This is a genomic window from [Bacteroides] pectinophilus (genome assembly GCA_025146925.1).
GTDB classification, from domain to species: Bacteria; Bacillota; Clostridia; order Lachnospirales; family Lachnospiraceae; genus Bacteroides_F; species Bacteroides_F pectinophilus.
The window spans coordinates 2,382,057-2,439,727 of sequence record CP102260.1; the positions used below are offsets into that span (position 1 = coordinate 2,382,057).

Annotated in this window: 53 protein-coding genes and 1 riboswitch (2 of these 54 cut by a window edge); of the genes, 3 read left to right on the plus strand and 50 right to left on the minus strand. The window is 40.1% G+C overall.

Features of this window, described 5'->3' with window-relative positions; all coding sequences use genetic code 11:
* Together NQ488_11135 and NQ488_11140 are read right to left on the minus strand one after the other, a co-directional pair.
* On the minus strand, position 1 holds a 1-nt sliver of the coding sequence (locus NQ488_11135) for a TRAP transporter small permease (protein UWN95121.1). Its footprint begins 464 nt before the window's first position; only 1 of the gene's 465 nt is visible here; the start codon is cut by the window's left edge — 1 of its three bases falls inside, at position 1; the stop codon falls past the left edge of the window.
* 146 nt (positions 2–147) lie between these two features.
* Entirely contained in the window at positions 148–3,057 is a 2,910-nt protein-coding gene (locus NQ488_11140; protein ID UWN95122.1) for a response regulator, read from the minus strand.
* Positions 3,058–3,323: 266 nt separating this feature from the next.
* Here NQ488_11140 and NQ488_11145 point away from each other — a divergent pair, with 266 nt between their 5' ends.
* Complete coding sequence (locus tag NQ488_11145; GenBank protein ID UWN95123.1) at positions 3,324–4,880, plus strand: ATP-binding cassette domain-containing protein; 1,557 nt, start codon at positions 3,324–3,326, stop codon at positions 4,878–4,880.
* A gap of 134 nt (positions 4,881–5,014) precedes the next feature.
* Here NQ488_11145 and purF read toward each other — a convergent pair whose 3' ends face one another.
* The 28 genes from purF to NQ488_11285 all read right to left on the minus strand — a co-directional run bounded on the left by purF (position 5,015) and on the right by NQ488_11285 (position 31,008).
* The gene (gene purF, locus NQ488_11150) at positions 5,015–6,457 is read right to left on the minus strand and encodes an amidophosphoribosyltransferase (GenBank protein ID UWN95124.1); all 1,443 of its coding nucleotides are present in this window, start codon (positions 6,455–6,457) and stop codon (positions 5,015–5,017) included.
* A gap of 50 nt (positions 6,458–6,507) precedes the next feature.
* Positions 6,508–7,386 carry a phosphoribosylaminoimidazolesuccinocarboxamide synthase gene (locus tag NQ488_11155; protein ID UWN95125.1) on the minus strand — a complete coding sequence of 293 codons (879 nt, stop codon included), beginning with the start codon at positions 7,384–7,386 and terminating at the stop codon, positions 6,508–6,510.
* Between the two features lie 149 nt (positions 7,387–7,535).
* Entirely contained in the window at positions 7,536–8,741 is a 1,206-nt protein-coding gene (locus NQ488_11160; protein ID UWN95126.1) for a DUF4143 domain-containing protein, read from the minus strand.
* Positions 8,742–8,785: 44 nt separating this feature from the next.
* Positions 8,786–10,855, minus strand: a complete 2,070-nt coding sequence (locus NQ488_11165) for an ABC transporter permease (protein ID UWN95127.1) — start codon at positions 10,853–10,855, stop codon at positions 8,786–8,788.
* Positions 10,845–11,612 (minus strand): ABC transporter ATP-binding protein, encoded by a 768-nt coding sequence (locus NQ488_11170; GenBank protein UWN95128.1) that lies wholly within the window; start codon positions 11,610–11,612, stop codon positions 10,845–10,847. Before NQ488_11170 ends, NQ488_11165 begins: the two co-directional genes overlap by 11 nt.
* 80 nt (positions 11,613–11,692) lie before the next feature.
* Positions 11,693–12,676 carry a sensor histidine kinase gene (locus NQ488_11175; protein UWN95129.1) on the minus strand — a complete coding sequence of 328 codons (984 nt, stop codon included), beginning with the start codon at positions 12,674–12,676 and terminating at the stop codon, positions 11,693–11,695.
* Between the two features lie 42 nt (positions 12,677–12,718).
* On the minus strand, positions 12,719–13,396 hold the full coding sequence (locus NQ488_11180; GenBank protein UWN95130.1) for a response regulator transcription factor: 678 nt from the start codon (positions 13,394–13,396) through the stop codon (positions 12,719–12,721).
* Positions 13,393–14,775, minus strand: coding sequence for an NAD(P)/FAD-dependent oxidoreductase (locus NQ488_11185; protein UWN95131.1), 1,383 nt, complete (start codon positions 14,773–14,775; stop codon positions 13,393–13,395). The genes NQ488_11180 and NQ488_11185 overlap by 4 nt, the downstream gene beginning before the upstream one ends.
* A gap of 70 nt (positions 14,776–14,845) precedes the next feature.
* Positions 14,846–14,944: riboswitch (purine riboswitch) on the minus strand.
* A 393-nt stretch (positions 14,945–15,337) separates the two neighbouring features.
* The gene (locus NQ488_11190) at positions 15,338–15,655 is read right to left on the minus strand and encodes a hypothetical protein (GenBank protein ID UWN95132.1); all 318 of its coding nucleotides are present in this window, start codon (positions 15,653–15,655) and stop codon (positions 15,338–15,340) included.
* A gap of 189 nt (positions 15,656–15,844) precedes the next feature.
* Positions 15,845–17,980, minus strand: coding sequence for a hypothetical protein (locus NQ488_11195; protein ID UWN95133.1), 2,136 nt, complete (start codon positions 17,978–17,980; stop codon positions 15,845–15,847).
* A gap of 85 nt (positions 17,981–18,065) precedes the next feature.
* Positions 18,066–18,908, minus strand: coding sequence for a nucleotidyl transferase AbiEii/AbiGii toxin family protein (locus NQ488_11200; protein UWN95134.1), 843 nt, complete (start codon positions 18,906–18,908; stop codon positions 18,066–18,068).
* Positions 18,905–19,504: an abortive phage infection protein gene (locus NQ488_11205; protein UWN95135.1), complete on the minus strand. Its 600-nt coding sequence runs from the start codon at positions 19,502–19,504 to the stop codon at positions 18,905–18,907. The genes NQ488_11200 and NQ488_11205 overlap by 4 nt, the downstream gene beginning before the upstream one ends.
* 410 nt (positions 19,505–19,914) lie before the next feature.
* Positions 19,915–20,064 (minus strand): hypothetical protein, encoded by a 150-nt coding sequence (locus NQ488_11210; protein UWN95136.1) that lies wholly within the window; start codon positions 20,062–20,064, stop codon positions 19,915–19,917.
* Positions 20,065–20,143: 79 nt separating this feature from the next.
* Positions 20,144–21,175, minus strand: a complete 1,032-nt coding sequence (locus NQ488_11215) for a WYL domain-containing protein (GenBank protein UWN95137.1) — start codon at positions 21,173–21,175, stop codon at positions 20,144–20,146.
* Between the two features lie 142 nt (positions 21,176–21,317).
* Complete coding sequence (locus NQ488_11220; protein UWN95138.1) at positions 21,318–21,533, minus strand: hypothetical protein; 216 nt, start codon at positions 21,531–21,533, stop codon at positions 21,318–21,320.
* Positions 21,534–21,924: 391 nt separating this feature from the next.
* A complete protein-coding gene (locus NQ488_11225; GenBank protein ID UWN95139.1) occupies positions 21,925–22,188 on the minus strand; it encodes a hypothetical protein in 264 nt (87 codons plus the stop codon).
* Between the two features lie 408 nt (positions 22,189–22,596).
* Positions 22,597–23,973: a HAMP domain-containing histidine kinase gene (locus NQ488_11230; GenBank protein ID UWN95140.1), complete on the minus strand. Its 1,377-nt coding sequence runs from the start codon at positions 23,971–23,973 to the stop codon at positions 22,597–22,599.
* Complete coding sequence (locus tag NQ488_11235) at positions 23,961–24,623, minus strand: response regulator transcription factor (GenBank protein ID UWN95141.1); 663 nt, start codon at positions 24,621–24,623, stop codon at positions 23,961–23,963. The genes NQ488_11230 and NQ488_11235 overlap by 13 nt, the downstream gene beginning before the upstream one ends.
* 14 nt (positions 24,624–24,637) lie before the next feature.
* Positions 24,638–25,378: a lantibiotic immunity ABC transporter MutG family permease subunit gene (locus NQ488_11240; protein ID UWN95142.1), complete on the minus strand. Its 741-nt coding sequence runs from the start codon at positions 25,376–25,378 to the stop codon at positions 24,638–24,640.
* Position 25,379: 1 nt separating this feature from the next.
* Positions 25,380–26,111 carry a lantibiotic immunity ABC transporter MutE/EpiE family permease subunit gene (locus NQ488_11245; GenBank protein ID UWN95143.1) on the minus strand — a complete coding sequence of 244 codons (732 nt, stop codon included), beginning with the start codon at positions 26,109–26,111 and terminating at the stop codon, positions 25,380–25,382.
* The gene (locus NQ488_11250; protein ID UWN95144.1) at positions 26,104–26,817 is read right to left on the minus strand and encodes a lantibiotic protection ABC transporter ATP-binding protein; all 714 of its coding nucleotides are present in this window, start codon (positions 26,815–26,817) and stop codon (positions 26,104–26,106) included. The genes NQ488_11245 and NQ488_11250 overlap by 8 nt, the downstream gene beginning before the upstream one ends.
* A gap of 205 nt (positions 26,818–27,022) precedes the next feature.
* Positions 27,023–27,331: a DUF4238 domain-containing protein gene (locus NQ488_11255; protein UWN95145.1), complete on the minus strand. Its 309-nt coding sequence runs from the start codon at positions 27,329–27,331 to the stop codon at positions 27,023–27,025.
* 152 nt (positions 27,332–27,483) lie between these two features.
* Positions 27,484–27,957 carry a hypothetical protein gene (locus NQ488_11260; GenBank protein UWN95146.1) on the minus strand — a complete coding sequence of 158 codons (474 nt, stop codon included), beginning with the start codon at positions 27,955–27,957 and terminating at the stop codon, positions 27,484–27,486.
* Between the two features lie 181 nt (positions 27,958–28,138).
* Positions 28,139–29,380 carry a site-specific integrase gene (locus NQ488_11265; protein ID UWN95147.1) on the minus strand — a complete coding sequence of 414 codons (1,242 nt, stop codon included), beginning with the start codon at positions 29,378–29,380 and terminating at the stop codon, positions 28,139–28,141.
* Between the two features lie 37 nt (positions 29,381–29,417).
* Complete coding sequence (locus NQ488_11270; GenBank protein UWN95148.1) at positions 29,418–29,597, minus strand: hypothetical protein; 180 nt, start codon at positions 29,595–29,597, stop codon at positions 29,418–29,420.
* 101 nt (positions 29,598–29,698) lie between these two features.
* Complete coding sequence (locus NQ488_11275; protein UWN95149.1) at positions 29,699–29,893, minus strand: DUF6462 family protein; 195 nt, start codon at positions 29,891–29,893, stop codon at positions 29,699–29,701.
* A 442-nt stretch (positions 29,894–30,335) separates the two neighbouring features.
* On the minus strand, positions 30,336–30,584 hold the full coding sequence (locus tag NQ488_11280) for a helix-turn-helix domain-containing protein (GenBank protein UWN95150.1): 249 nt from the start codon (positions 30,582–30,584) through the stop codon (positions 30,336–30,338).
* The gene (locus NQ488_11285; GenBank protein UWN95151.1) at positions 30,568–31,008 is read right to left on the minus strand and encodes a sigma-70 family RNA polymerase sigma factor; all 441 of its coding nucleotides are present in this window, start codon (positions 31,006–31,008) and stop codon (positions 30,568–30,570) included. Before NQ488_11285 ends, NQ488_11280 begins: the two co-directional genes overlap by 17 nt.
* Before the next feature lie 525 nt (positions 31,009–31,533).
* Here NQ488_11285 and NQ488_11290 point away from each other — a divergent pair.
* Positions 31,534–31,884, plus strand: coding sequence for a helix-turn-helix domain-containing protein (locus tag NQ488_11290; protein ID UWN95152.1), 351 nt, complete (start codon positions 31,534–31,536; stop codon positions 31,882–31,884).
* A gap of 203 nt (positions 31,885–32,087) precedes the next feature.
* Here the strand turns inward: NQ488_11290 and NQ488_11295 are convergent, their stop codons facing one another.
* The 18 genes from NQ488_11295 to NQ488_11380 form a co-directional block, all read right to left on the minus strand.
* Positions 32,088–32,837: a hypothetical protein gene (locus NQ488_11295; GenBank protein UWN95153.1), complete on the minus strand. Its 750-nt coding sequence runs from the start codon at positions 32,835–32,837 to the stop codon at positions 32,088–32,090.
* Positions 32,838–32,968: 131 nt separating this feature from the next.
* Positions 32,969–33,712 (minus strand): hypothetical protein, encoded by a 744-nt coding sequence (locus tag NQ488_11300; protein ID UWN95154.1) that lies wholly within the window; start codon positions 33,710–33,712, stop codon positions 32,969–32,971.
* A gap of 9 nt (positions 33,713–33,721) precedes the next feature.
* Complete coding sequence (locus tag NQ488_11305; GenBank protein UWN95155.1) at positions 33,722–35,200, minus strand: hypothetical protein; 1,479 nt, start codon at positions 35,198–35,200, stop codon at positions 33,722–33,724.
* A 45-nt stretch (positions 35,201–35,245) separates the two neighbouring features.
* Positions 35,246–35,674 (minus strand): hypothetical protein, encoded by a 429-nt coding sequence (locus tag NQ488_11310; protein ID UWN95156.1) that lies wholly within the window; start codon positions 35,672–35,674, stop codon positions 35,246–35,248.
* 169 nt (positions 35,675–35,843) lie between these two features.
* The gene (locus NQ488_11315) at positions 35,844–36,743 is read right to left on the minus strand and encodes a hypothetical protein (GenBank protein UWN95157.1); all 900 of its coding nucleotides are present in this window, start codon (positions 36,741–36,743) and stop codon (positions 35,844–35,846) included.
* A 58-nt stretch (positions 36,744–36,801) separates the two neighbouring features.
* A complete protein-coding gene (locus NQ488_11320) occupies positions 36,802–37,686 on the minus strand; it encodes a PDDEXK nuclease domain-containing protein (protein ID UWN95158.1) in 885 nt (294 codons plus the stop codon).
* Between the two features lie 196 nt (positions 37,687–37,882).
* Positions 37,883–38,089: a transposon-transfer assisting family protein gene (locus tag NQ488_11325; protein ID UWN95159.1), complete on the minus strand. Its 207-nt coding sequence runs from the start codon at positions 38,087–38,089 to the stop codon at positions 37,883–37,885.
* A 4-nt stretch (positions 38,090–38,093) separates the two neighbouring features.
* Positions 38,094–42,152 (minus strand): YodL domain-containing protein, encoded by a 4,059-nt coding sequence (locus NQ488_11330; protein UWN95160.1) that lies wholly within the window; start codon positions 42,150–42,152, stop codon positions 38,094–38,096.
* A 217-nt stretch (positions 42,153–42,369) separates the two neighbouring features.
* Positions 42,370–42,699 (minus strand): winged helix-turn-helix domain-containing protein, encoded by a 330-nt coding sequence (locus tag NQ488_11335; protein ID UWN95161.1) that lies wholly within the window; start codon positions 42,697–42,699, stop codon positions 42,370–42,372.
* 69 nt (positions 42,700–42,768) lie between these two features.
* Positions 42,769–43,440, minus strand: a complete 672-nt coding sequence (locus tag NQ488_11340) for a hypothetical protein (GenBank protein UWN95162.1) — start codon at positions 43,438–43,440, stop codon at positions 42,769–42,771.
* 12 nt (positions 43,441–43,452) lie between these two features.
* Positions 43,453–44,109, minus strand: coding sequence for a hypothetical protein (locus NQ488_11345; GenBank protein UWN95163.1), 657 nt, complete (start codon positions 44,107–44,109; stop codon positions 43,453–43,455).
* 16 nt (positions 44,110–44,125) lie between these two features.
* On the minus strand, positions 44,126–44,857 hold the full coding sequence (locus NQ488_11350; GenBank protein UWN95164.1) for a hypothetical protein: 732 nt from the start codon (positions 44,855–44,857) through the stop codon (positions 44,126–44,128).
* A gap of 119 nt (positions 44,858–44,976) precedes the next feature.
* On the minus strand, positions 44,977–45,114 hold the full coding sequence (locus NQ488_11355; protein UWN95165.1) for a hypothetical protein: 138 nt from the start codon (positions 45,112–45,114) through the stop codon (positions 44,977–44,979).
* Between the two features lie 69 nt (positions 45,115–45,183).
* Complete coding sequence (locus NQ488_11360) at positions 45,184–45,549, minus strand: DUF6033 family protein (protein ID UWN95166.1); 366 nt, start codon at positions 45,547–45,549, stop codon at positions 45,184–45,186.
* Between the two features lie 106 nt (positions 45,550–45,655).
* Positions 45,656–46,615: a hypothetical protein gene (locus NQ488_11365; protein ID UWN95167.1), complete on the minus strand. Its 960-nt coding sequence runs from the start codon at positions 46,613–46,615 to the stop codon at positions 45,656–45,658.
* 427 nt (positions 46,616–47,042) lie between these two features.
* Positions 47,043–53,384: a DUF3849 domain-containing protein gene (locus NQ488_11370; GenBank protein UWN97153.1), complete on the minus strand. Its 6,342-nt coding sequence runs from the start codon at positions 53,382–53,384 to the stop codon at positions 47,043–47,045.
* 884 nt (positions 53,385–54,268) lie between these two features.
* Entirely contained in the window at positions 54,269–54,622 is a 354-nt protein-coding gene (locus NQ488_11375) for a TnpV protein (GenBank protein UWN95168.1), read from the minus strand.
* Between the two features lie 989 nt (positions 54,623–55,611).
* Complete coding sequence (locus tag NQ488_11380) at positions 55,612–55,908, minus strand: hypothetical protein (protein ID UWN95169.1); 297 nt, start codon at positions 55,906–55,908, stop codon at positions 55,612–55,614.
* 401 nt (positions 55,909–56,309) lie between these two features.
* On the opposite strand from NQ488_11380, the gene NQ488_11385 reads away from it, so the two are divergent.
* Complete coding sequence (locus NQ488_11385) at positions 56,310–56,549, plus strand: DUF6061 family protein (protein UWN95170.1); 240 nt, start codon at positions 56,310–56,312, stop codon at positions 56,547–56,549.
* Between the two features lie 167 nt (positions 56,550–56,716).
* Here NQ488_11385 and NQ488_11390 read toward each other — a convergent pair whose 3' ends face one another.
* Positions 56,717–57,229 carry an ABC transporter permease subunit gene (locus NQ488_11390; GenBank protein ID UWN95171.1) on the minus strand — a complete coding sequence of 171 codons (513 nt, stop codon included), beginning with the start codon at positions 57,227–57,229 and terminating at the stop codon, positions 56,717–56,719.
* Between the two features lie 81 nt (positions 57,230–57,310).
* Positions 57,311–57,671: the end of an ImmA/IrrE family metallo-endopeptidase gene (locus NQ488_11395; protein UWN95172.1), read on the minus strand. Its footprint extends 365 nt past the window's final position; the window shows 361 of its 726 coding nt (coding positions 366–726); its start codon lies beyond the right edge, outside the window; it ends in the stop codon at positions 57,311–57,313.

The following is a 57,671-nucleotide window of genomic DNA, read 5'->3' on the forward strand; positions in this document are numbered from 1 at the left end:
TTCTCCCCTCTCATTCCGCAGGCATATCCCGCACATCTGATGATATAATTATGTCCGCAAATGCACAAAAAATACACGGCAGAAGCTTAAACTTACATGCCGTGTATCATATCTGTCATAACATATGTATTATTATTATAATTCCGGTCAGTGAACATCGATATACTTTCCAAGCATTCTCTTAAGCTTTGCAACTTCAATAGGCTTGGACAGGTGTGCATTCATACCCGCTTTGAGTGCCTTATGCACATCTTCACTGAAAGCATTGGCTGTCATTGCGATTATCGGCAGCGTCTTAACATCATCACGTTCAAGTGCACGTATATTCTTAACCGCGTCATATCCGTTCATGACAGGCATCTTTATATCCATCAGAATAACGTCATAATAACCCTCTTCAGCACCTTCAACCTTAGCAACTGCTTCACGTCCGTTAGCGGCCGTCTCTACATCAACCCCCATCTCACCTATAAGTATTGCTGCAATATCGCGGTTAAGCTCATTATCCTCAACAAGAAGTACTCTGCCGTGCTTAAACACGGATTCATCCTCCGCTGCCGCATGTTCACCTGATGGTGCCATCGTCGCAGCCGATTCATCCGCCGCCTTGTTATCTGCACTGACATCACACACCTCAAGCGGAATAGTTACCGTAAATACAGAACCTTTACCAAGCCTGCTGTCCACATCAATAGTACCACCCATAAGATTAACCAGATTCCTGGCTATCGCCATTCCAAGTCCTGTTCCCGTGACATTGCCTATTGCGTTGTCCTCAGCACGTTCAAATGAATCGAATATATGCTTCTGGAACTCGCGTGACATTCCTATTCCATTATCACTGCATATAAATATATAGCTGTGCCGGCGCCCATTCTTCACGTCACCGTCTTCCCTGAGTGTAATTGTAATACTGCCGCCTGCCCATGTGTACTTGACAGCATTGCTGAGAATATTAAGATATATCTGCTTTATCCGCAGTTCATCCCCTATAACATTATCATGCTCTATAGATACAATATCTGAGATAAATGTTATGCCGGAGCCAAGTGCCTGCGGACGCACAAGCTCAATCAGCTCTGACATCATCGCCCTGATATTAAACCCGGATTCCTGAAGGCTCATCTTGCCACTCTCAATTCTGGACATATCCAGAATATCATTAATAAGCTCAAGCAGATGTCTTCCTGACATGCTTATCTTATCAAGCCCTTCTTCGACCTGTTTCGTATCATCCGGGTGAGACTTAAGTATATCCGTCATTCCTATTATGGAATTCAATGGTGTCCTGATGTCATGGCTCATATTGGAAAGGAATCTGCTCTTAGCCTCATTGGCGAGCTTCGCCGCACTGAGCGCATCCTGAAGATTCCTCTTCTGATTAGCTTCTTCTATCTTCTGTTCGTCCGATATTCTTGCAAGAAAGACAGCATTAATCTCTTTGCTGTTGTTGCGGTTACGCACATGAATGATCTGTATTGACAGCCAGTGATATATTCCATCATCGAGCCTCAGCCTTATATCAGTCCATATTCTGCTGCGTCCCTTGGCAAAGCTCAGCTCTACCTTATCCGGAGCAAATCTCTGCCTGAACTCATCTTCGTATTTGGGTTCTATGCGCTCCGCAATTCTCTCATAAAGTTCGTTATATGTTCCCGCCCTCGATACCGAATCAGCAAAAAGTTCCCTGAGACTTATAAATTGTAATTCATCCCTTGTAATATTAAGTGAAGCTATTATAGAGTATGATTCTGTTACTGCTGTAATAAGCATCCGTCTCTCCCGCTTATTCTTAACAGCTTCCTCTTCCCTTGCAAGCTTTTCTTCTGTAATATCATGAAATGTTGTCATAAGAATATCATTGCCATTGTTGTCATGATTCCTCTCAACAATTCCCGCTATCCATATCAGCATTCCGTCAGCTCTGCGTATGCGGCATTCATATGTACACGGACCTCTGCCCTGCGCTGCCTCATCGAATACACCGGTAACATGGTCATAATCTTCATTATATATAAAATGATCTATGCACACATTATTCTTGGAGTCATTATCATATCCGAACATCTGATAGCCCGCATAGTTCATCCTTATATTGATATATGGGGCATTAATTGTTATCAGTGCTATTCCTTCAGGAACATTATTGAAAATGTGCTCAGTGTACAGATTCTGGTTCTCTGCATCCCTGGATGCCTTAAGCGTCCTTCGCATCGTTATTATCATGATAACTACGATTGTCATGATTACGACTGCAAGAAGCGCATATGTCTGGCTTACAATCTGATCCGCTTCTCTTGTGATAAGCTCCATATCAACAACTGATACCAGATGCCAGTCACTGCCAACTCCTATAGGCATATAACAGTAGAAAATATCATTAAGTATCGTCCATCCTGTCATTGAGTTCTCGGGAAGTGCTTTAAGATAACCGCAGCAGGCTATACTGTCCGGTATATCACGCTTATCAGCCGGAGGTATAAGTACCGTTCCATTGCTGTCTGCAATATAAGAGAAACCTTCCCCGCCATAATATGACAGGGAAAATGTATCTATTATATCGTCAATTCTGAACTCCTTAGTCAGATATCCTCTGCGCCCATCAGCAAGCTTGCAGCTTACATATACATCCATCACCTTGTCCGCATAGTCTGCTGCGTTAGCGGTACCGTTACTGCCTGACCTTACATGCGGAGCCATGATTCCTTCTGTATCCCCGGCTGCCATCCCGGCAAAACTGCTGTCCGGTTCCATGTCATATGGCATCACCGTATAATCATCCAGATAGAGCATTACTCCGTCTTCCAATTTGTTATAATGAATAAGTATCTCGTTAATATTGGAATAGTCATCAACCTCTTCAAGTACTTCCGCAAAATTGTTCAGTGTATCATGTGCAGAATCCATCTGTGCACGCAGTGTCATCGTTCCCTGCTTCGTTACCTCCATTATATCTTCTACAGCCAGATTCCATAATCTCTCGCGTACAAACTTTTGAAACTGATACATTGCTCCTGCAAGCGCACATGCAACAACTATATATACTACTGCCAGCATCCATATATTTTTCTTCATATTAATATATTATATGTTACAGCAATATTCAGTCAATAAAATATCCAAATTTTAAGTATCCATTAGTTTTTTTTGATAAACAAAAAGCGACATTGCTGTCACTTTTTGTCGAAATAACATTCACGTGCAATATTAATAATCCTTATCCTGCTTGCTTTAGATTTACCGTCATGATAGAATATACATCAGTTTGTATACGTATACAGACTTCAGATGCCCGCAAAGACGGAGCAAGAATGGAGACTACTATGAGTATTTTAAATGTTGAACACCTTAATCATGGTTTTGGTGACCGTGCAATTCTAAAGGATGTGTCTTTCCGCCTCTTAAAGGGCGAGCATGTAGGATTTATCGGTGCCAATGGCGAAGGAAAGTCCACATTCATGAATATAATAACCGGTAAGCTTATGCCTGATGAAGGTAAAATCGAGTGGGCAAAGAATATCCGTGTTGGATATCTTGACCAGCATGCAGTTCTTGAAAAGGGACAGACGATTAATGATGTCCTTAATGATGCATTCAAATTTCTCTTTGAGCTTGAAGCACGTATGAATACAATCTGCGACAAGATGGGCGAAGCTTCACCTGAAGAACTTGAGGTTATGCTTGCCGAGCTTGAGGAGATTCAGAATACACTTGATTCACATGATTTCTATATTATAGATACAAAGGTTAATGAAGTCGCCCGCGCCCTTGGTCTTACCGATATCGGACTTGACCGTGACGTGACAGAACTCAGCGGCGGTCAGCGTACCAAGGTTCTGCTTGCCAAGCTGCTTCTTGAGAAGCCTGACATCCTGCTTCTTGACGAGCCTACCAACTACCTCGATGAATCACATATCGAATGGCTCAAGCGCTATCTCAATGAATATGAGAATGCATTTATACTGATATCACACGATATCCCGTTCCTTAACAGTGTAATTAACCTTATATATCACATTGACAATGGAGAGCTTACACGCTATGTCGGCAACTATGATGACTATATGCGTGTATATGAAATGAAGAAATCCCAGCTTGAAGCCGCCTATAAGAAGCAGCAGCAGGAAATTGATGACCTTAAGGATTTCGTTGCCCGCAATAAGGCGCGTGTTGCCACACGTAACATGGCAATGTCACGCCAGAAGAAGCTTGATAAGATGGATGTTATTGAACTTGCACAGGAAAAGCCAAAGCCTGAATTCAATTTCCGTGAGGCGCGTACACCGGGCCGTTACATTTTCGAGACAAAGGACCTTGTAATAGGCTATGACACTCCACTTTCACGTCCTCTTAACCTTACAATGGAGCGCGGCCAGAAGATTGCCATGACCGGCGCTAACGGTATCGGTAAGACAACTCTTCTCAAGAGCATAATGGGCTACATAAAGCCCATCTCAGGGCAGTCCGTTCTCGGTGACTATCTTTATCCGGGATATTTTGAGCAGGAGAAAAAATACGAGAGTAACATCACATGTATAGATGAACTATGGAGCGAATTCCCGGCAATGACGCAGTATGATGTGCGTACCGCGCTTGCCAAGTGTGGTCTAATGACCAAGCATATCGAGAGCCTCATGAAGGTTTTAAGCGGCGGCGAACAGGCAAAGGTTCGTCTGTGCAAGCTTATCAACCATGAGACTAATCTTCTGCTTCTCGACGAGCCTACCAACCACCTTGACGTTGACGCCAAGGATGAGCTTAAGAGAGCGCTCAAGGCTTACAAAGGCAGCATTCTTCTCATATGCCATGAGCCTGAATTCTACGAGGACATTGTCACAGACGTGTGGAACTGTGAGGAATGGACTACGAAAGCGCTGTAGGGGTATGCCTGCTGCACATATTGATATTCTTCCAAAAAAAGAGACAGCCATTTTCCCACCAACCGGTGGGAAACGCTGTCTCCTTCTCTAAATGTCAGTTGTGAGGAGTTAACATCACTTGACGAATTATTCTTTTACCCCATCTCACCGCGTATATCAATCTCCGGCGGTTCTATCGGATAATTACCTGTAAAGCATGCATCACAGAATCCTGTACCTCCGCAGATCATCTCGCTTAACTTGTCCACTTCAAGGTATCCGAGCGAATCTGCTCCGATAAGCTTACATATCTCATCAACGGAGTGACCTGATGCAATAAGCTGGTCCTCTGAAGGAATATCTGTACCGAAATAGCATGGATGCAGGAATGGCGGTGAACTGATTCTTACGTGAACCTCCTTTGCACCTGCTGCCTTCAGGAGATTAACTATTCTTGCACTGGTTGTTCCACGCACGATAGAGTCATCAATCATGACTACTCTCTTGCCTGCAACAGCTTCCTTAAGGACATTAAGCTTAACCTTTACGCTGGATTCTCTCTGTGCCTGCTTAGGCTTAATGAATGTACGTCCTACATAGTTATTCTTTATAAATGCATTGCCATACGGAATACCTGACTCCATCGCAAATCCGAGTGCTGCCGGATTACCCGACTCAGGAACGCCTACAACAAGGTCTGCCTCTACAGGATGTGTCTTGGCGAGAATCTTTCCTGCGTTAATTCTTGACTCATACACTCCCATTCCGTCAATCTTGCTGTCAGGCCTTGCAAAATAAATATATTCAAATATACATCTTGCCGTGTTCTTCTGACAAAGCGTCTTATCAGACTTAATTCCATCCTTCGTTATCGTAACAACTTCGCCAGGCTCAACATCTCTTACAAATTCCGCACCTACAGTATCAAGTGCGCATGTCTCTGATGAAAGGAAATACGCATTATCTCTCTTACCAATACAAAGCGGTTTGAATCCAAATGGATCTCTTGCTCCGATAAGCTTTCTCGGGCTCATTACAATAAGTGAATATGCACCCTTAATCTTCTTCATCGCATTGAGAACAGCATCCTCAACAGTCGGAACATTAAGTCTTTCTCTCGCTATGAGGTATGCAATAACTTCCGAGTCGATTGTCGTCTGGAAAATAGCTCCCGTATAAGAAAGCTCTTCCCTCAACTCAACGGCATTAAGAAGATTGCCGTTATGTGCCATGCCGAGAGTTCCCTTAACGTAATTAAGGACAAGCGGCTGCGCATTCTCACGGATACTGCTTCCTGCTGTAGAATATCTGACATGGCCGACACCGATGTTACCGTTAAGCTTCTCCAGCTTCTCCGGATTAAAGACTTCATTAACAAGTCCCATATCCTTATAAGAAAGAACCTTTCCCTTAGGACCTTCCGTATCACTAACTGCTATACCGCAGCTTTCCTGTCCTCTGTGCTGAAGGGCAAAAAGGCCATAATAAATTGTAGATGCAACATCATTGCCGTCAAAGTCATATACACCAAAGACTCCGCACTCCTCATGAAGCTCATCCTCAGCATAGTAGCTGTCGTTAATATCAATCTGATTCATAATTCTCCATTCCCTTAAAGACTGTTAAAAAGCGGTAATTATCAATGCAATTATCTGCGTGAAAAATCCTTGCCTGTAAGGAGCTTATATGCTTCCTTATACTTCTCAACTGTCTTATCAATAACATCATCAGGAAGAAGGTAATCACTGTCCGGATTAGCCTTAAGCCAGTCTCTTACAAACTGCTTGTCATATGAAGGCTGTCCCTTGCCCGGCTCATAGCCTTCAAGCGGCCAGAATCTTGAGCTGTCAGGTGTGAGCATCTCATCACCGATTACAACCTCACCATTCTCATCAAGACCAAACTCGAACTTAGTATCTGCAATGATGATACCCTTGCTTAATGCATACTCTGCACACTTCTTGTAAAGTGTAATTGTTGCATCCTTAATCTTGGTTGCGTACTCAAGACCCTTACCAGGGAACTTCTTCTCAAGTACCTCTATACTCTTCTCAAATGAGATATTCTCATCATGGTCACCAATCTCAGCCTTCGTACTTGGTGTATAGATTGGCTCAGGGAGCTTCTCTGACTCCTTAAGTCCTTCCGGAAGCTTGATTCCGCATACTGTTCCGTTCTCCTTATAGCTTGCCCAGCCACTTCCCGTTATGTAACCTCTTACGATACACTCTATTGGAAGCATTGTAAGCTTCTTGCAAAGCATACTTCTTCCGATATATTCATCCTTGTGGAAAAACTCTGGCATGTCATTAACATCCACAGATACCATATGGTTTGCAACAACATCCTTTGTATAATCAAACCAGAATCTGGACATCTGTGTAAGGATTGCACCCTTATCTGTAACCTTATTCTTAAGAATGTGGTCAAATGCTGATATACGGTCTGTAGCAACCATAACGAGCTTATCCTCACAATCATATACTTCCCTTACTTTACCTTCATAGAGTAATTCACACTTTCCCATGAGTATTCCATCCTTTTCTTATATTGATTTGTTTATAAAATCATTCCGCTGTAAATGCAGTCTGAAAACGAACATAAACATTATATAACAGCCACATTGCAAAATCAACACAATTTGTCGGATGGCAGAGCAAACGATGGGCAGGTACTTTATTCCCACCCCATCTCATGTGCAACATATTCCTTAAGTCGGAATATTGTATATAACGGAATGCTCCACACATGTGTATCTCCGTCAATATTATCTCCGACATTCTTTAAAGATGTTCTGACTGCCATCCTTGGATTATACCTTTTGCAGAATATATGCAGGCTTTTTGCCTTTGTATTATCTGCTGATTTCACTTCAATCGGGAGAAGGATTCCTTCATAATCAGTAATAAAATCCACCTCCGCATCAGCTTTTGTTCTCCAAAAATAACTCTCTATCCCCATATATTTGAGCTGTGTCATTATATAATTTTCCGTCAATGCCCCCTTAAAGTGAATATATGACACATCTCCATCAATAATCGTTCTATAATTAACATTGGACTTTCTTCTAAGAAGCCCTACATCCGACATGTATACTTTAAAATATGTGCTGTCTGCCATTCCTGCCAATGGCAGTTCCGGATCAGGCACCATATTCAGTTTATACGCGATGCCTGCGCTGACAAGCCACTCCAACGCATCCTCAAGATCTTTAGCCCTCGCCCCCTGCTTTACATGTGAAAATATAAACTTATTGTTATCACGCGCTATCTGTGACGGAATAGCATTCCATATAAGCCTTACTTTATTAGCCGTGTCTGCATTCGTGTGCTTGCCAAAATCATCTGCATAATCTCTTAATATCCTATCCTGAACCTCTTCCACCGCACTGTAATCATGAGTATCAACCCAAACCTGCACAGCCTCAGGCATTCCACCAACAATGTAATAATTCTTCAGATATTTTTCCAATGGTACAGTATATAATTCCGGTATTTCACGCTCACACCGGAGTTTACATACCCCATCGATATATTTACCGCCGCCATCTGCATTTACAAATTCCTCAAAGCTCATCGGATACATATCTATACGATCAACCTTGCCTACGGGAAACGATACTCCCTCTTGTCTAAGCGCAACACCCAACAGAGAACCTGCCGCTATAATATGCAGCTTTGGCATATTCTCGCAGAAATACTTAAGTGACTGTATTGCACGCGGGCAGTCCTGTATCCCATCAAATACAACCAGTGTCCTGCCCGGTTCAATTGTATCTCCATATATAATACTTCCAAGCTCATCAACTATTCTCTTCACATCAAAATCATATTCAAAAACCGACTGTAAGCCGGCATTTCCATCAAAGTTGAAATATGCCATGTTCTCAAAAAAAAGCGGCCGCTTTCGCGACCACTTCTTACATGTTATCCGTTTTTTATAATTCCCCTGCTGCATATATAAGTCAGCACAAAATATCCTCCATATATCAGTACAAGAAATACTGCCGTCGTGCCAACCGATGCCATCATAGAGCTCATTCCCATTGTTGATAGTATCAGGTTGACAAATTTCAAACCGAATATTGAGTGGATGACTGCCAGCAGAAGCGGAAACGCAAAGAATATTCCTATCTGCCTGAAAAGTGCCATATCTATCATTCTCTCATCAACACCGATTTTCCTGAGCATTCCGTATCTTTCCTTATTGTCCGCACTGTCAGACAATTCCTTAAGTGCAAGAATCGCAGCACTGCTTATCAGAAAGATAATTCCAAGATAAAGTGCTATGAATGTTACAAGTGCTCCAAGCCCTACACCATTCTGTGCTATTCCGCCCTTTGTCTCACAGTTAACAAGGCTGCCAACGCTTCCTGAAGTTTCGGAATCATCAGAATCCATAGATTGTGAATTCTTCTTATTAATCAGCTTAACCGTATCAACCAGCTTATTGTCGGCGCTGTTCTTCCATGCTTTATCACCGCTCTTATAATTGGCACTGATTCCTGTGATATACAGCCTGCTGTCATCAAATGCATCGTCAGGCAGGACAAATATTCCGTCATTGATACGCTGTGCCGAAATCGTGACAAAGCCATCCATACATTCCGAATAACGCGGTCTGTAGGTCTTTTCACCGACGGCTATCGTCTGACCGTTCTTAAGTGCAGCATTTCTTATATCTACCATATATTTATAATTGGCAATCACAATATACTCGTCCTCATTAAGACTGTGCTGCTGTAATCCGTATAAGCCCGCAACTCTGTTATAATCGCTGAGCTTCATGAATAACTCCTGCCCTGATAAATCCACAAGCGGATTTGTACTTATAAGAATATCCGCATATTCCCCAAGTGTATCTGCTGCCGTCAGGCCTGTCCTGTACATATTATATGCCGTGATATCCTTAAGATATGTGTCTGTATCAAAGCCGTTATCTGTAAGAAGTCTGCATATTCTGTCAGCGTCTGACGCATCAGCTTCATCTGAATACTTCAGCCTTACCTGCATATCAACCGGTGCGCATTCACTAAGGCTTTTCTTAAGTGAATCCTTCATTGACAATGCGCCGGCAAGTACGCTTATCGTTATAAAAAGCATCAGGCATATTACTGTTGTCGAGAATACCATTGTATTAATTTTGCTTCCAAACTGCCTGAGCACAAAACTGTTCACGCCTCTGTAATAAACGCTCTTAATGCTTGTAAATATTCTTATTAAAAGTCCTGAAACAGACCAGAATATAAGAAATGTTGCCACGCAGCCAAGCCCGACCGGAAGCCACAGCTTATCCATCACATTAAGCTTAAATGCTCCTGCCGTAACCAGCCAGTATGCGTAAGACAGCAGACCCACCGCAATCACAAAAACAAATGTGCAGATAAGAGGATTTTTCATTGTAATCTTTTCATTCTTCTTTCCTGCATTCAGAAGATCTATAAGCCTGCATTTACTTATGCTAAATGTATTAAACAGCATTACAAGCACATACATGATTGCAAAATATACAATCGTTTTCACACATGCTTCTGATGAAAATATAAACCTGAAGCCCGTCATATCAGCGTCAAACATGTTCGCAACTATAACGCTCATAAACTGCGATGCCACTGTTCCTAGAACTATTCCGACCGCAAGCGAGACAACTCCAATAAGCATTGTCTCAATGAAAAGAATAAGTGATATCTTTCTTTTTCCCATGCCTAGTATCATATATATTCCAAATTCCTTATTACGCCTCTTTATAAGAAATCTGCTTGCATATATAATAAGGAATCCCAATATAAATGATACAAATACGCTTACGCCTGAAAGAATATCTGTCATCAGTTTTATAATCTCATACACGGATGAATTGACCTTAAGCATTACCGTCTGGCTGTCAATCGCATTAAATACATAGAACACCGCAACGCCGAGAATAAGCGTAAAGAAATATATCGCATAATCCTTAAAGCTCTTACGGATATTTTTTATTGAAATTTTAAACAGCATTGTTAAGATCGCCTCCTAACAGTGTTACAACATCAATAATCTTATCAAAGAACTCCTTGCGCGTACTGCCGCATTTGAGAATCTCGTTGAATATCTTTCCGTCTTTTATAAATATTACCCTGTCCGCATAGCTTGCCGTGAATGCATCATGTGTTACCATGAGTATCGTTGCCTCAAGCTCCTGATTGAGATAATTGAAGCTCTCAAGCAGCATTCTTGATGCCTTCGAATCAAGAGCACCTGTCGGCTCATCTGCCAGAATCAGCTTTGGATTGGTTATTATTGCCCTCGCACTTGCAACTCTCTGCTTCTGTCCCCCTGACATCTGATATGGGTATTTGTCAAGCACATCACTAATACCAAGCTCACACGCAAGCTGTGATACCCTCTTTTGTATCTCCTTAGCATGGACTCCCTGTATTGAAAGCGCCAGCGCAATATTTTCAAATGCAGTAAGTGTATCCAGCAGATTGAAGTCCTGAAAGATAAAGCCAAGCTGCTCTCTTCTGAACCGGTTGAGCTTATTCCCCTTAAGCTCCGTAATATCCTGTCCGCCTACATATATCCTTCCTGATGTAACCCTGTCAATCGTTGATATGCAGTTGAGAAGCGTTGTCTTACCTGAGCCGCTGGCTCCCATAATCGCAACAAACTCGCCCTTATCAACCTCAAAGGATATATTATCAATCGCTTTGGTGAGGCTTGATCTGTTTCCGTAATACTTTTCAACGTTATCAATTCTAAGTATCGTTTCCATAATTATGATTCCTTTCGTTAAGATTAATTATGTTTTATCACATCACTAATCTTATGTCGTTCGTTCAACATTACGGAATATTACATTTTTGTAACATTGTAAAAGTCATTTTTATAAAACGTCATCTTCACTTCCGTATATTCGCCAATTGCCGATTCTATGTATATATCATGTCCCATCTTATCACACATTTTTTTGACGATATAAAGTCCCATTCCTGTTGCCTTGGAATATCTTCTTCCATTCTCCCCGGTAAATGATTTGTCGAATACTCTCGGAATGTCAGATCCGCTTATGCCTATGCCGTTATCATATATCCTAAGTTCAATGCTCTTCTTATCCTGTACTGCCGATATCCGTATTACTGACGTATCCTTATTATCATCCTTATATTTGATGCTGTTGCTCAATATCTGGTTCAGCATAAATTCAAGCCATTTGGCGTCAGTGTATACCGTGACATCCACATCCGACACCTGAAAATCTATATTATGCTCAAGTATGTCATCCTTATTGCGGACAGCCACCGCACCTACTGTTCTTGCGAGGCTGCATTCATCAATGATGTAATCCTTCTCCGCATTCTCACTTCTTACATAGTAAAGAATCTGCTCTATGAGATTATTTATTCTGCGCACCTGTGTCAGCATGCGGTCATTTTTATCATGGCTGTTGTGAAGTATAAGTGTCATTGACGATATCGGAAGCTTAATCTCATGAATCCACATCTCGACATACTCTTTAAAATTCTCCGCCCCCTGCCGGTAGCCATTTACATTGTCAGCCATCGATTTGCCTGTATCCCGGAGTACGCTCTCTATTATTCTTCCTTCGTAGAAGCCCGGTGAGGGTATCGTCTCAGGCACAAGATATTTTTTGTCGAGATTATCGGTATTATCCAACAGCGTATCATAGAACTTCTTCTTTCTGAAAAAATCAATAAGAATCTCTGATATGAAAAATATCACAAATATAGCTGATACCGCCACTATTGCCGGCGTCTCAAGCCTGTACGCCCTCATAAGCAGAACTGCCGGCACAAGCAGCACAATCAATATAACCAATGAATATATCCTGTCTTTAAAATAATCCCTGAATCTCATAATCTACCCTATAAGTATATACCCCTGACCTTTTCTGGTCTCTATAACGTCTTCAAGTCCCGCTTCTTTGAAATGCGCCCTGAGCCTGCTTATATTCACGGTCAGTGCATTATCGTTGAGATACTCCTGATTGTTCCACAGCTCAGTCATCAGCTCGTCCCTTGATACTATCCTGTCCTTATTGGACAACAGATACATAAATATCGTCATCTCATTTTTCGTAAGGAGTATCTCACTGCCTGAATTGTATCTGATTACGCCCTTCTGCGGAAGTATCTGCATATCTCGGAATACAATTGTACCGTCGCTGCCATGCCTGCTGCTAAGTCTCTTGAATATGGCATTAATCCTTAAGAGAAGAATTGTAGGGTTATAAGGCTTCGTAACATAATCGTCCGCCCCGTAGCTCATTGAAAGTACCTCGTCAGCTTCCGAATCCCTGCTCGTAACCATAATAACAGGAACCTCTGACCTTGTGCGGAGCTGCTTAAGCAGCAGCTCCCCGTTAATATGCGGAATATTTATATCGAGGAGTACAAGGTCTGCTTCAGCTGCAAGTATCCCCTCACAGGCATTATCAAAATTCTCAAGGGCAACTGCCTCATACCCTGAATTATCAAGCAGTTCCTTAAGTTCCCCGCTTATTGACTTGTCATCCTCAACTATGCAGATTCTTTTCATAATTCTCCCAGTATCTTGCGCGCAACATACACACCGCTCGCGCTTGCATGTGACAGTGAATGTGTAACACCGCTGCCGTCACCTATAATGTACAGTCCCTTATGAAGTGTCTCAAGGTGCTCATCAAGTTTCACTTCCATGTTATAGAACTTGACTTCAACTCCATACAGGAGTGTATCATCATTAGCCGTTCCCGGTGCAATCTTATCAAGAGCATATATCATCTCGATGATGCCGTCAAGGATACGCTTCGGAAGGACAAGGCTTAAGTCACCCGGTGTTGCTGCAAGAGTAGGTACAACCATGCCTTCCTCAATACGCTTTGGATTGCTTCGCCTTCCGCGGATAAGATCACCGAATCTCTGGACAATTACGCCACCGCCAAGCATATTGCTAAGACGCGCTATACTCTCTCCATATCCGTTGCTGTCCTTGAACGGTTCAGAAAAATGCTTGCTTACTAACAGTGCAAAGTTCGTATTCTCTGTCTGCTTTTCCTTATCCTCATAGCTGTGGCCGTTGACTGTAATGATTCCGTTAGTATTTTCATTAACAACGCTTCCCTTAGGATTCATGCAGAAAGTACGCACGTTATCCTCAAACTGCTGTGTTCTGTATACAATCTTGCTTTCATACAGCTCGTCTGTAAGATGTGAGAATATAACCGCCGGCAGCTCAACACGCACACCTATATCAACACGGTTGGATTTTGTAGGAATATTAAGCTCATCACAGACCTTCTCCATCCACTTGCTTCCGCTTCGCCCTACCGAAACGATGCATTTGTCACATTCATAGCCTGCAGCTTCTGTATTGACGCGGTATCCTTCACCTGCGTCACCCAGCACCTCTATATTGTGGACAGGCGTATCAAAGAAGAAATCAACCTTATCCTTGAGGAATGCATACAGGTTCTCAAGCACAATATAATTAATATCCGTTCCAAGGTGGCGCACTGATGCATCAAGAAGATTCAGCTTATTCTGCATGCATATTTTCTTGAATTCCGTCCCCGCAGTTGAATAAAGCTTCGTTCCCTCTCCGCCATACTCCATGTTAATTCCGTCCACATAGCGCATCAGGTCAAGCGCCTTCTGCCTGCCTATGTACTCATACAGCGTTCCGCCAAATGCATTGGTGATGTTATACTTTCCGTCTGAGAATGCACCGGCACCGCCAAATCCGCTCATAATTGAACAGCTCTTACAGCCGATACATTTCTTAATCTTATCACCGTCAATCGGACATCTGCGCTTCTCAAGCGAATGTCCTGCCTCAAATACGGCAACCCTGCAGTCAGGTGCATTCGTAACCAGCTCATACGCTGAAAAAATTCCTCCCGGGCCTGCTCCAACAATAATTACGTCATACTTATTCATAACTTTTCCTCCAATCCGCAGCAATATAACATTAATTGTAACGTAAAAGGCTGCCGTTAAACAGATGCACTGATTCCTTGTTGGGAATCATAGTCTTACTGTTTAAGGCAGCCGGTAGAAACTCTCGTCCGTATTACGAGTTTATATGATTTTTAACCTTAGTGATTATAGCGTATCGGAGTGGTGGATGTCAATTACAAACGCTGTTTACTTCTGTACAAAATGCCGTTTACCTCTGCCGCGGCTGCCGTCACCGCCATGCTACACCTGAAAATTCTGCATAGTCACCTGCAGCGAATTAACACTGTCCGGCACATCTGATAGAATTAATCATATCATTAATCAGGTCATCGAAGTATGTACGTTATCTGCGGCATTTCCGATACTTTTACTTGTCTCATTATATCTTTCCTTTAATTGTTCCAATCATACAATTTCTCCTTTGCCTCAAAATTTATATTATGCACGTTCCTATTATAACTATACAAAAATATTATCACGTGCTTACTCTGTCGGCAATAAGAAACGTCATGCAATTATCCTGCAAATCCCCTGATACTAATTACTTTCTAAACTTGTATTTTCCTTTTCCGTGACCTGATACAGGTTCAATAATCTCTGCCTGCACCAGATTGGATAGAAGTTTGGAAGCACCTGAGCCTTTTAGATCGAGAAGTTCCATAACTGCACTTCTACCAAATATTTCATCAAAACCAAACTTCTCAAAAAGACTGCGGATATGAGTTGTCGTCTTTACCGAAAAATTGCTGACTTTCTCGGTAAGCACACTTTCAATATCCACTTTTTTATCTTGAATGTCCACTTTTCCGCTCTCAATATCCACTTTTTTATCTTCAATGTCCACTTTTTCTTCATTCAAAAGACCACTTATATGAAGATTTCGATTGTGAAGTTCATTATAGGATATTATCATAGGAATAGACTTTTTGAAATAGAAAAAGCCGGTAAGCTTATCAAAAAGCCAACCGACTTATATTTACCACTGTTCACTTATGAAACTGCAATTTGTAAACATATCCTATTTACATAAAAGATGAAATATTCTACTCTAATTAATAAATTCAAGTTGACCGTTAGGATAAAATGCATTTCTATTTGTCCATATCAATCCTAACAAATCAGCCTTTACAACTTCATCAGAAACATCCTCATCAATAAATTTCACGCAAGTACATTGCATATAATCTCTTCCGCATTTGTTACATTTATCTTCAATAATTCTATAAAATGGTGCACCGATTACCTTATGTTGTATTAATTCGTCGCCCTCCTCTTTACTCATATTAAATTGTGCATGTACACACCCATCTTCCATCCACATTTTTCTGATTTTATCCGGATGAACAATAAGCCTCTTGAAGCACACCACATCTCCATGAATCAAACGGAATTTATCAGGATAATCTTCTCCCAATTTAAACTTATTATTCTCTTGATATATAGCCTCAACCCACTCCTCAAACGTAACATCAGACAGGTGGGGAACAGCATCAAACAACTTAACAAAATCATTTACATGACCTGCAAAAGATATATGCCCCGCTTCATCTGTCAAATTAACCATAAGTCCAAACGATATTAACCTATTATCTTGGTTTCTTACCCAAGCCTGACATAATTCTTTTATTGCCGTAATTGCAATATCCGCAACATGTAAACTCTTGCAACACAATGTGGGGAAATTGAATATCATATCATTAAATGCAATCATTGTAGTAATTGGCATTCTCAATCTAAGCCCTTTACGTTTTAAATACTTCAAAAGAGTTACTGTATCTGCATCAATTATCTTAATCTTTTTCCTATCTTGAAGAATGAAAGCATCTTTATTATATATCCCGATATCTCTGTCCTCAGCTATGTCAAACTTATTAGTGTATCTAAAAAAAATCCGAACACCATCTCCTTCATTTAATTCAATATCAGCAAAATTATTCGGTCTTTTAACCACAGAGTTATGTTCATTACTTTCTTTTCTTATTTGATCGAATTTTTCATCAACACCACCAAAATATTCGCCTATTAGGGCATTTTCTCTATAAAATGAACTGATAAGTTCCTTCCACATATCTACAGAAAAATCGTTATCTATTCTCCAAAGTTTTATATATTCCGAATTTTTTCCACATTTACTTATATCCGTTTTTGAATCAATTCTTTCAAGGATTTGCTCATCATTATAAAGTCTAATTGCACCATCAAGATGAGTTGGCAATCCTGTACTCGGATTTATCATGCTATGGACATATCTGCATCCCCATAACATAGTTTGTCCATCATCAAAAGAAACGTTTTCCTTATCACATAGTTCCTCGCATTCAAACGTTCTTTTTCCATCTTGAATATGCCAATAGAACTGTGTGCTTAATAAATTTGAAAATACATTATCATAATGCTCATTTTCATGGCACGTAACACCTTCTGGAATACAATCCAAATCATCATTAAAATGTGGTCCTCGAATATACTGATACTCTAATTCTGGATGTTCTGTACCAACAAGTCCAATCATATCCATGTCTATCGCAAGTTTTATTTCAACAGCTGGAACATCACGCATTTTTTCAAACGAATTGAAAAATTCCTCATTTGTAGTATTCAATATAGATAAGCTTCTGCGAAAAAACTGGTGTGCAAAGAGCAAATATCCATCTTTATGATAAACGCCTGGCACAAGAAATCCCTTTTCACCATTTTCACTTTTCGTGTAAACAGGTTCTAAATCCCGCACATCTGCAAGTCCATCTTTCATTGTTCCTGACCATTCAGGAAAAAGACGAGATACAATATTTTTGTCTTTGATAGCTACCGCTTTACCAACTGGTGCAACACGAAATTTATCAGAAAGAATGCAACCCAACTTATTAATTAAAGTATCAAGTTCTTTCCTATGTTCCTCACAAAATATCTTGTAGTCATAAGCCATTATCATTTCGCGCATTTTTTCATATTCTTCATCGGTTTCCATAATTGCCGACTCATTCGTTACATACGCTTTTCCTGGCTCCATATATACACCAGTTAACATGGTATAGCCTATCGGCTTTGTTCTGTCATGGCCTAAATTCATTGGAATAACCGTATTCCATATGTCACGGTATGCCTTAATTATCGAATTCAATGGCAATATATGATTTTTTCTGTTTACCCCATCTGTTATTGCAACACCCTGATATTTTTCCATTTATCTACCTTCTTACCTTACATAAATACACTCTATATCGTATGCTATACATTTCATTATTTTCTTTTTTACATTCTTATTCACATCACAGCAAATACTTCTTCATCGTATTCTCTACATAGTCAATCACATTTTTCCACTCTAGGTCCCCTACATAAAAATTGCTTTTCTGAAACTGCCCCCAAAGCTCTGCCATGTGCAAATCGTCAGATATCAAATGCAATGTAGCTTCAATATCATCCTTGCTAAAAATAGTTTTCCGCTTTTCACAGGTGGCAGAAAATGCATCGTATAAAACCTGCTTCTCTATCTGCTCCCCATAGAAATTCATAATACTATAGACATCATAGAAATCTCTCAATCTTGTATTAGCAATACCTCTATTTATGATTGTCTGCATCTTCTCTGCTAGCAAAGTTTCCTTGTTATATGTAAGAACAGAAATTGTTCTATCCTCAAATATTAATTTATAGTCGTACTCTACAGCCTTCGGTGTGATCACATCATCTGTAGAAATGTCGATTTTAATTGGTTGACGCATCCTGTCCAACGTAGCCTCCAGCATTACACGAATACCTGGGTAATCAAACTCTTCCATAATAGTTCTTGTACTTTTAATTTGAAAGCTAACATTATCTTCCAGCGGGATGTTACAAATTTCTTCAATTATCCTCTGTACATAAGCCTCATTTAATGGTAATGCTTTTACTGTTGTATCAATATCCATCGTAGCTCGCATATCCACACCAACAATTGACGCTACCAGCATTCCACCCTTAAGAATAAAATTATCTCGATATGACGATATAGATACTCTTTCCAGAAATCTTTCCATCATAAAATTTCGAATTAGCGTAGTCGCTTTATTACTGTTCCCATACGAAATATTTCTCACCTTATCTTTTAATTGTCTTGATGAACTAATCACACCAACACCTCCACGTACTTCATCACTTCATCTCGAATTCCCATCATATCCGCATATACAATCAACTGCGATAGCTTTTTGTCCTTCGATGACATATATTCCTTGATAGCCGTTTGAAATACTTGTACTTCATACTTATTACGATTCATTATCAAATCGCAAATGCAACGCTCCTTATCGTAAACCTTAACTAAATTTCCACTGCTGGATGCAATCTCACAAATTCCTATTTTGTATAAATCCGGTGCCGCATATTTCACCGAAACATCAAAATCATTATCCTTAAGATGGCTCGCATTATATCCCTGTGGCACAGTAACACACACAGATGAGTACTCCCTATCTGTCAAACCGTGCAAATATAGTGCTGTTTCTCCGGAATAAATAATCGCACCATTTCTTTGTTGCAAAATGAACAACTCATCCGGCCACACATCATCCATTATATATAAACCTCTTGAGACCTTCTCCATGCCGTGTTCCTTAATATATTGTGCAACATAGGTCTTAGAAATATCTTCATTACACACCAAAGAGGTAATAAGATAACCGTTATATTTTTCAATAAATTTTTCAATTTTTTCCTTTTTAGTCATTCTATTCACCCCTTCACTTTACCTCTTTACTTTACCTCTACGCTTTAATTATATGATTTAAAAGCGAGAAAGTAAACTCTTTTTTTATTTTTTGGCCTATGCCTCTTTATTTAACCTCGCCAGCACCTTCACCTGCTCAATCGCCACTTTTCTCACATCCTCATTCTTCATCCATCAAATATCCTGCTGTAGTATTTAGTACCTTTGCAATATCTCTGAGAATGCTTACCTTGATATCAATTTTTCCTGTCTCATAAGCAGAAATCCACTCCCCGGCGGTTTTTTAGCACCATCACTCTCTCTTCGTCAATCAAAGCTACTAGTTTGCACGAACAAGTGCATTTCTAAAATACCATGCATTTTCCACAAAAATATCATTGGCAGCAGAGAATCCAAGTGTTCTCAAATATTTAATGAAGAACACTGCTGTTGTTCTGGTATTGCCTTCCCCGAAAATATGAATTTGCCATAACCTTGAAATAAATACTGCAAACATAGCCTTTATGAGCTTTATCCGGTTCAGATTCCCTCAAATATTCTTTAAATATGTCTTTTTCCATTTCAACCACCTCTTAAAATCAACTATTCTGCTATTACCAAAACCACTTCAATTGCCTGCACCAGATTAAACTATTCATGTCAACTCCCGTACTGCTCTGCCAGCCTTTTGATTTCAGTTCTTATTTCTTCCACAAGGCTTTCCGGACCGATAATCTGTGCTCCCGCTCCCAGTGCCATAATCCAATGGATAAAATGACTGCTGGCTGCGACCTTAGCTTTAACCTTAAAATGTTCTTCATCCGCTTTATACATTCTTACATCTTTTCCAAAACGGTCTATCATAACTCCTGCCAGATTATTTGCACATAAGATTTCAACATCCATTTCTTCTCCGTCAAACATGTTGAACATCTTCTTGGCATAGGCAGCCATATCAACCGCCTTGAATTTATATCTTCCTTCACGCTTTGTCTTTTCCACTTTGATATTAAGCATTTTGTCCACACGATAATGCTTTATCATATCAGCATCTGAATCGTAGCCCACCAGATAATAGTTTTCATCATCCCATGAAAGTCCCCAGGGGCTGATCAGATATCTTGCTCCACCTTTTCGCAGTTCCGGCTGTTTCTTTACATTCCATTGGAAATATTGGAATGATATCTTTAAATTCAGTGAAATTGCATTGTGAATCGCATCCACATTTTCCATGATATCATTATTCATGGCTTTGACACGGCCCGCCACATACACCTGACGTTGGAGCTTTGACGCATCGTGCCTGCTTGCCAGCCGCTCTATCTTCTTAATCAGCTCATTGGATTTTTTCTCTGTAATAAATTTTGCCGATGCCACAGAATCCGCCAACAGCTTTAACTCTGCTATTTCAAAATCCCGGTTCACTACCTGATAATGAAATGTTTTTCCATACTGGGTCTTCCTGATTCTTATTCCAAAATCATCCAGCTGGGCAATATCATCATAAAGGCTCTTTCTCTCTGCAGTTACATTATTTGCAGACAATTTGTCTATTATTTCCTGTAATGTGATGTCATGCTCTGCATCTGTATTTTCCAACAATATCTTTGCCAGATATAAAATCTTAAGCTTCTGATTGCTTCTTGCGCCACGCCTCTGTACCTTTTCCTGAATCTGCTTATCATCCGTCATAAAACACCTCCGGCATGCTTTGATATCTGTATTATATCAAAACTTCCAGGAATTTGGCAGTACATAATTCCGGTCTTACTATTTTAGCTGCCAATCTTACAGCTCCAATCCTACAGCTCATATAAAATACAACATCTTCTTTCTACTTTGATGAACCGGCACAGCACATTGCAATAATAACAATCAGTGCAATAACAATAATCAGCAACACCGGTTGTGTAAATAACCACATTATTGCTAAAACGAGAACTGCTCCGCCGACAAATTTTCCGATTACTTCCAATCCGGAAAAATCGCCACCACATGCGGCTATAATTGAACCAATTACAAACATTAAGATACCTGTTAATATATACATACCTACCGCCTCCCTTAATCTGTAAATATAAATTTGTCATCCTTGAATACTTATCTTTCTGCTTCCTTAGGATGACTCCATTATGGCAAATTGTAAGTCCATAAATCCTCTCTTGTGTCTCGAAACTTTGTTCTTTTTATTAATTGATATGAACCAAAAAGGTCAAAAAAGACGCAGGATTTCTCCTGCGTCCTCACACCTATCCGGCAGCTTTAACATACTGCCAAAGCTGCCTGCCGAACTCCGCTGCTATGAATTCGGCAATAATCAAATCACAAGCTGTTAAATTGCTCTGGAGAGAACACATTTGGCTGATACCAAACACAAATATATAGAGCATGGTGCTACTACTTTTGGACAAGTTGTCCAAAGGTTCATTTTTAATTATTTTTTAACTCTCCATACCTTCAATTGTACCATCTGAAAATCTAACCATCTTTTTTTCATCAATGTCGAATAATACTGTGAATTCTTTTTGGAATCCATAACTAGACCAAAGATGTAACATTTCATAATGCTCTTTTGTAAAAATCATGTATCTTTCAACATATAATTTCCCTGTTTTAAAGTCTTTATATCTATAACCGGGAAATTCGTCTTTACAATGTTCATTATCTCCATATCTAATATGTGTTCTATCACTTTCACCACGCAAAGCTTTTAATTTATTGGTGGAAGATGTCTTCCATGTAGAAGATTGAGCTGGGTAGATGCCACCCAGCTCTTTTTATGTTTGAATCGTCAACCTTCAATTCGATTATGTTTTCATCTCCAAACACATTTTTTCATCCAATGCAATGTTATATTAAATGAAAAAATCATTTGATATCATAACAAAAGTTATATTATTCTCTTCTTATATGTGCATATAATCCCAACTATAATGATAGTTATGTAATAAAGAATAGTACGAGCATTTTTAATTTTATCAGCTATCATAATTCTGTATGCCTCCTTCTTCCATGAGATTACAGCAAACGTAGTAGTAATGTCTATCAAAAGGCTTTTACATATTAGATAAAAGCATGTAAAATTTCTTTTACATAGCTTAATTGCGGTCTATTTAGCTTGTTTCCTGACTACTCAGGAAAAATATTTCTACCCTCGCCCCACCTGTATTTTCAGAATTTGAAAGTTTAATACCTCCACCATATTTTTCAGCCACAGTTTTTGCAAAAAATAGTCCCATCCCATAATGGGCTTCGCCATTTCTACTTGTGTCATCCATAAAAAACTGCTCTGTGCCATGCAATAATGCTTCTTTTGTAAATCCTGATCCGCTATCCTCCACAATGAATGTCAGCCGGTCATCCTGCTCCTTTGCGTCAATATAAATGATTCCATTTTCTTTTGTATGCTCCACTGCATTCTGAATCACATTCATTACGGCCCGGAACATTGGATCATAAGCAATCGTTACCTTTTTATCACTTTGTCCCGCCTTCCAATCTATTTTCTGGTGATAGATTTCTACCAGTCCGAGTGCCTGTTCCTTTATATCTGCGAAAAAATCTTCTAACCTCACCGTTGTATAGGTAACATCACTGCAATTCCATGATTTTGTGACATCTATCAACTGTTTTACATAACTTTGTATCTGTGTTGTGCCGTTCAAAACATAAGTGATATTTTTCTTCTGTTCTGTGGTCAGTTCAGTCTCTGAAAGTAGTTCTGCATTTCCCCGTACAATCGTAAGAGGTGTTTTAATATCATGCGCCAAAGCAGACATCTGCTGTTTCTTTTCCTGCTCTGTTTTCCACTGCTTTTCTAAAGATTCTCGCAATGCATCTCGCATATCATCGATTGCCGATAAACAGTCATCAAACTCTTTGATACCGGAACAGGATGTCTCATATTCCAGATTTTGATCCTTTATTTGTCCGATTGCGTCTAATACAGGCTGCATCTGCTTTTTGATTCTTTTTCCAAAACGTATGGACGGAATGATGATAATCGCTACCGCTCCAATCACAGACATAATACTCATCACATTCTGTGGTCCTATAAAATGCTCCCTCAAAAAAGCTGAATGATATTGAGGTGTCAGGCGATATTGCAATACAACATATTCATTTTCCCTTACAATTACTTTATAAAAATATTTCCCGGATGCGTTTCCGTACTTTGCAACATTCCATGCTATCTGTTCGTATTGTTCTGACAGATCTCCACCTATTTTCTCTCCATTCTCTGAAAAGATTACATAATCACAAAGTGCGGGAATCATCTCAGCAGTCACTTTATCTGCACGTAGAATCGTATCATATGCTTCATTAATCTTTTGCTCTGCATAATTTGCCGGATAGATACAGCCCACACTAATCAAAAGGCACAGCAGCAGCCAAGCAACAATCACCAAACCAACTAATGATCCAAGCATGACCAGTACATATCTCATAAAAATCCTGCTGAGTGCATTGCTTCTCTTTACTCTTCCCATTTATATCCAATCCCCCAGACTGTTTTTATCGGCATATAATCATAATCCGCAAATTTTGCTCTTATATTTTTGATATGCGTGATTATAGTACTGTCATTACTCTCATTGTCAAAGCCAAAGACCGCTTCCAATATCTGTTCCTTCGAGAAAACCTGTCCTCTGTTTTTAGCCAGAAATTCACAGATTTCGTACTCTGCTTTCGTAAACGGAAGTTCTTTATCATCCATCAACAGTTTCTTTTGAGACATCTGAATGCAGACTCTCCCTAAAACCATCCGGACAGAATGTTCCCTGTGCTCTCTTCTAAGATGTGCATTGATCCTTGCCCGAAGTTCCATCACTCCAAATGGCTTTGAAATATAATCATCTGCTCCTAAAGAAAGTCCGTTTACCAGACTGTTTTCCTCCGTTTTGGCCGTAAGAAACAAAATCGGACAATCCACAAGTGCCCTGATTCTTTTGCATAATTCGAAGCCATCAATTCCAGGCATCATAATGTCCAGTAAAATCAGGTCATAACGATGTAATTCTTCCATATTAATTTTTAGTGGATTACTTACTTTGGTAACCAGATGTCCATCCTTATTCAAAATGCTTTCTATCATTTCCAGAATTGCCGGTTCATCATCAACTGCCAGTATTTTTGCCATAGTTTCCCTCGATTCTATTCCGATATTCTGTTTCCTTCCCAGTGGTTTACCCACCAAAAATAGTATACCATACTAATCCCTGTAAATATTAAGCAACCTGGTATGAATGACAACCATTCACCTACACTAGTTTCTCCCAATACAGATTGCAGATAAGTATATGGTACTCTACCCGTCCAGCAGACAAATACATATTTCCACACATAATCTCCAAGTCCGGTAAGCATCAATGCACTAATTAGTCCTGATATAATCCCTGCTCCAATGGATACCCCTTTTCCAAACTGAAAAGCCAGAATCAGCTGCCACAGATAAAGTGGAACACTGCTTCCCCACAGCAGCAATGCTGCAAATATACATCCTTTCATGATTTCGATATCGCTTGATGCGATTCTTCCAAATCCAATTCCGAATATGATTGCTGTCAATAGGATAGAGCACAGACACAAAACCAGTAGCATCAACAGTTTCGATAAAAATGCTGCAGGTTTATCTGGTAAAGACAACAGATTTTGAAAATCACCTGCATTTTGTTCCTGTTCCATCACACTTGCTGTAAAAATTCCAATAAGTACCGGAAGTCCTGCTCCTATTGCCTGATAAAATGCAATCACTTTCATATTTTCATTCCATGGTGAAAAAAAGTAATATATTAAAAATATAACGCTGGTTATAATCGGAATCAGTAAGTGTGCCAGAATCACAGATGTTCCTTTCATCTTTCGCAAGTCTGCATTAAGAGATCTTCCAATCATCTTATTTCACCTCTCTTCTCTCAAACCATTTCAAAAACAGAACCGTTACAAAAACAAACCAGATGATTGAGAGACACATTCCCGGAACAATGACTCCCGTATCCAAAAGAGGATTTCCTGCTTCTGCGGCAAGTCCATTTGGTAAAACATGAAGCAACGGGCACATCATTCGCATAGGGATTGCAGAAACAAGTACATACCAGATTCTGGTTTGTGATATTACCACACCGCTGACGGTAATAAACAGGCAGACGAACAGGTTTACAATCATTCCAAATCGTTCACTTAAAAATAAAGCTACCGGAATCTCCCATAACTCAGAAACCGTCAGAAACAATACTGCAATCAACGCTCCTCCAACTGGAACATGTGTCGTTAGAAGAAAGCCTCCAAGCGTTGCTCCTGCAAACACAATCACATTAGAAAACAAAATCATGTACCCAATATAAATAATTTTCCCCAGCAACAATTTTCTTCTGTCTGTGGGAATAGTCATTAAATGATAGTATTTTATCTTTTTCTCCTGCGCCACAGAAAGATAACAAAATAGAGCAATCATCCCCGGCAGCAAAAGTGTATACCACCAGTTCCAAACACTTTCTGCATAAGCATTTGTCATCCCAAGAGTAAATATAAATGCCATGACAAATGTAAGAAGAGGAAATCCCCAGATAAACTTTTTTCGCATGGTTCTTTTGGCTTTTTGATGTTCTGCTTTTATAATATTAACCATGGATTTCACCTGCTTTCCGGTTTTTTCTTACCACATTCATAAACAAATCTTCAAGATTATCTCCCTGCTTTAATGCTCCTTCGTATCCTAAGATTCCACCTGAAATAATCCCGACTTTATCTGCAAGTAACTGTACCTCTGAGAGAATATGACTGGAGAGAATTACAGTGATTCCCTGTTCCGGAAAAGACCGGATCAGCTCTCGTAATTCCTCGATGCCTATTGGATCTAATCCATTCGTAGGTTCATCCAATATCAAAAGTTCCGGTTCTCCAAGCAATGCCATTGCAATGCCTAGTCTTTGCTTCATCCCCAAAGAAAACTGTCCTGCTTTCTTCTTTCCGGTGTTTGTAAGTGATACAATCTGCAAGACCTCATCAATTCTGTTTTCATCTGTACCAAGCAATAATTGTCTTACCTTCAAATTCTCTCTGGCGGAAAGATTTTCATAAATAGGCGGATTTTCAATTAACGCTCCTATTTTTGATAAATCTTTCCTATCCCAAAGTTTTCCATCAAAGTAAATCTTTCCTGCAGTGGGTTTCATCATACCGGTCAACATTTTCAATGTGGTAGATTTACCAGCGCCATTCGGTCCAAGCAGTCCATAAATCTGTCCCTTTTCGATATTAAGTGAAACATTATTTACCGCTTTCTGTTTTCTAAAATATTTACATAGATTTTGTGTCTGTAACATCATTTCCATCTTTACTATCCTTCCTTCTATATTTCATTTCTTACTGAAATATAATCTATCAGGGAAAAATAAAGATTTGATGAAGATTTATTCCCGTATGGAATAAACCATCAATTGAATATCATTATCAGAACTCGGCTTTCCACTGAAATCAGCAAAGCTGTTACAAATACGAAGTCCTAATTTACAGAATATCTCCGTGATTTCATCCAAACTATATAACCTTATAGGATTTCCTTCCTTCGTATATAACCTTACATTGTCTGCTTACAAAACCGAATAATTCTTCCAATGCTTCATCTGGAACAAATATATCTCCAGCTTTTATATCATGAAATCCAACAATATAATTAATACTATTTACATTTGCTGGTTGCACAGCTTTTTCTTTTTGTCTTTTATTAAATATATAAATAGAATCTGTATTATTATAACTCCATTGCCGCATATATGTTCTCGGAACTAAATGCTGCTCTTTAGCTACATCGCTATGTGTATTAGCTTTAGCTATCACTATATTCATTCATTTTACCTCCATCTTATATTTCTATTATGTGTAACGCAAATACAAATAAGCCCCATCAGACAGATTTCTCTATCCAATGGGGCTTCATATATCATATCATCTGATTCCACATCATTATATTATCTTCTTACATCAGACTCCGCACATTTTTAGTACAGCTTTGCACCTGCCGGGATATGGTTATCAACCATAAGAAGATGAAGTTCTTCATCCTCTGAATCCTTAAGATTGTTAACTGCTGAAAGAAGCATACCGCATGACTCAATTCCCATCATCTTACGTGGCGGAAGATTGGTGATAGCGATAAGTGTCTTGCCTACAAGCTCTTCCGGCTCATAGAATGCATGAATTCCGCTTAAGATCGTGCGGTCTGTGCCTGTTCCGTCATCAAGCGTGAACTGTAACAGCTTCTTTGACTTAGGTACGGCTACACACTCCTTAACCTTAACAGCTCTGAAATCTGACTTGCTGAATGTCTCAAAGTCTACCTGCTCCTCAAACAGCGGCTCAACCTTAACCTTAGAAAAATCAATCTTATCATTAGGTGTGAAGAATCCGTTGTTGTCACCTGATGCAGCGCCTTCTGCTTCTGATGCTGCCTTTGCTCCACTGATGCTCTTCATCGTCGGGATTTCACATCAATTTAATTTACATTGACGCTTTTTCCTTTAATAAAGCCTTTTTCGGTGTTCCAACATTATTATAATAACATATTTATGCTGATTACACCACTTGAATTTGTCGTACTCTTGTCGTATGGCACACATTTTGTCGTACTCTCGTCAGTCCATGCCGGACTCTTTCCTAAAATACATCTAAATTGTGTGCTAAATTTTGAATTGCTTCCTGCTTTTTAGTATCGGTAACTTCCGCATAAATATCCATGGTTGTTTCGATATTTGCGTGTCCCATAATAGACTGAATTACCTTTAAGTTTGTTTCATTTTCGCAAAACCTTGAACAAAAGGTATGTCGCAAATGATGACATGAAAAATGTGGTATTATCACAGGCTCTCTGTGCTGTTTTGCAGCTTTTACCACTTCTTCTGCATTGTGTGCTTCATATATACGCTTGATTGCTCTGTTTACAGCTTGCGGATTATGGATATTGCCAAAACGATTCATAAAGATAAATCCTTTCATCCCATCAATCACTGTTTCATTAAATCCATGTTCCTTCTGGTCATCCAATTCCATCTGGAGTGCATCATAAACCGTATCCATCATCGGAATCGTGCGTATACCAGCTTCTGTCTTTGGAAGAGATACAGCAAATGAACATATCGGATGTTCTTTGAACTCTCTACTGTAATAAACCACGCTATGATTGATACTGATCGTCCTTTTTTCTAAATCAATGTCTTCCCATCGGATACCGATTGCTTCTCCTATTCGGCAACCTGTTCCAAGCAGAAACTTAAAAAAAGATGCCCAGTGGTAAAATGTAGGACTTTCATCAATATAGCGTATAAAGGCTCTCTGTTGTTCCACTGTCAAAGCGTGTCTCACACCATGATTTTTCCCCGGTTGCTTTTTAATCTGTGCCATTACTCCATCGCTTGGATTAACACGAATGATGTTATCACGCACAGCAAGCTGAAATGTCGGGTGTAAAACAGTATGAATTGTTTCTAGCGTATTTATCTGCATTTCCTTCTCTTTCAACAAATGCTGATAGAACTGCAATACATCAGAATACTTCACAGCGGCAATTTTCTTCTTGCCAAATCCACCTCGTATAAAGCGATCATACATATATTTATAGTTCCGCATTGTTGTTTCCCTCAACTCTGCCTTTGTCGATATATATCTGTCAAAAACAAAATTGATTGTAGATGTTCCGGCTGCATACGCATCCAACCCATCAAGCTGATCTTTCATCAGTTTAACTTCTCTCTCCCGCAATTCCATGATGTCCTTAGAATAGATGCTCCGGCGCTTTCCTTCCGGATCAACATAAGTATATACATACTTACCATCGCAACTGCGTTGAGTTTCGCCTTTTCTTAATACTCTCCCTTTGTTATCCTTTCTTGATTTCGCCATCTCGTCTCCTCTCTCAAGGAAAGAGATTTTGTACTAGCTACTCAGCCGGTTTATCCATTGCATACTGCATATCAATCCCTCTTTGTAGCACCTGTGTTATGGTCATGTCATGTTTGGACGCATATCCTTTCAGTCTTGCAGCTTCTTCCTCCGTCAGTTTTAATCCGATAAGAGTTTTTTTAGGATTATCCGACTTCGGTCTACCTGTTCTAGCCACAATATACACCTCCATCCATTTCATAATCATTATACTTTCTGTTTAACCAAAAGTCAAGTGAATTTTGGTTAAACCAAAATCTTTTTCCTTGTCGGCAAAATTTATTTCACCCGAAATGACTCAAGATATTGGTCAAACACATCAAGGTCTACTAACACCATTCTGTCTATCTTCAGAATTGCTCCCGCATCTTTGGCAAGAGTCTGAAATTTATTCATACCCATGCTGTACATTTCTGCCCCTTCCTTATATCTGACCAGTCTTTTTTTATTTATTGCCTTTGGCATCCTCTGCATTACTCAAATCCTCCTTAAATTTAACACGCATTTTATCTGCCAATGACAACCTACAATTCACTTGCCGGCTCTCATCGGCAGATAAAAATGCAATACAGGTGGCAGGTCATTACTCTGCCCACATCGGTCTTGCACCGTCATTCAAATTGACCGGACTGCAAATTTCTTTACAATCCGGAAGTATCATTATCACGGATATGCTTCATCGCCCTGTGTTACTGCCACACATTTTGTCAGATCTTCTCGCTCCATACCTTTGCTTCAATGTAATGTTTAAACATTTCCTCACATTCACTCCTATCAAAGAGCAGGTACATCTTGGCGAATCTACCTAGTGGCTCCACATATCCTCACGTCCTGTATGCAAAAAATATTCAGTTGTCAAGGTACAGGGTGCATACGCAGCAATCAGCGAATGGAAAGGGACAATGCTAACCGCCTGTTATGCAACTTCAAAAGCCAATATCTTTGTGATCAGCTTTGTTTCTAATCTGCGACGCAGAGTTTCATCAATGCAGTAATGCACCTGTCCGCTTTCGTCATATAACTTTCTGGTAGACAATTTGATTATGTATCCCTCATAGTGTTTTAACACTGTATTGATGGCACTTACATCGCCCTCTGATGCTGCCTTTATAATATGGAAAGGCAACAAATTTTCCTCATTTCTGCTTTTATACATCTTTTTCATCTGCTATTCCTTCCATGATCTTCTTCAAAATTTCAAGTGAGCGTGTCCTGTGTTCATGAATGGTACTGCGAACCAGATTCATTTCTCTTGCAATATCCGCATCGCTCATTTCCATGAAATATGAAAGTAAAATAACATTCCTTTTTCTTTCTGTAAGTTCCTTCAAAGCTTCAGCAATCAGGGTATTTTTTACTTCAATGTCATAGCCATGCACTTCAAAATGATGATATTCTGTTCCATACTCATCCATAGTAAATAATTTGCTCAACTCCTTTTCCGACAGTTCAGAGAATGTAACTTCGTGTTTCCTGCGATAGTCCATGTGTTTGTAATAATTTACAGCTTCGCCTTTTAATGCCATCTGGCATAACCGGTCAAACTGGTGCCGGATAGTCATTTCATCCTTAGAAGAAGGTTGCCCCATACGAGTTCACCTCCTCCCGTTCCGAATGCCAAGGCTTTTGCCCTTTTTCCCTTCCGGTGTATCTCCCAAATGAAACTGGGAAGATGTTCGGGTGGATTGAAAAATTTTTAGGAAAATTTTTCTGTATATAAAAAACGCCCTTATGGGCATATACCCACAGGACACCGTTTATAGCTGATATTAAATTTTCTCCACATTCTACGAGTGTATATAATACACTTTCAATTGTAGAATTTGCCGCATTACTTAAAATGCGACCTATTTAGCTGTCCTTCCACGCAATGGGCAGGATAATATTTCCCAAATACAAAAATATCCTTTCAACGGTTCAGAATCCATAACTCTCCCAAACACATTCAAAGGATAAAAACATGAGAAAAAACCTTTGAATACTGCGTTTTTTTATATGCAATATCCAAAGTTACTTATTTTATTCAAGTGCATTATATCCCTCTGATATAGTGCGTTATTAGTTCATTTTCTTTTTAAATGGTGAACTATACACTATATACGGAGGTGCATGACATGGCTAAATCTAAGAAAATTGATAAAGACATGGGTTTTCGCCTGAAGAAAGCCAGATTAGACCAAAAGCTGACTTATGATGAATTATCCGAAAAATCCGGTGTTTCATCAAGATATATCAAAGAGATCGAAAATCATGGTAATGTTCCAAGCCTTGAAAAACTCGGTCAGCTCATTCGAGCTTTACACATCTCTGCTGATCCGTTCTTTTATCCGGCAGCTCCAACTGATAATCTGGATTACCAAAGACTGCTGGTCTATCTTTCAGAATGTACAAGCGATCAGATAACCACCATTCTTGCACTTGTAGAAGCCTATCTTCGTACATATAAAACCCATGAAACAGAATAGCAGAAAGATTTTGATTTTCTCTTGATTATTTCTGCATTTTTCTGGATAAAAACAGGGCGGTCAGCTCTCCATAGCCTTCCACCCTGTCATCTTATCTTTTCATAGAAGAAACTATTGATTATATTGGCAACTCACAATCTTTTAGCCAAAATCGCAGTTCCAACCAAAGTACCGATTTGATATTTTCCTTTTACCGAACCTTCTTATGCCTTAATATCAAAACTCGATCTATCAGGTACAGAAATACTCACAGATCCTGCTACAAGGCTTTGTGTCATACTTTTTACATCAGTACCAGTTACGGATAAGGTATAATCACCCGTTTCCTTTCTTTCTGCCGATTTTTCTGCACGTTTCTTTGCAGCTTTTTCTTCCTCTGCTTTTTTAGCAGCTCTTTTTTCTTTTATCTTTTCCTCTTTTTCTCTGTTCTCTTTTGCCTTTCGTTCAGCATTCTCTTTCGCTATTTTCCCATCTGGATCATTTGTACAAGATGCTGTCTCTATAATATTTCCGTTTGCATCAATCATATAACTCTGATTTGTCACAGTGCCCAAACATCCATTAATCGTATCTTTTGTACAATCCGGAATGGCTGCTAAGTTTTCCTCCAAATACTTTGCTTTTTCCGGATCATTCATGCACTTTTGTAAAAATGCACTTGAAACAGATACCGTTGTCGGAATACCCTGCATTGAAGTCAGCCCTATATTCATATAATGGTATTTTCCTTGCAAGTATTTTGAATAATCATTTACATTACTATACCCTGTCTTAATCTGCTCTGTTTTTGTCACACCGGGACGTGATGTTTTTAATTCAACTGTACTTGTTGTCACGTTGCCATCTTTTGTATTTGTACTATCCTTTTCACTATCTGTTTTTTTTACAGTATTCTTATAATTTGAAGCATAATACGATGTGTAACTGCTGTTATTGATACCCGTAATTGCCATAATCCTACCTCCCTGTTATTGAAACTTAAAATAATTTCTATTATATTGAACGACTTGGATATTTAATTTCTCTCAGCCTCAATATGATATGTAATTACTATTTTTATTTGTAAATCATAGTACTAACATCATCAAATCTTAATGCTCATCAATAACTGCTCTCTATTAGGCTGAATCATTGTATATTTCTCCTTAAATGAGGTAATTGCACCATACATTTTCTCAGTTAAATTTTCTGGGATTTCGTCCTTTCCCCTGGTTTTTTGCTCCTCAATGTAAGCCGATGCCAAAGTTGACCTTGTGGTAATTTTTGAAATTTTATTCATTTCTTCACCAATAATTCCACGGGCATGCTGATTGGTTGTCTCCATTGTCACAAAGTCATCCACTGTTTTTTTATATGCAGCATCTAAATTGCTTAACTCTTCATCCTTTGTAAGCTTACGAGGTCCATTTTCATCAGCTACATATATTTCTCTGGTTCCATTTTCATAGCCCTTCACAATTTCATCATATAATTCTGCGTATGCTTTAACATAATTATTTGCCTTGTCAGTAATATTTAAGGCACTTTTTCCTGTATCAACATTTTGATTCTGCTGTGCTGCCTTCTTTTGAATTTCATAACTATAATCAATATCACTGATTTTTTTACTCGCTAACAGTTCCTTTCTTTGAACCACATCATCATATTTTTCCTGTCCACTCTGCTGTATACGATTACGATAATACTCCAATCCCTCATTAGAAATCGAAAGCTTCACTGATTGCCCCACTGTATGTTTTTCGTTTGTCTGACTATTTCCTTTCTGTACTTTATCAGTATTTTTTTCCATTATTGAATTCGTATTATTCATGTAATTAGATATTTTCATATTGTCACCTCAATTTCCATATTTATACAATGTCATTGACGGATAACGTCTGGTGAATGTCAAAGAATTTGATCCTACTGCATAATCATAATAATAATTAAAATTTTCTATATCTATTAACTTACCTGTTGACGGATCAATAATAACTGTCACGGCTTTAAAGTCCTGCCACAAATTATTCTCTTTATATGCCCCAGTGCATCTGCAATGAACACTGTAGAAGTTACTGTTAGAGTAAAAAGTCAATTCTAACGCTGCTCTACTGCCCACATTCATAGCTGGTCTTGTCGACTTCATATAATATATTGCTGCTGGTGCAAGTGCATCATCACCCAAATACGCATAAACATCATCCCTGTCCTTTATAGAGATGTTATATGACTGTGAACCAGCGGAATTAGAACTACTATTTGAATATGAATAGCTTATATCAATCGGGTTTCCATTTACATAATATACAGAACCAGTACTATTAGTTTGGAATACAATTCCTGCTTCTTGACATATCCCAATCACTTTTGCTGAAGTATCGGACGATAGTTCATGTACTTTTGTGAAATTAACCGTATATTCAGATGTCGCAGAATATGTGTTATTTTTGCTTAATACAGCAAAATAATATACCCCCGGCATAATTAATACTTTATCATCTTCATTTCCAACCTTATATATTGCTGCATTACTTCCTGACTTTCCTTTATATACAAGCGAATAATCAGCAGTTGTTGATATAGAGTATTTCATAATATATCCCTTTGTAACAGATACTTTATAATAGTCTATATCAAGTGGACTATCTAATACACCCACAGCACTTGAACCTATTGAGATATTTGTTGCGGTTGATAATGTATCATTCACTTCATAACTAGCATCCTTTGCACTATCAAAAAATGCAAACGTAAAATTTCCTGTACCCTCATATCCGCCTGCTGCAAAATAATATATGCCCGGTTCCAAGACATCTGCATAGTGTTCAGATACTCCTAAGCCTTCAGTAGAACTTCCTCCAACTAAATTCAAAGAATATGTTTCTGTATCTAGGGAAAACATATATAAATCAGCGTCCAGTGTTTCAGCCATCTGTAAAAAGACCGTCACCTTGCTTTTTTCTGTAATTTCAAATCTATACCACCGAAATTCTTTTTCATTTTCTATACTTCCCTGATATGCATTATTATTCTCAACAAGATATGCATAATTAGGATCTGCATTAGATACATCATCATTTTCACTATAAGGCATAATGCTAGATAATGATAAGTCCGTTCCCGTATAGTTTCTTTCCTCAACATTCAGCTCTGTTTCGGGAATTTCAGTTGCAGGAACCTCTTCATCGGATATTTGCAGAAATTCCATCTGTCCATCATTTTCAGATATAATATTTTCTGGTGTTGACTGCAATGTTTCCGCACTGACACTTATTCCATTTGAACATGAAATCATTACTGCCAATGCTAAAATTCCTGATAAAATTTTTTTCTTCATAAATTAACTTCACCTTTCCTTTTTATTTGAATTGCATTATTATCATTAGGCTTTCGCTTCAAAAACTGGTCTTTTCTCCAGATAATCCGGTAGTTCTTTTAATTCAGAATTCATACCATTCTTTACGGCATTATATTCCTTCCAGTAAATGGAATAGAATTCATCTTTTTTTGTAAGTTCTACCGGAGTCATTTCGTATCCCCAGCCGGCACCGGTATTTAACAATACATTCACGCCCTGACTCTGAATTTGAACACCATAACCACCTGATGTTAAAATAGTGAATTTTAATGTTCCGCCTCCTGCCAGTGCAATCTGCTTGTCTGCAAGATTCTGATTTTTTCCCTCTGCCTGTTCCAAAAAATCCAGTAAGGTTAATTCTCCGATCCCTTTACATTTTGGATTGGCATTTTGATTTGCTGGTTTACTGTGTTTACATCTGTTACTGTCTTCATAGCTAGTGTACTGTATCATTGACTTTCAGCTAAATAACGCAGGATAAATTTTCAGTCTGCAAGGCGGAGGAATGAGGCGTAGCGGTGGCTACGTCGATTGACGACAACGCAGCAGATGAAAACTTATACAAGTTATTTGGCGAAATGTCAGTGATACAGTACACTAGTCTCCAAACCCTTTTTCAACATTAAACGCCAAACATATGCTGCAATTTGTCCAGCATATTATTTACTCTGCCTTCAACAGCTTCTGGCTGATTCCTTAATTCATACCTGCTTCCATAGTAATCATTTAAACGGTCTTTCATCTCATTACAAAATAATTTTTGATCTGTTTTACCATTTAAAAACTGATTGCAGATACCACTTATCTCTTTCTTCTCATTTGTATAAAAAGCTGTCTCATCTGAGATTATTTCTGACTTGTACTTATAAGATTCTGTTTTGCTTCCAATTCCAACAACCATGTAATCTGGTGTCATTTTCTCCATGATAGAATTACGTGCCGAATCATTAAAATGAACATATTCGTCAATCATGTCTGAAAAACCTGCTTGTAATTGCTCTGGAACATACATTTCATTTACTTTTCTTAGCCCCGCTTCACTTGCACTTAACAAAAATACAGATTCATAGGAAGTTCCTCTATATCCCTCCTGAGCATTCAAAAAATCTACATCTGCTGTCATTGCATTAATCTTCTCTTTTAAATCTTTCATTTCATCTTCTGTCAAATATTCAGAAGCATTTTCGTCCAGCCATTTTTCAAAAACCTCTGACTGATTTTCCGAACAGCCTTCAAACGCACTTTGTTCTCCAGAAATGGAAGTTGCTTTCAAATCTAATTTGAATAAATTTTCACATTTATATTCTGCTGGTATCTCTCTTATTGCTCCATTAATAGATGAAAAATGCATTGTATGAAAATCCGATACCTTATTACGAGCAGTCTCAACTAACTTTCTTGCTGAATCACTGATTTTCACATCATCCTCCGAAATAATATTCTGAGGAACAGTTGTTTTCTTCTCAACCTTATTTTTTATCATCTCTGGATTATTAATATACCTATTTCCTTGAACTTTCATAGCAACCTCCCTAAGTTAGTCCACACTTTCTATACTTCTTTATCTATCTTGCTCGATGTCAAAGAAGAATCCGTCTTAGAGTAAAATCAATCAAAACATAACACCTTAAAAGCCTGTTATACAGAACCAGATCAACATAAAAATTTTTGTCATTAAATGTAAATCTCTTTTGCCGCTGTTCAAAGAGAAAGCCCTTTCCTAATTCAAGAAGGAATTTCTGCATTTTTCCTATTACGGCTGATTCCAAATCACTTTCATGGTATGATGCTTTATCCTCCAGTCCTGCAAATTCCAATACATATGGCGTATGTAAAATATCTTCCGGTTTCTGCGGAATAGCTCCTTCATTTGCCAAACGCATCACATCATTTTTATCCCTGCTCAATGCAAGTCTTTCATATAAACTGGAATGGAATTGTCTTTTCAGGGTACTTACATTCCAGTTAGACCGTATTGCTTCCTTCTCATAGAAATCTCTTTCATCCTTATCTTCTATACGCATAAGTATCTGATAATGTGTCCAGCTCAGCTTAAATGGTATTTTTTTGTATGCCGTTTCTAATTGTCCAATTCCTGATTGGACAATTCCAAAAGCCTGTTCAAATTGTCCAATTCCCGATTGGATAATTTCATCTTCTCTATCTTTGTAAGCCATGTAAAATTGCCGCATTCCTGCAACATTGCTTCTTGAAAAACCTCTGCCATATTCTTCTGTCAAATATGATGACAAAGAATCCAAGACTTTTGCTCCATATTTTGCTCTTTCTGAACCCTGCTGTTCCTGCTCGATAATATATCTTCCAAGCAGAAAACTGGTAAGAACTGTAATTGCATTTGCCATTTGTCCCATATTACTTCTGGCACTGTCAATCAGCTTTTTTGATTTATCAAATAAATTTTGAAATTCGTTACTTTCTATTATTTCTAATTTTTCATTTTTCACACTAGAACCTCCAAACTGTCTATAACTGTCAGGTATTTTCTAAAATAGAAACATTCATTTTTCATCTGATATCATGACTCATACCGAAATTATACCTTACCCCATGATTTTTCTCAATCAATTTTATATGTCAAAAATTTGCCAAATTAAAAAAGCAGGTGGCCAGCCATTGCAACTGACTACCCACTCGATACCGCTATTCTTCTACCGCTTCTAATGAATTTTCCGCAAATTCCTTATCTGTCATGCCATCCAACTTTCTCAACACCTGCCTAGAAAGATCTTCCATATCGCTGTCCTTTATGTACGGCATTATCCGTCTGATTTCTTCCATCATCTTCATTCTGTTCTGTGTCTCAAAAACACACATGAAATTGATTTCTTCTACTGTGAATTTATTCATCAACCTACATCTCCCTATGCGAATTTTTTGATTTTTCCTGTTCCTTCGTATCCTTATTGTTTCCCTGTGTTGCTTCCTTCTGCTTGGCTGCCAGTCGCTCCTTTAAGGAAGAACGTGCCTGTGGCTTTTCCTGCTGTTCTTTCTTTTCTTCCTCACGATTGAATTTTTCCACGCCATTGTTGAGTCTCTCATCAATCATGTTATAATTCTGTTCCTCCAGTTCCTCGATCTTAGCAAGCGGCTTGTATTCTGCCAATTTCACAAGCAGTTCCTTTGCCTGTCTCTCACTGTCCTCGTCTATCCCCTCGTCAATAGATGCCTGTAAGAAAATACTTAGAGGTTTCACATTTCCAGTTCTTATATCATCAGCAATCATTTGTATCTGTGATTCTCTGTCTGATACCGAATCTCTATATCCATATGTATCAATCTCATAAGATAACTGGTCAAGTTCTGCCGCAAGTGTCTGTATCTTCTGCTCTTTTGTCTCCATATCAATCACATCTTTCTCCGGATATGCCGCAATCAGCTTTTTAATTGCGTCCTGCACCTTTGGTGTATCACGAAGCTCCGGTATATAATTCAGGAAATCCACATCAATTCTCTTGCCGCTTACAATGTCTGCCTGCTCATCTTCCCATTCTTCAGTCCCCTCGATGTGCATATTTACACCAATAGAAGGAATCCCATGCATACGGGAAGGATCAATGGCATTGTAAAGTTTCATAGCTTCCTCTATCGTTTCAATGCCCTCATGGTATTCACCCATATTATGAAATTCCCCACACTCCGCAACGGTAAATGTGATATGGACTGTCTCTGGTTCAATTACAGGCTCTTTTTCCAGTTCAGAAAGCACTTTTTCTTCTGATACAAGTGCGTTTTGTTCCTGCACCAATTCTCTCCCCTGCGTGACAAGCTGATTGTTGATCTGCTCCTGCTGTGCCTTCTCCTGCAGGTAAGTTTCCACCTCCGGAAGATAAGTCTCCAATGTTCCGGTTCTGCTCTCTGTAATCGGGTTAATATCCACCTGAATACCAGCGATATAAATGCTGTCCTCATGTAGCATATTGAAAAGGTCATCTTCTCTGGTTGAGCCTGTGTATTCCACAACTACATCCAAATCCGAATTTTCCTGCTCAATACCTCTGCATCGGCTTCCGGATACCACCACATCAACAATCTGTGCATCCAGTCCATACTCGTCTATCTGCGACTGTACATAGGCATATACCGTTTTTTCTATATCGACCGCACTCTGTCCGTCCAGACTATGAAACAGTTCTTCCGTCTTTGCCCGGAAATCTGCAACCACATCCGGATTGTTCTCTCTAAATTCTGCCTGCTTTGCTTCTAAATCTGCCTGTTCCACTTCCTCGGCTTTCTCCGAAAGTTCCACAAAATCAACAATCTCTGCTTCGGAACCTGCATACACTTCACCCTGCAAATATTCGTCACGATAATACTGCTCTGTGACTGATGAAAAGCGTGGTTCTTTCAGATCTGCAATTACCATATCCATTGCTCTTTGAATCGTAATATCCGGATTGTCATAAACACCGCCATCTAGCAAGTGATACTGTTCATTCAGAATGGAGTAATCGTATCCTTCATCACATTCATGCATAAGGATATAACGGTCTGCGATATGTACCGCAAGCTCTGTCTGTATTTCGTTCTCCTTGCCTTCCAATGTCAGCATAAATTTCGGCAGTTCCGTAAATCCAAAAGAATCTACAAAGTGTGCGCTGTTTTCCCCGTTCTCGTGCAATACCACAATATCGCTGACCGACAGGGAATGTGCCTTGTAATCTGCCGGATGGTCGATATTGAACTTTGTATAGATTGCTTCCAGTGTTTCCGATTGCGTCTGTCCCTGCAATTCTGACAATTCGCCCAAATACACCAGTTTATAATTTTCCGGCAATACCGCATCAAAATTGTCTTTGGTTATTCCCATACGCTTCAGGCTTTCCGTTCCCTCAAAACGTAACTTGTCCAGTTCGGGATTATCCTTTAACTGGTAAATACCGTATTTATCGGTATTTCCATATAAAAGTAGTGCTTCCCTGTTGGAATTACTCTCTGTAAGTTCTTCCTGCATCATGAGAAGTTTCCGTTCATTCTGCCAGTCCCCTTTTTCTATTCCGCACATTCCATCATGCTCTAAAATCTGTTTTCTATCAGCTACAGTACTCTCGGAACCATCCGTATGCAAAAGATACACAGGCAAGTCATGGTCAAATAGTTCCAATGCCCTTTCCTGTGTTAGTGGAAGCATTTCAATCCATGTATAGCCATACTCCTGCATTTCAGATATTCCGACCATGCTATCCGGCAGTGCGTCGATTTCTGCCTGTGCATCAAACATTGCTAATGCAACATCCTGATTTCCATCCACTTCCTGTGCGTAGATATGTTCTGCAAGCTCCCTTGTTTTCTCCACATTACTCAGCTTATAAGCATAATTTACAATCAGATTTCTTTCATCATCGGAAAAGGCAGGCTGTCCATGCTCCAACCGGTTAATGATATGCTCTGCCTGTTGAATGACAGACAATTTCTCCGCATCCGTCAGACCTGCATCAAAATCGTATTCATAATCCCAAAAGTCCGGCATATTTCCGTTTAATTCCTTACTACTGGACGCAAGTAACGTGATTTCCGCTCCCTGTTTTTCCATATATGAAAGGTAATTGCCATCCCATTCTTTTTCATCAAGAGAAGCCATATCTTTGAGCATTTTTCTGACATCATCCCTCAACATATTTGTGATTTTCAAAACCTCCCATTCGCTTTCAAAAATGGAAGCGAACTTAACAACCACATCATCGGCATTGATCGGCTCCATTGCCTTATCATAGACCGCCTTTCTCTCCTTCATATCAATCAGCTCATCTGTATCTGTGTTATAACGCACATCCAGATGATACTCTCCGTACTCTCTGGAATCCTGATTGCCGATTTCCGTTGTCCATGCACCCCTGCTTTCCAAATATGCCTGTATGCTCAACTTGTCATCGTCTGTCATTTCTGACAATGCCTGCATCAGTTCCGGTCTGTCCATGCCATATACATCAAGCAGACTGAACTCTGAAAGGTCAGTATTCTGTATGAGGAGAATACTTTCCTTTGTCTGTTCCTGTGATACTTCCCTGTTCCTTTGTAATTCCTGTAATTGTTCCTCTATCCCGGTAATCAACTCCGAAGCTGTCCTCCGTATCGTATCCATGGAAGCTCTCAGTTCCTTGGTATCTCTGCCACTGCTCCATCCGGCAATATATCCAAAGGAATAATCGGAAGTGTCCACTCCAAAATGCTGACATACTGTATAAGCTATGCTCTCAGCTTCCACTTCTTTGGTATTGCGGTCTTTTTTCATCTGCTCATCCTGCTCCACTTCCTTGCTATGCAGCTTGGAGTGAGCCACCTCATGGATCATGGTCTTTAAGGTCTGGCCCTCGCTCATGTTTTCCTGCACCGCAATCCGCTTTGCTTCCCTGTCATAGTAGCCTTTGGAATCTCCGGCTATCTCCTCCAGTTCAATCGGTACTGGTGAAATGGCTTCTACTGCACGAATCATATCCTGATACCCTTCCACATCTGAAAGAAGCTCCTTTGCCGCAAGTTCCGGTATCGGCTTTCCGTCTGTCTGCGCCACATCAAAAACGGATACTGCCCGGAATGCCGGAATTGTTATCTCGACTTCTTCTTTCTGCGGATTTCCGTCCTTATCAAGTAAAAGTTCTTGTGTGACCGGATCAATCTTGTCCCTCTCCTCTTTGATTTTATAGGGTGCCGGGGCAAGGATACGAATACCCTTTTCCCCCTTCTTAACGTGCCTGTCAAAATTCTTCTGCCAAGCCTTGAATCCGGCCACTAACGTAGCGTCTGGCTTTTGCATCGCAATTAACATAATATTGTTAAAGCTGTAATTATGGAATTTTGACATGGTATTCAGATAAGTCTTGTACTTCTCGCTTTCAAAAAGCTCCTTGATACCCTGCTCTAGCTTCTCCGTTATTTCCTGTACTTTCTGTTTTTCTGTTTTAGATTCTGCCATAGTATTTCCTCCATCTGCTTATTTTTTGCATGACAAAAGGCAGCCATTATTGACTGCCTTTGCATAACTACGATATTCACTTATAAACCTTTATCATTACTGCCCGTATTCGTTTTGATTTCTGCAATGTACTCCTGTCTCCTTTCTGCACCTGTCACTGTAAATGTTTTTACAAATAAAAAAGACAACCAAGATTTTGTTTCTTAATTGCCTGTTTCTATGCTATTAAATTTTTATTGAACCGATAACCAACTCCCCAAACAGTCTGTATATAGCTTGGCTTGCTAGGATTATCCTCTATCTTCTCCCGAATATTCCGGATATGGCTCATGACGATGTTGTAATCGCCGGAATAGGATTCTTTCCACACAATGTCATAAATCTGTTCCTTACTGAACACTATTCCCGGATGCTTTGCAAAAAGCTTCAAGATTTCAAACTCGGTATATGTAAGCTCTATCTCCTGATTTTCCCGAATGATTACCCGTTGAACCTCATCTATCATAAGACCTTTGAAATTCAACAGATGCTCGTTCATACCTGACATCTGAATGACTTCTTCCTGTTCCTGAAAAATATCTGTTCTGCAATGAACTGTTGGATAAATTAACCCGCATTATTCCACCCTCTCCTGTAAATTACCTAATCTGTTCAGCACTTCATACATCCGGCCATTGCCAAATATATAATTTTGCAAAACAAGCGGCTTCCCCACCTGCCTGCTTTCCCGGTACAGCTTCATATAAGCATCCTTCGCTTGATAAAAGCTGTCTTCCAATTCTTCCATCTCTTTTGTTGGCATTTCAAAAATTTTCCCCTGAATGACCTGCCCCTGGGCTGCTATTCTTGCACAGGATTTCTGCCATGCCGCTTCCTGCTCAAATTGTATATCCAGCCACTCTATCTCATCTTCTTTTGTCAGCGGCGTCCCATCTACCTTATAATACTGTTCATTTTCATAGCGCTGTTCAATTTCAGAATACAGCCTTGCATAACTCAATCCGCAGGCATTTACAACATCAGTATAGTCATACTGCCCTTTTTCTTCCCTAATTTCTTTTAATATTCCGGCTCTCATATCGCTGAACGATGTAACCGAATGCACAACTGTATGCTTAATTTTATCCATTAAATTTTCCCTGTTTTTCGATAATTGAGAAACCTCTAAAATATCCTTATGAAACACTTTCTGGTCTTCATTTTGGCTTTCCTGTTTTCCCAAATATTCCCTATCAAACTTGAAAAAATCCGGCAGATGAATAGGATGACTTAAAAATGTAATTGACATATCTCTTTCTCCTTACTTAAAAGCACTATCCGTAACCGCTTCCGTCATAGCATTTGCTTCATAAGCATTAGACGCTTTTGACAACAGCCTTTCATTGTTCCACGACCGTAATAATCGGCTTCTTTCCTGTTCCTGCTTTGCAATCTTTTCATTCAACATTTCCTGCTGCTGTTTTTTAACCTGCGCCCGTTTTTCCAGATATTCTTCCAAAAGCTCTTTTTGTCTATCTTTCTTGTTGCTTGTCTTTTTATAAAAACTGTTTTGTGAACGAGCATAAAATTCCGATTGATTATTAACACCAGACCATGAATCGCCCCTATAATCTTTAGCAGTAGCTCCTACAGTGAGCACCATAGAAGCTTCCAACGGTGCAAAGGACGAAGTTAAGTCACGTTTAAGTGCTGATAATATCTTTTCCCTGTACTCCGGATCATCTTTCATATTCTTAAATGCTTCCTCTGATATGTTGATAGCCACATTGGTTATAGTTCTATTTCTGGGTATCTTATCAATTTCAGCATAAAATTCCTTTTTGAAAATCGCCATTTCTTCCGCTTCTGATAATTCCTTTGTATTGCCCGTTTCTCCCGTGCTGTTTACGCTCTTTGTACTTTTCGTTGTTGCAACATTGTTCTGATAATAACTCTGTCCTACTCCACTAATAGCCATTTTTAATCCTCCTTTATCAGCACTTTTTCATAATATCCGATAGTATGCTTGTTGCTGTTCCTTGTTTGTAATTTATACTTTTAAAGGCTACCAAAAACTTCTCTTTAGCCTGCTCCATTATTGATACTGCGGTTTTCTGATATTTTGTATCAAACATTTGAGCCTTATCTTGTGTTTTTACTTCATTTTGAGGGCTATTTCTACGGAAATACCATGAACTGTCTGCGTTTTCAAATGCTTTATTGGTTTGTTGACAGGTAATATATCCTTCTAAATTTGCCAGACGCATTTTAAAGGCTTCGTCCAATCCGGCTAAATCTTCGTCAAGTGTCAATGACTTTTTCCCCGTAAGTTCGTAGGAAACTTCACGATCTCCATTTTCATGTTCTTTTACGATTTCATTATAACGGGTTTCATATGTATCCATTATAGATTTCATCACATCTTCAACATTATAATTCCTGTCTTTTAATGTTAGGCTGCTAATATCCCGCATTGCGGTATAGTGTTCCCAAGCAACCTCATTTGTATTTTGTATTGTCAGTTCCCTGACATTGGTATAATCCGAATCAGGTTCAAATTTGCTTGCCATTTCCCGCAGCATATTTCTTCCTGCATCAGAAATAGAAAGATTTGCCGACTGCTTCACCATCTTTGAGATTGCTTCCCTAACAGTTGCTTCTCCCCGTATATAATTTGTAGTCGTTCCCAAATAATCATAATTATGTCCGACTCCATTAATAGCCATTTCCTAATTCTCCATTGTCATCAATTTTTTATATTGCCGCCCCTGCCCCCTTGCAATAAGTCCGGGCAGTCCGCAAAAGCAAAGGTTTATGCGCCTTGCGGAATATGAACAATTTCTCCTTATGCCTTTATATCAAAACTTGCCCCTGTCGGCGCAGATGTACCAGAAACCGCAGCTAAGAGGTTCTGCTTAACACTTTTTACATCAGTGCCAGTAGCTGATATTGTAAACGTTTCATCTTCTGTCAGCTTCTCCAACTGCGCCTTTTTCTCTGCCCGTCTCTTAGCTGCCTTTTCTTCTGAGATTTTTCTTTCCTCACGCTTTTTCTATAATCTTTCTTTTTGTTTCTTTTCCGCATTCAATGTAGTTGAATTTTGTTTTGAACCACTGGTTCTTGTCATACCTCCGCAAGTAACAGAAGCATTCCCATCGGCATCTATTACAGTTGTAACACCATGTATCACTGCATTATCAGCTTTGGCTTGTGCAAACATTCTATTCTGTCCCGGTACTGCACCAGTTAAATTAAACTCTACTTTCTTGGCAAATTCCGGATCATTTGCCATTTTCTTTAGACATTCGCTAGAAAGATTTATTACCACTTTATTTTCATTTCCACTCATAAGACTGCTACCCGTATTAAAAGTAATCTCCGGGAACTTTTTACACAGTTTCTCATAATATTCCTGCACTTTGTCCTTGCTGTTTGTCTTTACCTCCGTTGCTACATTAGTGTTTCACACTCTTCTACTTCGAGAATTAATTGCTTTTTCATATCCTGTCATAAAACTCGCTATATTAAACAATTCCACCGTGCTTATATTGCTGTTCCCGAAGCTTATCCAACGATTTTGCTCCATCCGGGCTATACAAATCCAATAATTCCAAAAAATTACCAGACTCCTTACACCCATTCAATATCATACGCATACTATCCGCATCTTTACCGAATAACATACCCAACAGACTCATATCATACTGATTTTGACTATCACTTAATACTCCCTGCTGATGTAAATCCTCCATAAAACCATAAGAACGAACCTCGGAACCTATTCGCATCGCCACATTATATAAATCTGGATCAACAGTATGAAGATAATTTAGGTAGCGTGTCTCAATATTTCTATTGGGCGTGCCACTCATCATCCAATTTGCTATATCTTCCAAAGATGCACCTATGGCAGCATCATCAATCAAATGCATCTGCCATCTTCCGCTTTCAGTCTTTGTAAAGGTATATTTTCCATCTTCCGAATACAATGTATTTGACCATGAGTTTTTTGGAGCCGCCTGGTCTCTGACAAGCACTTCAAATGCATCCATTGCAACTCTGTCTGGGATACACTTTTTCTCATCTGTTGGTAATTCCATTTTCCCCAATGCTACTGCAGTTTGCACTAGTTCATAATCCGATATGTTTTCTCCATGATAAAAATAAGAATTTTGTTCTTTCAATTTATCAAATGATGCCGGTAGTTTTACTTCTGCCAACTGTTCTTTGGAAACCTCAGTCCAATCTTCTTTTTTCTTACTACCTGCGGTCTGCATCTGCACTCTCGAACCATTTGTAATCTTTGTACCATATTTTGCATTTACCATATGTTCTGTTATTGTCACATGTGCAAACTGAAATAAACTCCTTTGGTTTCTTGTATTTCCGTAACCTTCAACTTTCACAGCATATGGAAATGATGACTTCGTATTCAAAACAGAGTAAGTACCTGTATAAAATGTATTTGCCGCTTGTATTCTCATAATATAACCTCCAATCCAAACAGAAACAGCGTCTATTTTCACATTCAATCCCTTGAAACAGACGCCATCCTTAGCTCATAATATTTATCGACATTTATTCATTTTTCTTTACAGAATGGAACGAAACCTGAAATTTGGGCGTGCCTCTTACTATATCTGTAACCCTATAAGTTTTCGATACTCCTTTGCATTTTCACAATCTGATACAATTCCTGATTGCGCATCCAAGCAAAACGGTAACATCTGCCAATCCTCATTGCCACATGCTCCTACCAATAACAATTGTCTGCCATAAATGATCTCCATCTTTGCACGATAAAGGGCAGCCACTACGGACTGCCCTTACATAAACTGCTATAACACTTTTCAATATTCCCAACCCGAATAGTGCTGACAGGTTGGGAATAAAGTTGGGAATAAAACTTTTTTATAAAATCTGATCTTTCCCCTTTGCCTTATCCACTGCATCCCTTCCTGCAGGTGTCCCGGACACCCTTGCCTTCATTGCTGCGAGTTTTTCTTGCAATGAAGTCCGTTCTGCAGGTCGGTCTGCAAGTCTGCGTTCTCCTTCTGGTGCTGCTTTTTCCAAATTGCTCTGCTTGATTGGCATATCCGCAACCACTTCCTCCCGGTTATCCACTTTTTTCACATCTTCATGTGGTTTTTCTGGTTCCGTGGCTTCGTCATCCATGCCAATCGCATCATCGCCCTTTTCATCCATGTTAAGCAAGGCATTAAGTTCTGCAAGACGTTCCAGTTTCTCGGAAAGCTCCGCTTCCTGCGGAAACGGCTTGTCTACTTCTGCTTTTGCTGTTTCAAGCTGATGTTCCACATTGGAAAGTTTCGTCTGTGCTTCCTCAAGCTGTATTGGCATGGCTTCCAGTGCATTGTTGATACGGGTGATATTGCCGAGCGGATCAGTGCCGACTTCCATCGGATGGCTCATGGCTCCTTTGACATTCATCACAAACTTATTGTTAAAAGAATCAAAAGTTACATTCAGCTTAAATCCAAGATATTCCCCTACATCCGCACTAGCATTGATGCCTTTGATTTCCTTACACATGGCTATGATCGCAGTTCCAGCTTCCTTCTTATCGGTGTATGGCTTTCCGCCCACCTGCATAAAGAACTGCTCCTTATCCTCCGGCTTATTTTTCGCATATTTTTCCATATCAGCAGTAAAGCCTTCGATACGCTCCTTGAAAATGGCGATCTGATGCGGATAATGTTGTGTGATGTTATCCTCCAGCCTGTACTTCTGACTGGTATGGTTTGCCTTCATCAGTTTCAGCTTCGATACCTGAATATCGAGATCCATTTTTTCTTTTATGTAGGGATTACCTGTGGCAAGTGCCTTGACTTCTGCATAGGAAAGTGCCGCTTCGTCCACATCCTCACAGCTTCGCACCGGGGATTTGCTGGTCATGATCTGTCCGATGAATTTCTGTTTATTCTCGATGAGCTGCCACGAATAACTGTCAAACGTACCTTCCGTAACATAACGAAATATCTTGACCTTATCATTCTGGTTGCCCTGTCGTAAAATACGACCTTCCTGCTGTTCAATATCAGAAGGACGCCAAGGCACATCCAGATGATGCAGTGCAATCAATCTGTCCTGCACATTCGTACCGGCTCCCATTTTTGCTGTGGAACCTAATAAAAAACGAACCTGTCCGCTTCTTACTTTTGCAAACAGCTCCGCTTTTCTAAGTTCTGTATTGGCATCATGGATAAATGCGATCTCCTGCTCCGGCACTCCCTTTTCCATGAGCTTGTTTTTTATATCCTCATACACATTGAAAGTGCCATCACCCTTCGGTGTCGATAAATCACAGAAAATCAACTGTGCCGACTTCTGCTCTTTGGTGTTCTCCCATATCTCATAGGCTTTCTCCACACAGGTTGCCGCTTTAGAATTTTCCTCATCCGGAAGCATATCGTTGAGTAATCTCTGATCAAGTGCCAGCTTTCTTCCGTCATTGGTAATCTTTAACATGTTGTCCTCGTAAGGCTGTACCTGCCTGTCCCGGACTGCTTCGGCACGTTCCGCAAGTGACGCTACCATGTCTTTCTGGAACTCACTCGGCTTTAGAACCACATTTTCATATTCTGCTTCCGGCACAGGAAGTTTTAACATATCCGGTGTCTGAATGTCCGCACTCTCCTTGAAAAGTGCAATCAGCTCCGGCAGATTGAAAAACTTCGCAAATCTTGTCTTTGCCCGGTATCCGGTTCCTTCCGGTGCAAGCTCTATGGCTGTCTGTGTTTCTCCAAAAGAAGCCGCCCATGCGTCAAAATGTCCCAGTCCCAGCTTTTGGAGCGTTCCATACTGAAGATAACGCATATTCGTATAAAGCTCCGTCATGCTGTTGGAAATCGGTGTTCCAGTCGCAAAGGTCACACCCTTGCCGCCTGTGATCTCATCAAGATACTGACACTTGGCAAACATATCCGAGGACTTCTGTGCTTCCGTCTGTGCGATACCTGCCACATTCCTCATTTTTGTGTAGAGGAACAAATTTTTATAATTGTGCGATTCATCCACAAACAGCCTGTCTACCCCCAACTGCTCAAAGGTCACGACATTATCCTTACGGCTCTGGTCGTTTAACTTATCAAGACGCACCTGCAATGCTTTCCTTGATTTTTCCATCTGCTTAATAGTATAACGCTCCCCGTTATCTTTTTTTGCCTGTTCAATGGCAAGCTCAATCTCATCAATCTGTCTTTCGATTGTAGCCGCCTGTCTTTCCTGTGATAACGGGATTTTTTCAAACTGACTATGCCCGATGATTACAGCATCATAATCACCTGTCGCAATACGGGAACAGAACTTTTTTCGGTTGGCAGGTTCAAAATCTTTTTTCGTTGCTGCAAGGATATTTGCTCCGGGATATAACCGAAGGAAATCACTTGCCCATTGTTCAGTCAGGTGGTTCGGCACTACAAATAATGACTTCTGGCATAGTCCCAGACGCTTGCTTTCCATTGCCGCTGCTGTCATTTCAAAGGTCTTTCCGGCACCGACGCAATGCGCAAGCAGGGTATTATCTCCATACAGTACATGGGCAACCGCATTTTTCTGATGCGGCTTTAATTCAATATCCGGTGTCATGCCTGGAAATTTCAGATGCGAACCGTCATATTCTCTTGGTCTGGTGGAATTGAAAAGCTCATTATATTTTGCCACAAGTGTCTGCCTGCGTTCCGGATCACGGAATACCCAGTCCTTAAATGCCTCCCTTATTGCTTCCTGCTTCTGGCTTGCAATCATGGTTTCCTTTTTATTGAGGACTCTCTTTTCCTTTCCATCCTCCTCAATGGTGTCATATACTCTCGTATCTTTGAGGTTCAGGGAATCTTCCAGTATCTTATAGGCATTTACCCGGCTTGTACCGTATGTCATGTTGACAAGCGTATTGCCATAGTCCGCATTTTTGCCCTTTACATTCCACTCTCCGGTTACACCCGAAAACTGCACACCTATCGTATCCCTGCGGAATAAATGTTCCGGTGTCTGGAAAATATCACGCATAAAATCATTGATATACTTTGGTTCAATCCATGTGGCACCGATACGTACCTCAATCTCCGATGCGTCCAGCTCCCTCGGCTGTACCTGCGTAAGAGCCTGCACATTTGGAGCATATTCCGGATGATTTTCCGCATAAGTTGCTGCTATGGCAAGTTTCTCTCGCACATTACCACTTAGATACTGGTCTGCTGTCTCCCAGACATCGGTAAGCGGGTTCTGAAAAATGACACCACGAAGCTCCTCAGTAAGTGTATCCTTATCTTTTCCGGTAAGCTCTCCCATAAAATCAAGGTCGATTTTAGCTTTCTCTGCTAAAGATACTGCCAGCGCTTCACTTGCAGTATCCACGCTTGTGACAACCTCTGCCCTTTTAATGGTACGCTTCGTGAACATATCCGCCTTGCCTTTGAAATTGCCCTCATCATCAAGTTTTTCCAAAGAACACAACAGGCAATAACTGCTGTCCTGATTAAAGGCTCTCTTATTCGTCTGTGAATTGATCAGACCATATTTCTTAGAGAAATTATCATACAGGCTATTAAGTTCTGCCTGCTTTTCCTTGATTGTTACATCGGAGTATTCCTCAAGCTGCATATCAATCAGTTCCTGCGTACAGTTACGGATTGCCACCATGCCCTTGATACGCTCTTTTGCGGTGTCCGATACTTCCACAGGCTTCATCACAGAGTTTTCACGGTAATATACCTCGTTATCGACTACGGTATAGCTGAAATTCTTGACGAACGGATCAGCAGGAATACTCTGCCTGCTCATGTCATCCGCAAGCTCCTCATCCAGATCAATCGTATCAATCTGTCCTGTAATGTTTTGAAGTGCTTTCGCTAACTGCTCCTCAAATGGTCTGCTGTCATCTGCCCTGCAGGTGCTTTCCATGCCATAAGGACCGGATACCATTTCCATCTTTCCTACGATCTGCTCCGGGTGCTCTGCAAAGTAAGCGTTCATTGCAATGCCATCTGCATCCTCTCCCAGATGTACCCAGTCCGGCTCACGCTCCACCATGCGGTCACGCTTCTGGAAAAATAAAATATCCGAAGTGACCTCGGTTCCTGCATTTGCCTTAAATGCGGTATTCGGAAGTCTGACTGCACCAAGCAGGTCTGCTCTTTGTGCAAGGTATCTTCTGACTTCCGGACTTGCCTTGTCCATGGTTCCCTTGCTTGTGATAAAAGCAACCACCCCACCGGGACGCACTTTATCCAACGTCTTTGCAAAGAAATAATCATGGATCAGGAAATTATTTTTATCATACTGCTTATCTGCCACCTTATACTGACCAAAAGGCACATTTCCGATTGCCACATCAAAGAAATCATTCGGATAATCGGTCTTTTCAAAACCTTTGATCTGCACATCTGCCTGCGGATAAAGCTGTTTTGCAATGCGTCCTGTGATACTGTCAAGCTCTACTCCGTAAAGCCTGCTTTCTATCATGGAATCCGGCATCATACCAAAAAAGTTGCCGATGCCCATGGAAGGCTCCAGTACATTTCCTTTGGAAAATCCCATTTTCTCCAATGTTTCGTACATCTGGCGGATAATGACCGGACTTGTGTAATGGGCATTCAAGGTACTCTCCCTTGCCATGCGGTACTCCTCCGGCGATAACAGTTCCTTTAACTGGTGATATTCTGCTGACCAGTTTGATTTGCTCTCGTCAAACGCATCGGCAAGACCACCCCAGCCGACATACTGGGATAAAATCTGCTGTTCTTCCGGTGTAGCATATCTGTTTTCACCTTCGATCTGCTCCAACAACTTAATTGCCGCAACATTTCTCTGGAATTTTTCTTTTGGAGAGCCTTCACCCAAGCGGTCATCGCTGATATGGAAATTGACAGCGTTGCTTTTATCCGGTGCAGCCACAGATCTTTCCTGTACAGTCTTATTCTCCTCTGCCGAAGGTGTAAGCGGCTCCCAATCTCCGGTAAGCACCTGCGACAGCATATCTTCAGTCTCTTGCTCTGCTTCTCCATTCTCCAGACGCTCACGGGCAGCCTGCGTGTCTATGTTGTCCAATTCATCTTCGGTCTGTTCCCTTTCATCAGAGAACTCCGTCTCTGCTTCCCTGCCACTTTCTGCAAGCTCATTCCCCCAGTCCATTGCTTCCTGCAAAGTCGAAAATGTCTCCAATGCTGGACGGGTAGTGTCTGCCATATCATAAATAGCATATCTGTCCGCTTCCTTATCAATCCAAAGGAATACTCCTTCTGATAATGTGGCACTCCATTGTGTCGGATTGCCATATTCATCATCTGCATCATGTACCACATGCCACGCTAATTCCTGCACTTCATCCAGCGCTGCGATACCATCCGTCCCCTCAAAGCGTGAAAACACTTCTGCTTCGTGCCTGTCAATATCTTCCTCTGCAATGGCATTGATATAATCGTCCTCTACTTCGCTACGCTCCGGCTTATGGTCGTATTCAAAGGTTTTCCCATTGACCTGTGCATAATAAAAACTGCTGTCCTCAATGTCATTTCCAAGCAGATATTTCTCTTTTTCACTGCCCCACTCATCAACCAGAACACACTCATATCCATCAATCGTGATCTTTTGCTGTGCTTCCTTTTCTTTTTCCCGAAGCACATTGATATATCTTCTTGCCTGATTGGTAAATCCGTCCAGCACTGCCGGATGTGAGCTTAGAATCAGATCATTGTTCTGCCACTCATTTTCCGCAACAATGCCCTTTGCCCAGTCCTTATTGTTCTGTGAAAAACGACCATCATAATCAAAATGCGTAACCGTATTTGCAAGAACAAATTCCACACAGTCAATGCCATATTTATCTATTATCTCATCTGCTGTATTCCTCGGAAGAACAAAACCATTGAATTTCTCAGCAATCAGTGCATCAATGTCTTTCTTACACTCTAACCGCTGTCCATGCTCCAGACGGGAAAGCTCCCGTTGTCTTGCTTTCTCTGCCTGTTCTTCCTTATATGCCTTATAATTCTCTTTCCCCTGTGGAGATAAATATTTATCCTCATGGATCAGCTCCCGAAGCCTTTTCTCCACAACATTCCAGTTCAAAAGCACCTTTGCATACGGATTGCCATAACTTCCCTTTTCCAGCCGGATACCTTTTCCATCATGTTCATTATGGGAATCATCATTGCCCGGCAATCCGCCGGAACCACCACCAATGCCATATTCATTTTTCAGAAAAGCAACTGTTTCTTTCTGGTCATGTCCTTCCATGAAATACTCATAAATGCGGAAAGCTCCATGCTCATAGCCGCTTCCTCTGCCAAGTGCATAGTCGATTTCATCCTGTGTGATAAAATCTTCCTGTGCTACCTCCACCGCATCCGGCAATGGAAATTCCAGTCTCTCCCTGTCAAGGTCTGCTATCTCCGATAACAGATATTCCGGTGATTTCACATGCCGCCATTTTAATTCGGCTTCACCCGATGCAAGTCGCTCTGCCGCATCTTCCAAGATATTTTTAAGCTGTTCCCTGCCCTCATGGGTGGAAAGAAGCTCCATGAGTTTTGCTTCACTTTCCGGATAATTTCCTGCTTTTAAGCCAAGCTCCTCCGGCATTTCATCCATTCCATCCCGCAGGAAGAAATAGATCTGATTGGCAACACGATTTCTCTCCTGTGTATCTACAAGAAATGCTTCACTGGCACTCATATAAGTACCATTTTCGATCATGGAACGGATATGGCTCTCCACATCTTCCCAATCCATCGTGACAATCGGTGTTTCCCTTGCCTGTGTTCCATAGCCGACGCTCATACCATGCTCATCGAACCACACTGATACTGGATTTCCATTAATTTCAAAACCTTTTCCAGTCTGTCCGTACTCATTTTTCAGAAAATCCACCATCTGCTCGGCATTTCTGCCCTCTGTGTACTTTGCAAAGATACGCTTTCTGCTGTGCTGTTTTCCTCCACCACTGCGAAGAATGGTTTCAAGCTCATTCTGTGGCAAAGAAAAAGCAGCGGGCATGGTATATTTCATACTTGCTTCCGCTGCTGCGACTGTTCCGACCTGCTCCTCAAAAGAAGGAAACAGGCTGAGTTGTGTAAAGGTGGGTTCCGGTGCTTCTCCCCGGAGAAGATCATCTGTGTCTGTTACAGACTGTAAACCAGTTCTCCCAGAACCACTTCCTCTGCTCGGTTCCGAATGCTGTTCATCTTCGCTACCCAGAGCATCTGATCGGCTTCCTTGAGTTGTTCGGTCACTCCCTCGGTTGCCGCCATCTGGCTCGTCAGCTTCTCCATTCTCTCCTCTGCCTGCTTCTGGATCGTCAGCAGGTGTTCTTTCAATGTTCCTTTCAGAAGAAACGCTGAGTACACGCCCCTGTGGTTCTCCTTCAGATAAGTCTCTCTCATCATTCCGTACTTCGTTACCGTTCCCTCCGGCTGAATGTCCGCCTGTAATGTCGGAATCAGATAATCCCCGTTCTTCTCGTATGTCAGATTCATCGCTATTGCCCCTTTCTACGCTGTTTTGGTTGTTGTCTATCTGTTCTTCATGTCTGCTCTCGCTTTCACGCTTTAACGCATTGTAGTCTATTTCAGAAGTATTTGCAAGTCCTTTCTGCGTTAAATTTTCTGTTTGTTCCTGTTCGTGGCTTCTGTTATATGCCCTTATGGTTCTTCCAATCTCTAAAAGTACCGGTTTTGCAAGCTCATTGGCTGCATCACCAAGTACCGCAAGGGTATCCATGGAATTAAATTCATGAATAAAATCAAAAGCAAACTCCGAACCATACTCCTGCATATCTACACCACAGGCAGATAAAAGTGTAAAAGAAATACTCTCAGATAAAGTATCTCTTAAACGGATACCGACATTCTGCTCGTCCAGTTCCTCTAAGAAACTGCCCTCGATCATGTACTGCAGATCCGGCAGCAATTCCTCATAATAATCTGCCGCAATCCTCTCAGCTATCTCCATAAGTCTTTCTTCAAACAGCTTCTTATCATCTGTGGCACCATAAGTCTGCTCCAGACGCTTAATTGCATCTTCCTTATGTTCCTCATGTAATTCCCAGAGTTCCGGATACCGTCCGATTCTCCTTGCCGCATGGACATCTGAAACATCAAATACATATTTCAGACGCTTTCCATGTGCATCATCCTCGTCCAAAAGTGCGATACCCTTTGCCCCTTTGTTTACCCAGCAGTGCATACGCTCATTCCACAGCTCTATGGAAGCACACGCTGTTGCGTCCGGTCTTTGTGCATAGATTAAAAGCTGTTCCCGGAACGGATACTTATACAGCCTTGCCGCTGTAGTCAGGTATTTCATCCATTCCTCACGATTTTTGACAACCTCGGCTGCTGTCTCTTTTGCCAGAGCCGATATAAAATCATATTTTCTCACACAGTTCTCCTTCCTGTCATAGATACGACAAAAAGGCAGCCACATACACTACATGACTGCCTTTCCCTTACTTCCCGTTACATTCCTATTCTGTTGTACCAAAGCTGAAAGTCTTACTCTCAGCCGCTTTCTTAGGCGTAAATCTCGCCTTAACTTCCGCAACCCTCCACTCTAATGCCTGAAACATAGCATCTACCTGTTCCTGTGTATATTCGTAGGAACCCCGATTTGCAAGATTCTCCAGTCTGCCAATAGCATCCACCGCCTTATTCATGCGGTACTCACCAATACGGATAAACTTCTCCGCCTTTGTCTCATTTTCCTTTGCCGCAGGCTCACCCTGCATTTCCTCTGCTGTCATTGTTACATTTGTTTCTTCCATGTGTTTTCCTCCATTTTTGATAAAAAATTAGAGCGTACAGGTTTTCCCATACGCTCTGACGCTGTGTTGTTATTTTAGTTATGTGTGGTATTAGTGTTGCACCGACAAACTTGAATTGAGATTTCATGTATTCCAAGGGATTTAATAATTGTTATATTTTATTATCAAATATCTCTCAAGCCTTTGAAAACACTAAGTTTGGCGCAGGTGAGCTTTCCCTTATTGTTTCCCTTGTGTTATATCGTCCCACCAGTGTTTACGAACTCTGATAAGGGCAAATACAAGGGCAAAAAAACTGATAACACATTATAGCACAAAATGAAAATGACATGGTGAACTGATTGAAACGCTTCTGATTTTTGTAAGAAATGATTGATTGAATGATAAGGAGATTTGATACAATGAGAACAATATTTGCAGAATACAATCCACAACGTAATAGTGTTGATGTTTATACCTCTGCGAGCTATATGCTCCGCATTGACTGTTGGGAAGCAGAAAAGAATTTAAAAACTACGCCTGGCTCAGATTGTGCATTAAATGCACTTGCAATTGATGAACCGCTTGAATATGTACGATTATATCTGGATGGGAATATGCAGATGTGGGTAGATGCGGAAGATTCATTGGAAATCTTTTAAAATAATCCAAACTTACGTCAGCTACCACATACATGTAAGTTGTCATCTGTTTGTGTAATCACTAAAAACATTGACTTTAAAAATCAAAGCCGCCGTTATATAAATACATGAAATTGAATCTGCTTTGCGACGGCTTTTTCTTTTACCATTTGTAAAAATAGAAATAATCAATATAGTTCAGGCACTTTTCTTTTAAAGATAAGTAGTGTAGCAATGACGGTAACAATAGCAACTAAGATAACTTGCATTATGGACTCCTGATTGGTTGTGTTTTTGGTGATAATAACTTGCCGTAACACAATAACAATCAAAGATGTAACGATTGTTGCAGGAACAGATTTTCTGATCATGCCAATAATAAATGACCACAGAGACAGCACCATACATATAATCACAGTGGTTATTGCCATTGGTATCCATGTTCGGAGCATTGATGGTTGAAATGTTCCCTCCAGCATATTAAAGGATTTATCCGCAAATATAATATAACTGCTACAACAGATATATCCAATCGTCATTGAAATCGCTGTATAAACCATGATTATAGTTAATTTGCTGGCAATCAATTTTATTCTGTTTAAAGGATAAGAAAACATAATCGTAATTGTTCGATGATTATATTCTCCAATAACCAGCTTTGCCGTTAAGACCGACGAGTACACAAGAAAAATGAATGACATCAATAAGCCAATGACAAGGTATGTGCTTTCAAATGTGTCTTTGACCTGTTTGTATTTCAGGTTCTACCTGAGTCTGTAACCTCATTGTGAAACACCTCCCAGATTTAACTCATTGGAAATGTACTCAAGGATATTGTGATACTCAAATAGCCCCATATCTCTCAATCTGATAACCAAGGCTGTATAAGATACTCCGATATAAGCTGCCATTCTGCGGATAACTGCTTTATCCTTTGAAGTAATGGTATTATCGCCATAAACTTTTATCGGATTTGACTGATTATATTTCGCCAAGGCATTTTCAATAATTCTTCTCGGCATAAGAAGCGAAGCTCCCATTGTATCTGCCTGCCACTCGACAGACGCAAACATCTGAGCCAGTTCCTCTTTGGAATAACTACGCTCACTGTCATACTCTGCATGAAAGCGTCCTTCACTCGGC

Excerpts from the sequence above, each read along its gene's own strand:
- NQ488_11305 (UWN95155.1), bottom strand. The coding sequence starts at position 35,200 with ATGAAGAAAAAAATTTTATCAGGAATTTTAGCATTGGCAGTAATGATT.
- NQ488_11155 (UWN95125.1), bottom strand. The coding sequence starts at position 7,386 with ATGGGAAAGTGTGAATTACTCTATGAAGGTAAAGTAAGGGAAGTATAT.
- NQ488_11290 (UWN95152.1), top strand. The coding sequence starts at position 31,534 with ATGGCTAAATCTAAGAAAATTGATAAAGACATGGGTTTTCGCCTGAAG.
- NQ488_11245 (UWN95143.1), bottom strand. The coding sequence starts at position 26,111 with ATGGTTAATATTATAAAAGCAGAACATCAAAAAGCCAAAAGAACCATG.
- NQ488_11170 (UWN95128.1), bottom strand. The coding sequence starts at position 11,612 with ATGGAAACGATACTTAGAATTGATAACGTTGAAAAGTATTACGGAAAC.
- NQ488_11275 (UWN95149.1), bottom strand. The coding sequence starts at position 29,893 with ATGCAGAGGATGCCAAAGGCAATAAATAAAAAAAGACTGGTCAGATAT.
- NQ488_11240 (UWN95142.1), bottom strand. The coding sequence starts at position 25,378 with ATGATTGGAAGATCTCTTAATGCAGACTTGCGAAAGATGAAAGGAACA.
- NQ488_11250 (UWN95144.1), bottom strand. The coding sequence starts at position 26,817 with ATGGAAATGATGTTACAGACACAAAATCTATGTAAATATTTTAGAAAA.
- NQ488_11325 (UWN95159.1), bottom strand. The coding sequence starts at position 38,089 with ATGAATAAATTCACAGTAGAAGAAATCAATTTCATGTGTGTTTTTGAG.
- NQ488_11235 (UWN95141.1), bottom strand. The coding sequence starts at position 24,623 with ATGGCAAAAATACTGGCAGTTGATGATGAACCGGCAATTCTGGAAATG.
- NQ488_11335 (UWN95161.1), bottom strand. The coding sequence starts at position 42,699 with ATGTCAGGTATGAACGAGCATCTGTTGAATTTCAAAGGTCTTATGATA.
- NQ488_11295 (UWN95153.1), bottom strand. The coding sequence starts at position 32,837 with ATGGCAATTACGGGTATCAATAACAGCAGTTACACATCGTATTATGCT.
- NQ488_11160 (UWN95126.1), bottom strand. The coding sequence starts at position 8,741 with ATGGCATATTTCAACTTTGATGGAAATGCCGGCTTACAGTCGGTTTTT.
- NQ488_11145 (UWN95123.1), top strand. The coding sequence starts at position 3,324 with ATGAGTATTTTAAATGTTGAACACCTTAATCATGGTTTTGGTGACCGT.
- NQ488_11280 (UWN95150.1), bottom strand. The coding sequence starts at position 30,584 with ATGAAAAAGATGTATAAAAGCAGAAATGAGGAAAATTTGTTGCCTTTC.
- NQ488_11315 (UWN95157.1), bottom strand. The coding sequence starts at position 36,743 with ATGAAAGTTCAAGGAAATAGGTATATTAATAATCCAGAGATGATAAAA.
- NQ488_11215 (UWN95137.1), bottom strand. The coding sequence starts at position 21,175 with ATGACGGATGATAAGCAGATTCAGGAAAAGGTACAGAGGCGTGGCGCA.
- NQ488_11300 (UWN95154.1), bottom strand. The coding sequence starts at position 33,712 with ATGAAAATATCTAATTACATGAATAATACGAATTCAATAATGGAAAAA.
- NQ488_11195 (UWN95133.1), bottom strand. The coding sequence starts at position 17,980 with ATGGAAAAATATCAGGGTGTTGCAATAACAGATGGGGTAAACAGAAAA.
- NQ488_11260 (UWN95146.1), bottom strand. The coding sequence starts at position 27,957 with ATGAAGAGCATCAGTGGAGCAAAGGCAGCATCAGAAGCAGAAGGCGCT.
- NQ488_11350 (UWN95164.1), bottom strand. The coding sequence starts at position 44,857 with ATGGCTATTAATGGAGTCGGACATAATTATGATTATTTGGGAACGACT.
- purF (UWN95124.1), bottom strand. The coding sequence starts at position 6,457 with ATGAATCAGATTGATATTAACGACAGCTACTATGCTGAGGATGAGCTT.
- NQ488_11330 (UWN95160.1), bottom strand. The coding sequence starts at position 42,152 with ATGGCAGAATCTAAAACAGAAAAACAGAAAGTACAGGAAATAACGGAG.
- NQ488_11345 (UWN95163.1), bottom strand. The coding sequence starts at position 44,109 with ATGGCTATTAGTGGAGTAGGACAGAGTTATTATCAGAACAATGTTGCA.
- NQ488_11375 (UWN95168.1), bottom strand. The coding sequence starts at position 54,622 with ATGAATCTGACATACGAGAAGAACGGGGATTATCTGATTCCGACATTA.
- NQ488_11230 (UWN95140.1), bottom strand. The coding sequence starts at position 23,973 with ATGGGAAGAGTAAAGAGAAGCAATGCACTCAGCAGGATTTTTATGAGA.
- NQ488_11205 (UWN95135.1), bottom strand. The coding sequence starts at position 19,504 with ATGACTAAAAAGGAAAAAATTGAAAAATTTATTGAAAAATATAACGGT.
- NQ488_11185 (UWN95131.1), bottom strand. The coding sequence starts at position 14,775 with ATGAATAAGTATGACGTAATTATTGTTGGAGCAGGCCCGGGAGGAATT.
- NQ488_11390 (UWN95171.1), bottom strand. The coding sequence starts at position 57,229 with ATGTCATTCATTTTTCTTGTGTACTCGTCGGTCTTAACGGCAAAGCTG.
- NQ488_11340 (UWN95162.1), bottom strand. The coding sequence starts at position 43,440 with ATGTCAATTACATTTTTAAGTCATCCTATTCATCTGCCGGATTTTTTC.
- NQ488_11220 (UWN95138.1), bottom strand. The coding sequence starts at position 21,533 with ATGTATATATTAACAGGTATCTTAATGTTTGTAATTGGTTCAATTATA.
- NQ488_11385 (UWN95170.1), top strand. The coding sequence starts at position 56,310 with ATGAGAACAATATTTGCAGAATACAATCCACAACGTAATAGTGTTGAT.
- NQ488_11365 (UWN95167.1), bottom strand. The coding sequence starts at position 46,615 with ATGAGAATACAAGCGGCAAATACATTTTATACAGGTACTTACTCTGTT.
- NQ488_11380 (UWN95169.1), bottom strand. The coding sequence starts at position 55,908 with ATGGAAGAAACAAATGTAACAATGACAGCAGAGGAAATGCAGGGTGAG.
- NQ488_11285 (UWN95151.1), bottom strand. The coding sequence starts at position 31,008 with ATGGGGCAACCTTCTTCTAAGGATGAAATGACTATCCGGCACCAGTTT.
- NQ488_11255 (UWN95145.1), bottom strand. The coding sequence starts at position 27,331 with ATGAATATAGTGATAGCTAAAGCTAATACACATAGCGATGTAGCTAAA.
- NQ488_11370 (UWN97153.1), bottom strand. The coding sequence starts at position 53,384 with ATGGAAGGACATGACCAGAAAGAAACAGTTGCTTTTCTGAAAAATGAA.
- NQ488_11165 (UWN95127.1), bottom strand. The coding sequence starts at position 10,855 with ATGCTGTTTAAAATTTCAATAAAAAATATCCGTAAGAGCTTTAAGGAT.
- NQ488_11210 (UWN95136.1), bottom strand. The coding sequence starts at position 20,064 with ATGGAAAAAGACATATTTAAAGAATATTTGAGGGAATCTGAACCGGAT.
- NQ488_11265 (UWN95147.1), bottom strand. The coding sequence starts at position 29,380 with ATGGCGAAATCAAGAAAGGATAACAAAGGGAGAGTATTAAGAAAAGGC.
- NQ488_11310 (UWN95156.1), bottom strand. The coding sequence starts at position 35,674 with ATGATACAGTACACTAGCTATGAAGACAGTAACAGATGTAAACACAGT.
- NQ488_11140 (UWN95122.1), bottom strand. The coding sequence starts at position 3,057 with ATGCTGGCAGTAGTATATATAGTTGTTGCATGTGCGCTTGCAGGAGCA.
- NQ488_11180 (UWN95130.1), bottom strand. The coding sequence starts at position 13,396 with ATGAAAAGAATCTGCATAGTTGAGGATGACAAGTCAATAAGCGGGGAA.